The organism is Microbacterium sp. BLY (genome assembly GCF_017939615.1).
Lineage (GTDB): Bacteria > Actinomycetota > Actinomycetes > Actinomycetales > Microbacteriaceae > Microbacterium.
Genome location: NZ_JAGKSR010000001.1, coordinates 1055338 through 1111271 on the forward strand (window position 1 = coordinate 1055338; position 55934 = coordinate 1111271).

55 protein-coding genes (2 of these 55 only partly in view) are annotated in these 55934 nt (G+C 71.7%); 31 read left to right on the forward strand and 24 right to left on the reverse strand.

Annotated elements, in window-relative coordinates:
• The 3 genes from KAF39_RS05355 to KAF39_RS05365 all read left to right on the forward strand — a co-directional run.
• Positions 1-463, forward strand: partial view of a hydroxyacid dehydrogenase gene (locus KAF39_RS05355; protein ID WP_210676294.1) — the 3' portion only. The gene continues 551 nt to the left of window position 1, outside the view; the window shows 463 of its 1014 coding nt (coding positions 552-1014); the start codon falls outside the window, past its left edge; its stop codon occupies positions 461-463.
• Positions 460-1386 carry a GNAT family N-acetyltransferase gene (locus KAF39_RS05360; protein ID WP_210676295.1) on the forward strand — a complete coding sequence of 309 codons (927 nt, stop codon included), beginning with the start codon at positions 460-462 and terminating at the stop codon, positions 1384-1386. Before KAF39_RS05355 ends, KAF39_RS05360 begins: the two co-directional genes overlap by 4 nt.
• Before the next feature lie 104 nt (positions 1387-1490).
• Entirely contained in the window at positions 1491-3644 is a 2154-nt protein-coding gene (locus KAF39_RS05365) for a peptidase C14 (protein WP_210676296.1), read from the forward strand.
• 126 nt (positions 3645-3770) lie between these two features.
• Here the strand turns inward: KAF39_RS05365 and KAF39_RS05370 are convergent, their stop codons facing one another.
• Positions 3771-4028, reverse strand: a complete 258-nt coding sequence (locus KAF39_RS05370; RefSeq protein ID WP_210676297.1) for a hypothetical protein — start codon at positions 4026-4028, stop codon at positions 3771-3773.
• Positions 4029-4054: 26 nt separating this feature from the next.
• Positions 4055-4966, reverse strand: coding sequence for an NAD(P)/FAD-dependent oxidoreductase (locus tag KAF39_RS05375; RefSeq protein WP_210676298.1), 912 nt, complete (start codon positions 4964-4966; stop codon positions 4055-4057).
• Positions 4967-5043: 77 nt separating this feature from the next.
• On the opposite strand from KAF39_RS05375, the gene KAF39_RS05380 reads away from it, so the two are divergent.
• Positions 5044-5628, forward strand: coding sequence for an XRE family transcriptional regulator (locus KAF39_RS05380; RefSeq protein ID WP_307805089.1), 585 nt, complete (start codon positions 5044-5046; stop codon positions 5626-5628).
• 24 nt (positions 5629-5652) lie between these two features.
• Here KAF39_RS05380 and KAF39_RS05385 read toward each other — a convergent pair whose 3' ends face one another.
• The 3 genes from KAF39_RS05385 to KAF39_RS05395 are packed head-to-tail and all read right to left on the reverse strand — an operon-like array spanning position 5653 to position 8090.
• Positions 5653-6564: a phosphotransferase gene (locus KAF39_RS05385; protein WP_210676299.1), complete on the reverse strand. Its 912-nt coding sequence runs from the start codon at positions 6562-6564 to the stop codon at positions 5653-5655.
• 24 nt (positions 6565-6588) lie between these two features.
• Positions 6589-7443: an SDR family NAD(P)-dependent oxidoreductase gene (locus tag KAF39_RS05390; RefSeq protein ID WP_307805090.1), complete on the reverse strand. Its 855-nt coding sequence runs from the start codon at positions 7441-7443 to the stop codon at positions 6589-6591.
• Positions 7440-8090, reverse strand: a complete 651-nt coding sequence (locus KAF39_RS05395; protein ID WP_210676300.1) for a GntR family transcriptional regulator — start codon at positions 8088-8090, stop codon at positions 7440-7442. The genes KAF39_RS05390 and KAF39_RS05395 overlap by 4 nt, the downstream gene beginning before the upstream one ends.
• A gap of 150 nt (positions 8091-8240) precedes the next feature.
• On the opposite strand from KAF39_RS05395, the gene KAF39_RS05400 reads away from it, so the two are divergent.
• The 11 genes from KAF39_RS05400 (at position 8241) to dinB (ending at position 22465) form a co-directional block, all read left to right on the forward strand.
• Positions 8241-9602, forward strand: coding sequence for an MFS transporter (locus KAF39_RS05400; protein WP_210676301.1), 1362 nt, complete (start codon positions 8241-8243; stop codon positions 9600-9602).
• A 132-nt stretch (positions 9603-9734) separates the two neighbouring features.
• Positions 9735-11270, forward strand: a complete 1536-nt coding sequence (locus KAF39_RS05405; protein WP_210676302.1) for an ABC transporter substrate-binding protein — start codon at positions 9735-9737, stop codon at positions 11268-11270.
• A gap of 1 nt (position 11271) precedes the next feature.
• Positions 11272-12234 carry an ABC transporter permease gene (locus KAF39_RS05410; RefSeq protein WP_210676303.1) on the forward strand — a complete coding sequence of 321 codons (963 nt, stop codon included), beginning with the start codon at positions 11272-11274 and terminating at the stop codon, positions 12232-12234.
• The gene (locus tag KAF39_RS15925) at positions 12227-13075 is read left to right on the forward strand and encodes an ABC transporter permease (protein ID WP_210676304.1); all 849 of its coding nucleotides are present in this window, start codon (positions 12227-12229) and stop codon (positions 13073-13075) included. Before KAF39_RS05410 ends, KAF39_RS15925 begins: the two co-directional genes overlap by 8 nt.
• A complete protein-coding gene (locus tag KAF39_RS05420; protein ID WP_210676305.1) occupies positions 13072-14832 on the forward strand; it encodes an ABC transporter ATP-binding protein in 1761 nt (586 codons plus the stop codon). Before KAF39_RS15925 ends, KAF39_RS05420 begins: the two co-directional genes overlap by 4 nt.
• Positions 14832-17048, forward strand: coding sequence for a peptidase C14 (locus tag KAF39_RS05425; RefSeq protein WP_246878239.1), 2217 nt, complete (start codon positions 14832-14834; stop codon positions 17046-17048). The genes KAF39_RS05420 and KAF39_RS05425 overlap by 1 nt, the downstream gene beginning before the upstream one ends.
• A 34-nt stretch (positions 17049-17082) precedes the next feature.
• Complete coding sequence (locus KAF39_RS05430) at positions 17083-18471, forward strand: hypothetical protein (RefSeq protein WP_210676306.1); 1389 nt, start codon at positions 17083-17085, stop codon at positions 18469-18471.
• 99 nt (positions 18472-18570) lie between these two features.
• The gene (locus tag KAF39_RS05435) at positions 18571-19329 is read left to right on the forward strand and encodes an SDR family NAD(P)-dependent oxidoreductase (protein WP_210676307.1); all 759 of its coding nucleotides are present in this window, start codon (positions 18571-18573) and stop codon (positions 19327-19329) included.
• Positions 19326-20402 carry an enolase C-terminal domain-like protein gene (locus tag KAF39_RS05440; RefSeq protein WP_210676308.1) on the forward strand — a complete coding sequence of 359 codons (1077 nt, stop codon included), beginning with the start codon at positions 19326-19328 and terminating at the stop codon, positions 20400-20402. The genes KAF39_RS05435 and KAF39_RS05440 overlap by 4 nt, the downstream gene beginning before the upstream one ends.
• Position 20403: 1 nt before the next feature.
• Positions 20404-21207, forward strand: coding sequence for an SDR family NAD(P)-dependent oxidoreductase (locus KAF39_RS05445; protein WP_210676309.1), 804 nt, complete (start codon positions 20404-20406; stop codon positions 21205-21207).
• A 61-nt stretch (positions 21208-21268) separates the two neighbouring features.
• Positions 21269-22465, forward strand: coding sequence for a DNA polymerase IV (gene dinB / locus KAF39_RS05450; protein WP_210676310.1), 1197 nt, complete (start codon positions 21269-21271; stop codon positions 22463-22465).
• A 68-nt stretch (positions 22466-22533) separates the two neighbouring features.
• Here dinB and KAF39_RS05455 read toward each other — a convergent pair whose 3' ends face one another.
• Together KAF39_RS05455 and KAF39_RS05460 are read right to left on the reverse strand one after the other, a co-directional pair.
• Entirely contained in the window at positions 22534-22884 is a 351-nt protein-coding gene (locus KAF39_RS05455) for a nuclear transport factor 2 family protein (protein WP_210676311.1), read from the reverse strand.
• Positions 22877-23626, reverse strand: a complete 750-nt coding sequence (locus KAF39_RS05460) for an SDR family NAD(P)-dependent oxidoreductase (protein ID WP_210676312.1) — start codon at positions 23624-23626, stop codon at positions 22877-22879. Before KAF39_RS05460 ends, KAF39_RS05455 begins: the two co-directional genes overlap by 8 nt.
• A 77-nt stretch (positions 23627-23703) precedes the next feature.
• Here KAF39_RS05460 and KAF39_RS05465 point away from each other — a divergent pair, with 77 nt between their 5' ends.
• Entirely contained in the window at positions 23704-24678 is a 975-nt protein-coding gene (locus tag KAF39_RS05465; protein WP_210676313.1) for a C-terminal binding protein, read from the forward strand.
• A 12-nt stretch (positions 24679-24690) separates the two neighbouring features.
• On the forward strand, positions 24691-25548 hold the full coding sequence (locus KAF39_RS05470; protein WP_210676314.1) for a fumarylacetoacetate hydrolase family protein: 858 nt from the start codon (positions 24691-24693) through the stop codon (positions 25546-25548).
• A gap of 388 nt (positions 25549-25936) precedes the next feature.
• Here the strand turns inward: KAF39_RS05470 and KAF39_RS05475 are convergent, their stop codons facing one another.
• From KAF39_RS05475 to KAF39_RS05500, 6 genes are read right to left on the reverse strand one after another with little or no spacing between them, the layout of a single operon-like run.
• Positions 25937-26785 (reverse strand): SMP-30/gluconolactonase/LRE family protein, encoded by an 849-nt coding sequence (locus KAF39_RS05475; protein WP_210676315.1) that lies wholly within the window; start codon positions 26783-26785, stop codon positions 25937-25939.
• Positions 26782-27603, reverse strand: a complete 822-nt coding sequence (locus tag KAF39_RS05480; protein WP_210676316.1) for a hypothetical protein — start codon at positions 27601-27603, stop codon at positions 26782-26784. Before KAF39_RS05480 ends, KAF39_RS05475 begins: the two co-directional genes overlap by 4 nt.
• 49 nt (positions 27604-27652) lie before the next feature.
• Positions 27653-28144, reverse strand: coding sequence for a gluconokinase (locus KAF39_RS05485; RefSeq protein WP_307805091.1), 492 nt, complete (start codon positions 28142-28144; stop codon positions 27653-27655).
• Positions 28141-29379, reverse strand: coding sequence for a D-mannonate dehydratase ManD (gene manD / locus KAF39_RS05490; RefSeq protein ID WP_210676317.1), 1239 nt, complete (start codon positions 29377-29379; stop codon positions 28141-28143). The genes KAF39_RS05485 and manD overlap by 4 nt, the downstream gene beginning before the upstream one ends.
• Complete coding sequence (locus KAF39_RS05495; protein WP_210676318.1) at positions 29376-30557, reverse strand: N-acetylglucosamine-6-phosphate deacetylase; 1182 nt, start codon at positions 30555-30557, stop codon at positions 29376-29378. The genes manD and KAF39_RS05495 overlap by 4 nt, the downstream gene beginning before the upstream one ends.
• Positions 30554-31336 carry a 6-phosphogluconolactonase gene (locus KAF39_RS05500; RefSeq protein WP_210676319.1) on the reverse strand — a complete coding sequence of 261 codons (783 nt, stop codon included), beginning with the start codon at positions 31334-31336 and terminating at the stop codon, positions 30554-30556. The genes KAF39_RS05495 and KAF39_RS05500 overlap by 4 nt, the downstream gene beginning before the upstream one ends.
• 139 nt (positions 31337-31475) lie before the next feature.
• On the opposite strand from KAF39_RS05500, the gene KAF39_RS05505 reads away from it, so the two are divergent.
• From KAF39_RS05505 to KAF39_RS05535, 7 genes are all read left to right on the forward strand, one after another.
• Positions 31476-32492 carry a LacI family DNA-binding transcriptional regulator gene (locus KAF39_RS05505; RefSeq protein WP_307805092.1) on the forward strand — a complete coding sequence of 339 codons (1017 nt, stop codon included), beginning with the start codon at positions 31476-31478 and terminating at the stop codon, positions 32490-32492.
• A gap of 44 nt (positions 32493-32536) precedes the next feature.
• Positions 32537-33577, forward strand: coding sequence for a Gfo/Idh/MocA family protein (locus KAF39_RS05510; protein ID WP_210676321.1), 1041 nt, complete (start codon positions 32537-32539; stop codon positions 33575-33577).
• Positions 33574-34605, forward strand: a complete 1032-nt coding sequence (locus KAF39_RS05515; RefSeq protein ID WP_210676322.1) for a Gfo/Idh/MocA family protein — start codon at positions 33574-33576, stop codon at positions 34603-34605. The genes KAF39_RS05510 and KAF39_RS05515 overlap by 4 nt, the downstream gene beginning before the upstream one ends.
• Before the next feature lie 15 nt (positions 34606-34620).
• Positions 34621-35484, forward strand: coding sequence for a Gfo/Idh/MocA family oxidoreductase (locus tag KAF39_RS05520; protein WP_210676323.1), 864 nt, complete (start codon positions 34621-34623; stop codon positions 35482-35484).
• A 232-nt stretch (positions 35485-35716) separates the two neighbouring features.
• Positions 35717-36997 carry an extracellular solute-binding protein gene (locus KAF39_RS05525; RefSeq protein ID WP_210676324.1) on the forward strand — a complete coding sequence of 427 codons (1281 nt, stop codon included), beginning with the start codon at positions 35717-35719 and terminating at the stop codon, positions 36995-36997.
• On the forward strand, positions 36997-37977 hold the full coding sequence (locus KAF39_RS05530) for a carbohydrate ABC transporter permease (protein ID WP_246878240.1): 981 nt from the start codon (positions 36997-36999) through the stop codon (positions 37975-37977). The genes KAF39_RS05525 and KAF39_RS05530 overlap by 1 nt, the downstream gene beginning before the upstream one ends.
• Positions 37974-38879, forward strand: coding sequence for a carbohydrate ABC transporter permease (locus tag KAF39_RS05535; protein ID WP_246878241.1), 906 nt, complete (start codon positions 37974-37976; stop codon positions 38877-38879). Before KAF39_RS05530 ends, KAF39_RS05535 begins: the two co-directional genes overlap by 4 nt.
• A gap of 58 nt (positions 38880-38937) precedes the next feature.
• Here KAF39_RS05535 and KAF39_RS16230 read toward each other — a convergent pair whose 3' ends face one another.
• Entirely contained in the window at positions 38938-40305 is a 1368-nt protein-coding gene (locus tag KAF39_RS16230; RefSeq protein WP_210676325.1) for a mannitol dehydrogenase family protein, read from the reverse strand.
• A 42-nt stretch (positions 40306-40347) separates the two neighbouring features.
• Complete coding sequence (locus KAF39_RS05545) at positions 40348-41469, reverse strand: substrate-binding domain-containing protein (protein ID WP_210676326.1); 1122 nt, start codon at positions 41467-41469, stop codon at positions 40348-40350.
• Positions 41470-41692: 223 nt separating this feature from the next.
• Between KAF39_RS05545 and KAF39_RS05550 the strand changes: the two genes are divergently transcribed.
• Positions 41693-43351 (forward strand): Ig-like domain-containing protein, encoded by a 1659-nt coding sequence (locus tag KAF39_RS05550; RefSeq protein WP_210676327.1) that lies wholly within the window; start codon positions 41693-41695, stop codon positions 43349-43351.
• A 96-nt stretch (positions 43352-43447) separates the two neighbouring features.
• Here the strand turns inward: KAF39_RS05550 and KAF39_RS05555 are convergent, their stop codons facing one another.
• Together KAF39_RS05555 and KAF39_RS05560 are read right to left on the reverse strand one after the other, a co-directional pair.
• On the reverse strand, positions 43448-43792 hold the full coding sequence (locus KAF39_RS05555; protein ID WP_210676328.1) for a TraR/DksA C4-type zinc finger protein: 345 nt from the start codon (positions 43790-43792) through the stop codon (positions 43448-43450).
• 318 nt (positions 43793-44110) lie between these two features.
• Complete coding sequence (locus KAF39_RS05560) at positions 44111-46648, reverse strand: MMPL family transporter (protein ID WP_210676329.1); 2538 nt, start codon at positions 46646-46648, stop codon at positions 44111-44113.
• Between the two features lie 68 nt (positions 46649-46716).
• On the opposite strand from KAF39_RS05560, the gene KAF39_RS05565 reads away from it, so the two are divergent.
• Positions 46717-47310, forward strand: a complete 594-nt coding sequence (locus KAF39_RS05565; RefSeq protein WP_210676330.1) for a TetR/AcrR family transcriptional regulator — start codon at positions 46717-46719, stop codon at positions 47308-47310.
• Here KAF39_RS05565 and KAF39_RS05570 read toward each other — a convergent pair.
• The 5 genes from KAF39_RS05570 to KAF39_RS05590 all read right to left on the reverse strand — a co-directional run bounded on the left by KAF39_RS05570 (position 47291) and on the right by KAF39_RS05590 (position 51600).
• Complete coding sequence (locus KAF39_RS05570) at positions 47291-47434, reverse strand: hypothetical protein (protein ID WP_210676331.1); 144 nt, start codon at positions 47432-47434, stop codon at positions 47291-47293. The two genes, KAF39_RS05565 and KAF39_RS05570, sit on opposite strands and share 20 nt — an antisense overlap.
• Positions 47434-49761, reverse strand: coding sequence for a phosphoribosylformylglycinamidine synthase subunit PurL (gene purL / locus KAF39_RS05575; protein WP_210676332.1), 2328 nt, complete (start codon positions 49759-49761; stop codon positions 47434-47436). Before purL ends, KAF39_RS05570 begins: the two co-directional genes overlap by 1 nt.
• A gap of 109 nt (positions 49762-49870) precedes the next feature.
• Positions 49871-50251: a PIN domain-containing protein gene (locus KAF39_RS05580; protein ID WP_210676333.1), complete on the reverse strand. Its 381-nt coding sequence runs from the start codon at positions 50249-50251 to the stop codon at positions 49871-49873.
• The gene (locus KAF39_RS16235; RefSeq protein WP_210676334.1) at positions 50248-50502 is read right to left on the reverse strand and encodes a type II toxin-antitoxin system Phd/YefM family antitoxin; all 255 of its coding nucleotides are present in this window, start codon (positions 50500-50502) and stop codon (positions 50248-50250) included. Before KAF39_RS16235 ends, KAF39_RS05580 begins: the two co-directional genes overlap by 4 nt.
• A gap of 147 nt (positions 50503-50649) precedes the next feature.
• Positions 50650-51600 carry a YafY family protein gene (locus KAF39_RS05590; protein WP_210676335.1) on the reverse strand — a complete coding sequence of 317 codons (951 nt, stop codon included), beginning with the start codon at positions 51598-51600 and terminating at the stop codon, positions 50650-50652.
• A 99-nt stretch (positions 51601-51699) separates the two neighbouring features.
• Between KAF39_RS05590 and KAF39_RS05595 the strand changes: the two genes are divergently transcribed.
• The 3 genes from KAF39_RS05595 (at position 51700) to KAF39_RS05605 (ending at position 53387) form a co-directional block, all read left to right on the forward strand.
• A complete protein-coding gene (locus tag KAF39_RS05595; protein WP_210676336.1) occupies positions 51700-52140 on the forward strand; it encodes a VOC family protein in 441 nt (146 codons plus the stop codon).
• Positions 52141-52429: 289 nt separating this feature from the next.
• Entirely contained in the window at positions 52430-52657 is a 228-nt protein-coding gene (locus KAF39_RS05600) for a hypothetical protein (RefSeq protein ID WP_210676337.1), read from the forward strand.
• 7 nt (positions 52658-52664) lie between these two features.
• Positions 52665-53387, forward strand: coding sequence for a 3-keto-5-aminohexanoate cleavage protein (locus KAF39_RS05605; RefSeq protein WP_210676338.1), 723 nt, complete (start codon positions 52665-52667; stop codon positions 53385-53387).
• 317 nt (positions 53388-53704) lie between these two features.
• Here KAF39_RS05605 and KAF39_RS05610 read toward each other — a convergent pair whose 3' ends face one another.
• Positions 53705-54082, reverse strand: coding sequence for a VOC family protein (locus KAF39_RS05610; protein WP_210676339.1), 378 nt, complete (start codon positions 54080-54082; stop codon positions 53705-53707).
• A gap of 108 nt (positions 54083-54190) precedes the next feature.
• Between KAF39_RS05610 and KAF39_RS05615 the strand changes: the two genes are divergently transcribed.
• Positions 54191-54523, forward strand: coding sequence for a hypothetical protein (locus KAF39_RS05615; RefSeq protein ID WP_210676340.1), 333 nt, complete (start codon positions 54191-54193; stop codon positions 54521-54523).
• A 62-nt stretch (positions 54524-54585) separates the two neighbouring features.
• Here the strand turns inward: KAF39_RS05615 and KAF39_RS05620 are convergent, their stop codons facing one another.
• Complete coding sequence (locus KAF39_RS05620) at positions 54586-55587, reverse strand: SDR family NAD(P)-dependent oxidoreductase (RefSeq protein ID WP_210676341.1); 1002 nt, start codon at positions 55585-55587, stop codon at positions 54586-54588.
• A 75-nt stretch (positions 55588-55662) separates the two neighbouring features.
• Between KAF39_RS05620 and KAF39_RS05625 the strand changes: the two genes are divergently transcribed.
• Positions 55663-55934, forward strand: partial view of a TetR/AcrR family transcriptional regulator gene (locus KAF39_RS05625; RefSeq protein WP_307805093.1) — the start only. It continues 301 nt past the right edge of the window; 272 of the gene's 573 nt are visible here — the first part of the coding sequence; it begins with the start codon at positions 55663-55665; the stop codon falls past the right edge of the window.

Consider the following 55934-nt stretch of genomic DNA (forward strand, 5'->3'; position numbering starts at 1 on the left):
GCTCGTCGATCCGACCCTGGAGGCGGCGGAGGCGGCGTCCCTCGGCGCGGAGCTCGTCCCGCTCGACGAGGCGCTCCGTCGCGCGCGGATCGTCGCGGTGCACGCCCCGACGCTGCCGGAGACGCATCACCTGATCGGCGCGCGCGAACTCGCCCTGATGCCGGACGGCGCGGGCCTGGTGAACACGGCGCGCTCATGGCTCGTCGACGAGGCCGCCCTACTCGCCGAGCTCCAGCGCGGCCGGTTGAGCGCCGCGATCGACGTGTTCGACGAGGAGCCCCTGCCCGCGGACAGCCCCTTCCGCTCGGCACCGCGCGTGCTGCTCACCCCGCACCGGGCAGCCGGCACCCGGGAGGGGCGGCTGCGCCAGGGGCGGATCGTCGCCGACGAGCTCGACGCCTTCGCCGCGGGGCAGCCCCTCGGGCACGCCGTCGACCGCGCCCAGCTCTCCTCGATGGCATGAGCACCGTGGACGTCCGACCGGCACGCGCGGAGGACCAATCCGCCCTCGCGACGCTGTGGGCGGCCGCGTTCACGCCGCCCCTCGCGCCCGACCAGTGGCTGGTGGACGACGAGCGGCTGGATCACACGATCGTCGCCGCCGACGACGAGGGCGTGTGCGGGTCGATCTACGGGCTGCCGAAGCGCCTGCGGGAAGCGGACGGCGGCGTGGCGCAGGTGCACGCGATCGGCAGCGTCGCGGTCGCCGAGCGGGCCCGCGGTCGCGGTCTCGCTCGCCGGCTCGTGGCCGCCACCCTCGACGCCGCCGGCGACGCCGACTGGGCGCTGCTGTTCACCGGCACACCGGACGTGTACCGCTCCAGCGGGTTCGAGACCTTCCCGATGCCCCGCACTCTCGCCGGACCGTGGACAGCGCCGGGTGCTGACGCGGAGTCCGCGGCGATCGGACGCGAGACCGTCGGCCTGGGCACCCTGGGTCCGCTGCGCGACGCCTACGAACGCTCGCGTGCTGGCGAGGTCGTGCTCGCGCCCGTGCGCAGCGACCGCGACTGGACGATGGCGGAGATCCGTCTGCGCGGCGCGACGCTCTACCGGCGGGAGGAGGCCGGGGCCACGGTCGGCTACGCGATCGCCGAGGTGCGCGGCGGGCTCGGCCTGCTGCACGAGAGCGCCGCCGACCCCACCGCGCCCGACCCGGATGCCGTGCGCCGCACCCTGCTCGAAGCCGTGGCCGCCGACTGGGCCGCAGCGGGCGTCCGCACCTGTGACCTGGCGGTGCCCGCGCTCGCCGCGGAGGAGGCCGCCATCCGGGCTTTCGCTCCCGCGGCCGTGCGCCAGGACGACCGCACCGGGATGATCCGTCCGCTGCGACGCGAGGCCCGGGTGGACGGCATCCGCCACTTCACGGCGGGCGACTACTTCTGAGCATCCGCTCGGAGAGCGCTGGGGATCGGGGACTGATCGGTGACCGCGATCCGGCCGAGGGCCGGACGCCTGACCGCGGCGAGGACGCCGCAAGGAGGATGAGCATGACCCAGCTGGACACCACCACCGAGACTGCGGCGATGCGCAGTCGACGGATGCTGCTCGCCGGATTCGGCGCCGCCGCCCTGGGCGGGGTCGCGGCGATCGGCGCCCCCGCCGCCGCCCAGGCCGCAGGACCCGCCGTGCCGCAGGATGCGTCGGGCTCGAAGAACGTCGCGCACGGCGGCGTCGCCACCGCCCTCGCGACGCGCAAGGGAAAGGACGGCGACCTCGTGCGCACGAGCGGCTACGCCGCCCCCGGCGACGGCGGCGACGGGCTCTACCGGTTCGTGAAGAAGGACGCCCCCGCGGCCAACGGCGGCACGGTGCTCGCCGGGCCCAAGGGCGGCGCCTGGGTGCTCGTGCACGACGGCACCGTCGACTTCCGGAAGTTCGGCATCATGGACGCCTCCGTCCCCGCTGACGACGCGCTCGACGCGATGGTGGGCGACGCTCGGGTGCGGCGCGTGGAGGCGCACACCGACCTCAACTTCGTCCGCCGGCACAAGTTCTCCCGGTCGAACATCGCCTTCGACTTCGGGCACCACCTCATGACGACCGAGGGCATCGAGAACGCCGGGAAGGACGACCCCTTCGCGGCCGTCATGTTCTTCCGCGGCGAGGTGACCGACGCGGTGCAGGAGGCGAAACTCGGCGAGGACGTGCCCGACCTCGCCGACATCTTCCCCGTCGCCGACTCGTCGTTCTTCGCGGTCGGGGAGTGGTACGCCGCCGAGGTCAACGCGCTGTCGGGCCGCTGGGAGCGCGAGCTGCAGCGGCTGGTGCAGGTGACCCAGATCGTCGACGGCCGGCACATCCGCGTGAACTACAAGAACGGCTGGCCGCTCGGCAAGGACCGCACGATGACGTGGCGGCACGTGAAGCCGGTGCAGGACGTGACGGTGTCCAACCTCAAGTTCCTCGGCAAGGGGACGGACGAGTACACCGGGTCGCACCCGCTGGCGTTCGAGTACGCGGTGCGCTGCGACGTCGACCACATCGACGGGACGGCGACGTTCTGGCCGCTGATCCAGCGTCGGTGGAACACGTACTTCACCACGGAGAGCTGCACCCTGAAGAACCCGACCTCCGTCACGTGGGGCGGCGCGGGGTACCTGACGCAGCAGATCTACTGCCTGTACGGGTACGTCGCCAACTGCCACACGGCCAACGCCCGCCACCTCAACGACTTCACCGCGAGCGCCTACTGCCTCGTGGAGAACTGCCACGGCGACGGCGATGACCAGGGTCCCTTCGTCACGCACGGCCAGTACGAGCACGACCTCACCTACACGGGCAACTCCGGACTCATGACGTTCGCGAACTCCGGCGCCGCGTGGGGGTCGGCCGCGAAGCGCATCACCGTCCGCAAGCACGTGTGCTCGTGGTTCGTCGCGCGCGTGCGCATCACCGACCTGACACTGGAGGACGTGCAGGTGATCGGCAAGCCCTCGCTGTCCGGCTCGGGGATGCTGTGGATCAACGCGGACGGTGCGCAGCTGCGCGGCTGCACCGCCTCGGACACGCTCATCATCACCCAGGCCTCCGACAACTCCGCCCGGCCGACGGTGATCGCCGACTCCCACTTCACGTTCGTCGCCCCCGGTGAGCTCACGAACGCGACGGTGAAGACCCCGGTGACGTTCGTCGACACCGTGCTCGACCGGGTCGGCGGCATGAAGATCAACGGCCCCGCGGCCGTGGCCTTCCGCGGCTCGACGCTCACCGCGGCCGACGACGCGGCGCCCATCGCGTCCGCGACGGGAAAGCTGCGCATCGAAGGGTCCACGCTCCGCAACGCGCGTATCGCGGCCGCATCGAAGGACCGTCAGGTGATCGAGATCGCCGGATCCGAGGTGTCCGCGAAGGGTGGGACGACGGTGTCGCGGTCGGGCGCCGGCGAACTTCATCTGACACTCTCCGACAGCACGTTCCGGGCGGAGGGGTCGACCACGCATGTCGCGGTCACGAGCGGGGCCACGCACTATCGCGCGGTCGGCAACCGGTTCGAGGGCGGCGCGCTGGACCTCCGCGACGACGCGTTCGGTGCGGGGTCGTCGCTGCTGCACACCGGCAACGTCGAGGCCGGTGTCACCCGCTCGGCGTTCCCCGCTGAGGGCGACCGGGTCGTCGACACCGCCAACCTCGTCGTCGGCTGATCCCGCCGGGCACAACTCCGGAGATTCGGCGCTCCGCGCCGCCACCTCGGCCCCGCCTCGGGCGTGTCGCCGAGGATCTCCTGAGTTGTGCCCGGCGAGTGCCGGTGCCGTCGCCGCGGCATCCCCCTACTGGGTCCGGCGAGACGTCAGACGACGGAGGATCCGGCGGCGCAGCCGGTGTAGCAGCGGCATCTCGAGATAGATCACGAGCGGGACGGCGATGGTGACGAGCACCAGGGTGCGCACCACGACCGGGAGTGCCGACAACACGTCACCGAGGAGCAGGTTCAGGACGGTGAGGGTCGGGAAGACGGCGATCCAGATCATCAGGGCGAGCTGGTGCTGCGTGGGCGGTGCGGGGGTGGGGTGCGGTGCGGCGGACATGATGGTGTTCCTTCTCTCTCGGGGGTTCAGGCGCCGCGGTGGATCGCGAGCTGGGCGGCGAGGTCGTCGTCGGTGAGGTCGGCGTTGAGGGCGATCGCAGCGGCCGAGCCCTGTCCAGCGGCGGTAATGAGCTGTGCGCGCGGGTCGGCGACGTTCCCGGCGACAAAGACCCCTGGCACGCTCGTGCGTCCGCCGGAATCGTGGCGGACCCACCCGTTCTCGTCGGTCTCGCAGCCGAGGGCGCGGAGGAGGGCGTCGTGGCCGCGCATCTCGGGGCGGACGAACACCGCGGTACGCTCGACGCGGGTGCCGTCGCTCAGCTCGACGCCCTGGAGGCGGTCCGCGCTGACGACGGCCCGGGCGACCTCCCCCGAATGCACGCGGACGCCGCGCGCGTCGAGACGCTCCTGCTCGTCCGCCGTGAGCGAGCGGGTGTGGGGGAAGTAGACGACGTCGTCGGACCACTGGGCGATGAGGAGGGCGTGCGCGACCGATGCGGCCGTGCCGCCGATCACCCCGAGGGCGCGATCACGCACCTCGTAGCCGTGGCAGTACGGGCAGTGCAGCACGTCGCGCCCCCAGCGTTCGCGCAGATGCGGGATGTCGGGGATCTCGTCGCGAAGGCCCGTGCTGATCAGCACCCTCCGGGCCTCCAGCCGGCGCCCGTCGAGGGTGGCCAGGAAGCCCGGCGAGAGCTCCGCGACGCGTCCTTCGATGATCGTGCCTCCGTATCCTGCGACCTCTTCGCGGCCGCTTGCGAGCAGCGCGGCGGGCGCGGCGCCGTCGCGGGAGAGGAAGCCGTGCAGGTGCGCCGCGGGGGCGTTGCGGGGTTCCCCGGCGTCGACGATCGCGACCGTCCGTCGGGCGCGGAGCAGGACCAGGGCGGCGCTGAGGCCGGCGGCACCGCCGCCGACGATGAGCACATCGATTCTCTTCATGCGACGAGGCTCGCGCCGGAGGTGCCGGAGCGGCAAACTTCTTTGCCGTTTCCGGGAAGTCCCACCAGACTGTCGACGTGCACGATGACGAGATCGACGCGACGCTCGATGGCGTGGGCCCGCGGTTGCGGTGGCTGCGGAAGCAGCGCGGGATGACACTGACCGAGGTCGCCGCCGCGACGGGGATCTCCACGAGCACGCTCTCGCGGTTGGAGACGGGGCAACGCCGACCGAGCCTCGAACTCCTCCTCCCGCTCGCCCGCGCCCACCGGGTGCCGTTGGACGACCTCGTCGGGGCGCCCGACGTCGGCGATCCGCGCGTGCGGTTGAAGCCACGCCGCCGCCACGGCCGGATCGTCGTGCCGCTGACCCCGCACGCCGGGCCGGTCCAGGCCTGGAAGATCCTCATCCCGGGGAGCCAGGTGACTCCGCGACCTCGGGCGCACGAGGGCCGCGAATGGCTCTACGTGCTCAGCGGCACCATGCGGTTGATCCTCGGCACGCGCGACCTTCGCATGGCGGCCGGGGAGGTCGCCGAGTTCGACACGCACGTGCCGCACTGGTTCGGGAGCGCGGACGGGAAGCCCGCCGAAGTGCTCAGCCTGTTCGGCCGGCAGGGGGAACGCGTGCACGCGGGGGAGCCGGGCGACCAGGAGGAGTAGTCGTGCCCGGCGAGGCTCCGCGGGTCAGCGGACGAGCTCGGCGATCCAGTCGGTGGCGGCGATGGCCTCGCGGCGCTGGAAGTCGCGGAGCGTCGTCATCCCGGCCGGCGCAGGGAGACGGCACTTCTCGAACCAAGCGCCTCCCGCGGCGGACAGGAGCGCGATGTGGTCCGCCGTGTCGGACCCGGCGAAGACGGGATGGTCGAGCAGCGGGCGGACGTCGGCCGCGGCGTCCTCGACCCGGAGGTCGAGCAGGTAAAGGAGGGCGTCCTCCCACCCCGCACCGCGGGCCGCCCACGGCCAGTCGAGCAGTCGTGCGCGGCCGGAGGCCTCGATGAGGATGTTGTCGGCTCTGAGGTCGGCGTGCAGGAGCCGATCGCCCGCGACGGCGGTGCCCACCCGTTCCGCCGCCGTGCGGAGGAGGTCGACGTTCTGCGCGCACCACGGCGTGGTCGTCTGCAGCAACCCGGCCTCCTCCAGTCGTCGCCAGGAGCCGGAGTCGTCCTGCAACTCATCCGAGAGACGGGGAACGGTGTCCGGGGTCGAGGCACGGGACAGGGCGGCGATCGCGTCCAGGACGTGCGCGGTGTCAGGGGAGGCGGCCGAGCGCTCGGGATGACGACCCTCCACGTCTTCGATCAGGAGCACCGCCCACCCGTCCGCGGTGAAGGCGTCGACGAGGTGCGCGGCGGGCAGGGAGCGGGGGATCGCGCCGAGCACCTCGGCCTCCCGGACGTAGAGCGCGTACGTGCCGTCCGCGGACTCCTGCACCGCCTTGACGAACAGCCGCCGTCCGTCGGCGAAGGTGAGCCGTGAGGCCAGTCCCGCGGAGAATCCGCCGTCCTGCGACTGGGCCCGTGCCACCGGGGACCCGGCGAACTCCTCGACCCGGGCTCGGAGAGCAGGAGGGAGCTGAGTCCAGTCGAGGCGCGCCATCGCCCCAGCGTAGACGGCGTCTGCTCAGGCCCCGGTGAGGCCGACGAGTTCGGCGCTGCGCTGCCAGAGGGCCTCGGCGAGAGCGGGGTCGTTCACCTGCGGGTTCACGCGGGTGGTGAGGGCGCGCTCGTCGTAGTAGCTGCCAGAGATCCAGGTCTCGCCGGGGGTGCCTTCCAGGAACCAGCGCAGGGTCTCCCCGCCGCGGTCGCTGCCGATGAGCACGAGACGACGCAACGGCGTGCGGTAGACGAGGCGCATGATGCTGGACGATTCCGCGGCGAAGTTCGTCGCCACGGTGCCGGGGTGGAAGGCCACGGCGCTGAGGCCCTGTGCATGGAACTTCTCATGCAGGCTCTTCGCCATCAGGACGTTCGCGAGCTTGGCATCGCCGTAGGCCTTATTCGGGGAGAACCGGCGGGTGTTGTCGAGGTCGTCGACGTCGAGGTGGCCGAACAGGCGATGGGCGACGCTGGACGTCTGGACGACGGCGCCGCGGGCGGCGAGCAACTGCGGCAGCAGGCGGTTGGTCAGCAGGAACGGCGCGAGGTGGTTGACCTGCATGGTCTTCTCGTGGCCGTCGACCGTAGGGGTGCGGTCGCCGAAGATGCCGCCGGCGTTGTTGGCCAGCACGTCGATGCCCGTGTCGCCCACGGCGTCAGCGAGCTGCCCGGCGAGCGCGCGCACGTCGTCGAGGCGCGCGAAGTCGGCCGTGAACCACTCGGCGCCGGTTTCGTCCGCCACGGCGCGCATCTTCTCGGGTGAGCGTCCGACGAGGAGCAGGCGGTGCGGGGAGGAGGCGAGTTGGCGGGCGGCGGCGGCGCCGATGCCGTCCGAGGCGCCGGTGAGGACGATCGTGCGCGTCGCCACGTCGTCGCTCACTCCGCCGAGGGGGTGATGCGGCGGACGGCGCGGGTGACGTGCTCGGCGATCACGGCGCGCGCCTGCTCGGGGTCACCCGTGGCGATGGCGTCGACGATCTGCTGGTGGCTGCGCACGTGCTCCTCCTGCTCGGCAGGGTCGAGGGCCGAGTTGGCGGCGTGGATGAACCCGGCGATGCGACCGCGGAGCTGTGCGCTGAGCTCGTCGAGGAACCGGTGCTCGGCGAGGGCGGCGAGCGTCTCGTGGAAGAGGCGGTCCTGCCGCAGCACCTCGTCCACGTCTCCGGGGGCCGCGTCGGCCATCGCCTGGATGATCGCTCCGAGCCGCGCCGCCGACTCGTCGTTCCACCGCTCCTGCACCCGGATGGCCATGAACTGCTCGAGCACGATCCGCAGGCTGGAGATCTCCTCCAGGTCCTGCGCGCTGAGCTGGGCGACACGGGCTCCGCGGCGGGGCTCCCGGGTGATGAGGCGCTCCTCGGCCAGGCGCGTGAGGGCCTCGCGCACGGGGATGTGGCTGACGCCGAGACGGTCGGCGAGTTTGCGCTCCACGAGGCGTTCGCCGGGCGCGAGCTCGCCCGAGTGGATCGCCGCCCGCAGCTCGTCGGTGACCTGTTCGGCGATGTTCTGATCCGACACGCTGCGCATCCGGGGCCCTTCTCGATCTCGCGTGGCCCGGCACTCGTCGAGCGGGCTCCTTCGCTCGGTCGATGCTATGGCATCAGCAGGGGACTGGACAGGAGCCGCGCGGTGCTAGATGCTATAGCAAAACTCGCAATCGATGACGAAGGAGTTGTCATGTCCGGCAGAGAGACGCTCGCGCAGGCGCGCGCCGCGGAGGACGCGGTGGGAGCCGCCGCCATGAAGAAGGCGATCTGGAGGCTGGGGCCGTTCCTCGGACTGCTCTACCTCGTCGCCTACATCGACCGGAACAACGCGGGCTTCGCGAAGCTGGAGATGACCGCGGCCCTGCAGATCACCGAGGCGGCGTTCGGCTTCGCGGCCGGCATCTTCTTCATTGGCTACTTGCTGTTCGAGGTGCCGAGCAACCTGCTCCTCGAGAAGTTCGGCGCCCGCAAGTGGATCGCCCGCATCATGATCTCGTGGGGCATCGTCGCCGCCCTCACCGCCTTCGTGCAGGACGCGACGCAGTTCGCGATCGCCCGCTTCATCCTCGGCATCGCCGAGGCCGGGTTCTTCCCCGGCGTGCTGCTCTACCTCACCCTCTGGTTCCCGCGGCAGTACCGCACGCAGGTGCTCGCCGTGTTCGTGCTGTCGAACCCGATCGCCAACGCGGTCGCCGCACCGCTGTCCGGCTGGATGCTGGAGCTGCACGGACTGTGGGGGCTGGACGGCTGGCAGCTCGTCTTCCTGCTGCAGGGGATCCCTGCGGTGCTCCTCGCCTTCGTCGTGTTCTTCTGGCTGCCCGACCGTCCGCAGGACGCACGGTGGCTGAACCCCGCCGAGCAGCGCTGGATCACCGACACGCTCGCCGCGGAGACGCAGGCGACCGAGCAGCGGCACGGGCGCCTCCGCCTGGGCGAGGTCTTCCGCAACGGCCGCCTCTGGACTCTCATCGTGCTCTTCTTCGGCGTCGTATTCGGTGCCTACGGCCTGGGGATGTGGCTGCCGACGATCGTGAAGAGCATGGGCGACTTCTCGAACGCGACCACGGGGTGGCTCGTGGCGCTGCCGAACCTGTGCGCGGCCCTCGTGATGCTGCCGTGGGAGCGTGCCGCCCGGAAGCAGGGCAACATCCCGCTGCAGATCGGTATCACGCTCACCATCACCGCGCTCTCGCTCATCGCGGCGGTGGCGGCGCAGGGCACGCCGGTGCTCGCCCTCGTGGCGCTGTGCGTGGGGATGTCGGCCCTGTTCTCCACGACCCCGCTGTTCTGGAGTCTGCCGCCGATGGTGCTCACCGGGACGGCGGCCGCGGCGGGTCTCGCCTTCATCAACTCGGTGGGCAACCTCGCCGGGTTCGCGGGGCCCTACGCCATCGGCTGGATCAGCGAGACGACGGGATCGGCCATCTGGGGCCTGCTCCTGATCTCCGGGCTCACCCTGCTCGGAGCCACGATCGCCTTCGTGCTCAGCCGGCGCAGCGACTTCACCACGGCGCCCGCGCTCGCCCCGGAGTCGACCTCGCGAACCCGATGAGAGGACCGGACCGGCGGCCGTGACGAGAACGTGACCCCGCCGGTCCGATTCGCTCTAGACGGCCACCCGCTTTTGCTACATGCTATAGCGCAACACCCTTACCCGAAGCACCACCCGACCTTGGAGGCACCCATGTCGCGTCGTCGTGTTCGGCTCGGCGGAGCAGCAGTGCTGCTGACCGCCGCGCTCATCACCGCAGGCTGCAGCACCTCATCCACCCCCGACGGCCAGGCGCAGGACGGCGGCACCCTCACCGTCGCCGCCGCGCAGGGCATCCCGCAGCTCAACCCCGCCATCCGCACCTTCGCGTGGGAGGAGGTGCTGTTCCCGCTGCTGTGGAACGGCCTCACCAAGACCGACGAATCCGGCGAGGTCGTCGGCGATCTCGCCGAGAGCTGGGAGGCCTCGGACGACCAGAAGACCTGGACGTTCACCCTCCGCGACGGCGTCACCTTCTCGAACGGCGAGGACTTCACCGCGGAGGACGCGGTGGCCGCGTTTGACTACTACCTCGACCCGGAGACGGCGACGCAGGAGAAGAACAAGATCTCCATGGTCACCGACGTCACCGCGCCGGACGAGAAGACCGTCGTGCTGACGCTGTCCGAGCCCATCGCGACCTTCCCCGCGGGCATCGTCTGGGTGAAGATGATCGACGTCGACGCGCTCGACACGATCGACAAGGAGCCCATCGGCACGGGTCCCTACGTGGTGGATGCCTTCACCCCCGACGACAGCCTCACGCTCGTCCCCAACCCGGAGTACTTCGGCGAGGCACCGGCGCTCGACGAGATCACGATCGTGAAGGCCGCCGAGTCCACGGCCGCCGTCACCGGCCTCCGCTCGGGCGACATCGACGTGCTGTGGTCGGTGCCCCAGGGCGACGTGGCGGGGCTGGAGGGCGGCGACATCGCCCTGGTGAAGCCCGAGAACCCCAGCCAGTGGCCGTCGTGGGAGATCGACACGACCTCGCCGCCCTTCGACGACGTGCGTGCCCGGCAGGCCCTCGCGTACGCGATCGACCGCGAGGCGATCCTCGACGCGGCGTACTACGGCCAGGGCACGGTCTCGCCGACGAACAACGCGCTCGGCGAGGTCAACCCCTGGTTCGGCGGCGAGCTGACCGACTACTCCTACGACCTCGACAAGGCGAAGGAGCTGTTCGCCGAGGCCGGGGTGACCGAGGGCAGCACGCTCACCTGGTGGGGTGTGGCCGGGCAGTACCCCGAGTGGAACACGAGCGGCGAGATCCTGCAGGCGAGCCTGAAGGAGATCGGCATCACGCTGAAGATCGACAACAACGACATCGGCACCTGGGTCGACGCGTTCTACCCCGCGGGCAAGAGCTACCCCGGGTACATCGTGCCGAACTTCCAGTCCACGCCGCCCGAGCCGGCCTACTCGCTGAACTTCTATCTCGAGGGCCGCTGCGAGTGCAACTGGGTGGACCCCGACTTCCAGACGGCGTTCGCCGATGCGGTGGCCGAGCCGGACGAGACCGCGCGGGCCGAGAAGTGGGGCACCGTGCAGACCATCATCAACGAGCAGGTGCCGCTCATCGTGCCCCTGCAGTCGACGGTCGTTACCGCCACCAGCACGGCGGTCGACGGCGTGTGGGTCGAGGGCGGCGGACAGCTGCACCTCGAGGGCGCGCAGCTGAAGGGCTGACGTGGTCCTCTCCGTCCTCCGGCGGGTGGCGATCAGCATCGCGATGCTGATCGCCACCTCGCTCCTCGTCTTCGTCGTGCTCCGGCTGCTGCCGGGCGACCCCGTCATCACCCGCCTCGGCTCGACGCCGGGCGTGGATGCCGAGACCATCGCCCGGCTCCGGGAGGAGGCCGGCCTCGACGCCCCGATCATCGAGCAGTACCTGCGCTGGATCGGCGGCGTCTTCACGGGCGACTTCGGTCAGTCGTACTTCAACCAGTACTCGGTGACGGAACTCATCGCCCAGCGCCTGCCCGCGACGCTGGAGCTCACGCTCATCGGCGTGCTCCTGGCCGTGCTCATCGCCACCCCGGCCGCCGTGTTCGCCTCGCTGCGCCCGCTCGGCGTGGTCGACCGGGTGCTCACCGCGATCTCGACCGCGGGCATGGCCCTTCCCCAGTTCCTCATCGGCATCGTGCTCATCGTCGTGTTCGCCGTGCAGCTCAAGGTGCTGCCGGCCCGCGGCTACACGCCGTTCGCGGAGGACCCCGCCGAGAACCTCGTGCGCATGATCCTGCCGGGTCTCACCCTCGCCTTCGCGGCGGCGCCGCTGCTCATGCGGTTCCTCCGCGCGTCGATGGTCGAGGTGCTGGACGCCCCCTACATCCGCACCGCGAAGGGCAAGGGGCAGTCGGCGAGCGGCGTCGTGCTCGGCCACGCACTCCGCAACGCCCTGATCCCCGGGCTCACGATGCTCGGCCTGATCGTCGGCTACACCCTCGGCGGAGTGGTGATCGTGGAGTACGTGTTCGGCGTCCCCGGCCTCGGGTCGCTCGCGATCGACGCCGTCTTCAAGCGGGACTACGCGGTGCTGCAGTCGGTCGTGCTGCTGATCTCCGCGATGTTCATCCTCACCACGCTCATCGTCGACCTCCTCTACGGGGTGCTCGACCCGCGTCTTCGTGCAAGGAGCAGCCGTGGCTGACACCCTCACCCTCGCGCTGCGCTCGGCGCGTCCGCGGCGACGGGTCGCCGTCGCCTCCTGGATCCCGCTGGGGCTGCTGGCGATCATCGTCCTGGCCTGCGTGCTCGCCCCGCTCCTGGCCCCGTACGACCCCGCGGCGCAGTCGCCCGACCGGTTCGCCGGTCCCTCGGCGGCGCACCTCTTCGGGACCGACGAGCTGGGTCGCGACCTCTTCAGCCGCGTCCTCTTCGGCGGCCAGCTCACCGTGTTCATCGCCGGGGGCGCGACCCTCGTGGCCATGGTCCTCGGCATCGCGTGGGGCATGGCGGCGGCGTTCGGCCGCGGCTGGATCGACGAGATCCTCATGCGCCTCGCCGACACGGTCATGGCGATCCCGCAGATCCTCTTCGCGCTCGTCTTCATCTCCGCGTTCGGTGCCGACCCCGTCAAGCTCGCCGTGATCATCGGGGTGCTCCTCACGCCGACCACCGCGCGGCTCGTCCGGTCGTCAGTGCTCAGCGAACTGCAGGAGGACTACTTCACCGCCGCGGTGGCATTCGGATCCACCCGTCGCCGACTGCTCTTCGCCGAGGTGCTGCCGAACGCCAAGGGACCGATCGTCGTGCAGGCGGCCATCAACGCCGCCAACGCGATCCTCCTGGAGGCGTCGATGAGCTTCGTCGGACTCGGCATCGCGCCGCCCGAGGCCACCTGGGGCACGCTCGTGCAGCAGGGCTACCAGAAGATGTACCAGTCGATCGGGTACGTGCTGTTCCCCGCCCTGTTCATCTTCGTCACCATCTGGCTGCTCAACGTGCTCGCCGACCAGTTCGGCGGCGATCGGAAGGGGAAGGGCCGATGACCGACGTCACGCCCGTCCTGCAGGTGCAGGACCTCACCGTCTCCTACGGCGACGTCATGCCCGTCCAGGGCATCACGTTCGCGGTGCGCCCCGGGGAGCGCATCGGCCTCGTCGGCGAATCCGGCTCCGGCAAGTCGCTCACGGCGCTGTCGATCATGCGGCTGAACGACGGGGCTGCCCTCGGCGGCAGCGTCCGGCTACGCGATCGCGAACTACTCACGCTGCGCCCACGCGAGATGACGCGCGTGCGCGGCGGCGAGATCGCGATGGTCTATCAGGACCCGATGTCGTCGCTGAACCCGGTCCGCACGATCGGGCACCAGCTCGTCGAGGCGATCCGGCTGCACGACCGGGTCTCGGCGGCGGCCGCCCGCGCCCGGGCCGTCGAACTGCTGACCGAGGTCGGGGTGCCGCTGCCCGAAGAGCGTCTCAGCCAGTACCCGCACGAGTTCTCCGGCGGGATGCGGCAGCGCGTCATGATCGCGATGGCCATGTCGTCCCGGCCCGCCGTGCTCATCGCGGACGAGCCGACCACGGCCCTCGACGTGACGACGCAGTCCCGGATCATTGACCTGCTCGACCGCCTCGCGGAGGACCACGGCACCGCGGTGGTGCTGATCACGCACGACCTCGGCGTCGCCGCCGGGTTCTGCGAGCGCATCCACGTGATGCGGCACGGGCGCGTGGTCGAGGAGGGCCCCGTCGACCGCATCTACGCGGCCCCCGAGCACCCGTACACGAAAGCGCTGCTCGGCGCGGTCGTCGACCTCACGGTCGACGTGCAGCAGCCCATCCGCACCGCCGCCGAGGTGCTCGAACGCGGGACGGAACCGCTCGCCGAGGCGGGATCGATCAGCGCGATCGACCGGGCGCGCGAGTCCGGCGACGTGCTGGTCGACGTGCAGGGCGTGTCCAAGGTGTTCACCCTCGGCTCCGGACGCCGGGTGACCGCGGTCGACGACGTGTCGTTCCAGATCCGCCGCGGCGAGACCGTGGGGCTCGTGGGCGAGTCCGGCTCCGGCAAGTCGACCGTGTCGAAGGCCGTGCTCGCGCTCGGCGGCATCGACGGCGGGACGGTCGTCTTCGACGGTCAGCGGCCGCACGACCTCCACGGCGAGGAGCTGCGGCGGCTGCGCAAGCGCATGCAGATGGTGTTCCAGGATCCGTTCTCGGCCCTGAACCGGCGCCAGACCGTCGCGGAGATCATCGAGGCGCCGCTGCGCGCCCACGGCATCGGCACCCGCGCCTCCCGCGCCGAGAAGGTGCGCGAGGCCATGCACCGGGTGCGCCTGGACGAGGAGTTCGCGCACCGGCTGCCGCGCTCGATGTCGGGCGGCCAGTGCCAGCGCGTCTCCATCGCACGGTCGCTCGTGCTGGAGCCGGAGTTCCTCGTGCTCGACGAATCGGTGTCGGCGCTCGACGTGTCGATCCAGGCGCAGGTGCTCAACCTGCTCCGCGAGTTGCAGACCGAGCTCGGCCTCACCTATCTCTTCATCAGCCACGATCTCGCGGTCATCCGGTACATGTCCTCGACGGTCGCCGTGATGCAGCAGGGCCGCATCGTGGAGATCGGGGCGCGCGACGCGCTCTTCGCGAACCCGCAGCACGAGTACACGCGCGGGCTCATGGCGGCCATCCCCATCGCGGACCCGGTCCTCGAGCGCCGACGGCGCGCGCAGGCCGCGGCGCTCTGGCAGGCGCAGGGCGGGCAGACGGGCGCGGTCCCCGCGACGACCGCCGGACGAGGAGGACGATGATGACCATCGCGGATCAGGAGACGGGTTCGTCCGCGGATGCCGCGGGAACCGGTGAGGCGGTGCGGTCCACCGGCCGCCGGGCGCTTATGGCCGGGCTCGGCGCCATCGCGCTCGGCACCGCCGGAGCGCTCGCCAGCGCGGCACCCGCGCAGGCCGCGCCCGTCGCCGCCGGCGCGAAGGACGTCACACGAGCGGAGACCGTCGCCGACCTCGGACGCCTCCGCGCCCGCGACGGCGAGATGGCGATCGTCGCCGGATACCGGAAGCCCGGCGACGCCGGGCTGCTCGTGTACGTCGGCAGCGAGAACGCGAAGACCACGCCCAACGGTGGCACGGTGATCGCCGGGAAACGCGACACGCGCTGGCTCCTGCAGCACGACGGGACGGTCGACTTCCGGGTCTTCGGCATCACGGGACCGGAGAAGCCGGCCGACGACGCGCTCGCGGCGATGGTGAACGATCCCCGTATCCGCCGGATCGAGGCGAGCACCGACCTGCTGTTCCGACGACGACACCGCTTCACCCGGTCGTACGTCGAGATCGACTTCGGCGGACACCTCATCACGACCGACGGCATCGAGAAGAACACCCACGACAATCCGTTCGGCGCGGTGATGTTCTTCACCGGGACGTCGAAGGACGTCACGGTCGAGCACGCGCTGGCCGAGCCCTGGCCGGAGCTGACCGACGCGGTGGCGGTGCCGGATGCGTCCCGGTTCCCCGTCGGCTCCTGGTGGGCGGTGCAGTGCGACCCGGTCGCCGGAGGAGGGGCGGATGAACGCGAGCTGCAGCGCTTCGTGCAGGTGACGCAGCAGATCGACGGCACCCACATCCGCATCGACTACCTCAACGGCTGGCCGCTGGACAAGGGACGGAAGCTCATCTGGCGGCAGATGGAACCGGTCGCGGGCGTCCGCATCACGAACATGCGGTTCCTCGGCGCCGGACCGTTCGACGGTCCCACCGACGGCTCCTTCCCCGACTCGCGGGAGCTCACCGGCTCGCACCCGATCGCCTTCGAGTACGCGATCCACTGCGACGTCGCCGACGTGCATGCGAGCCGCACCTGGTGGCCCGTCATCATGCGGCGCTGGAACACGCACTTCACGACGGAACGCTGCTCGGTCGAGAACCCGCCGACCGTGTTCTACGGCGGTGCCGGCTACCTCACGCAGCAGATCTACAGCCTCTACGGGCGCGTGAGCGACTGCACCTCGTCGAACGCCCGGCACCTGAACGACCTCACCGCCAGCGCGTACTGCCTCGTCGAGAACTGCCACGGCGACGGGGACGACCAGGGCGGAAACCCCTTCACCACGCACGGGCAGTACGAGCACGACCTCACCTTCATCGGCAACTCCGGGCTCATGGACATCGCCAACTCCGGTGCGCAGTGGGGCACCGCCGCCAAGCGCATCACGGTGCGGGACCACGTCTGCTCCTGGTTCGTCGCCGGCACCAAGATCAGCGATCTGACGCTGGAGAACGTGCGGGTGATCACGCGCTCGACCTTCGATCCGCAGGCGACCATGACCATCAACGCCGACGGTGCCCAGGTGCGCGGGTGCACCGCGGGGCTGCTGGCGATCGGCCAGCGGTCGCAGCGCTCGTCGCGGCCGACCGTGATCTCGGACTCGACCTTCGCGCTGCCGAAGGACCAGGTGCTCGTGCAGACCCCGGTCACGGCTCCCGTGCGCTTCGTGGACTGCACGATCACCGGAATGGACGGGGTGAAGGCCCGCGGGTCGGGTCCGGTCGAGTTCGTGGACTGCCGCCTCAGCGGCCCGGCGGCGGGTGCACCCGTCGAGCTCGGCGCCTCCAAGGTCACCATCCGCGGCGGCTCGGTGCGCGACGTGCGCCTGAGCGCGACCGCCGTGCGCGATCAGCTCGTCGCTCTGGACGGCGTCGAGATCTCCACGGAACGCACGGACGGGGCTCTGCTGGGCAGGGCCGCCGGTGCCGGCGTCGTCACCTGGCGGGTGAGCGGGGTCACCTCGACGGTGCCCCAGGGCGCGGCGCACCTCGACATCGGCACCGGCGTCAACCACGCCCGCGTCACCGGCAGCCAATTCGTCGGCGGACGACTGCGCCTGGCGGACGGATTCGCCGAGCCCTCGACGCTGCTGTACAGCGACACGGTCGAGCGCGGCGTCGAGACCGCGCTGCCCGAGGCCGGACCGCGCGTCGTCATCGCGGACGTGCTGACGAGCGCGTGACCGACGGCATCATGGACATCAGGGAGGACCACCCGTGAACGACACCGCAGCGGCGACGCACCTCGGAGACCGCATCCGCATCCCCCGCACGCGGGCGCGCATCGGGGTCGCCCGGCGCGACATCACGCCGCCCGTCGGCATCCGCGCCAAGAACTGGGGGCCCGCCGACTGGGAGCGCTCCGAGGGGGCGCACCGGCCGTTCGCGCTGACCGCGCTCGCCGTGGTCGCCGCGGACGAGCGCCCGCGGGTGCTGCTCGCCGTCGACGGCACGTGGTGGCGCCGGGTCGCCGATGAGCAGGGCGTGCGTGGCGCGATCCTCGACGGTCTGGGCCTCGAGCCCGACCAGCTCATGCTCTCCCTCTCGCACACCCACGCGGGGGCCGTGCTCTGCGCCGCGGACGCGCACCTGCCGGGCGGGGAGCTCATCCCGGGGTATCTGGAGTCGCTGTCGGCGGCGGGCATCGCGGCCGGGCGCGAGGCGCTGGAGACCGCCCGACCGGGGCTCATCGAGTGGACGACGGGCACCTGCACCCTCGCGGCGGAGCGCGAACTCGACCTCGACGGCCGCGCGCTCGTCGGGTACAACCCCCAGGGCACCGCCGACGACACGGTGACCATCGGCCGGATCAGCATCGACGGGGAGGTGCGGGCGACGCTGGTGAACTACGCCTGCCATCCGACGACGCTGGCCTGGCAGAACCGCGAGGTGTCGCCGGACTACGTCGGCGCGATGCGCGAGATCGTGGAGGCGGCCACCGGTGCACCGTGCCTGTTCGTGCAGGGGGCCTCGGGCGAGCTGGCCCCGCGGGAGCAGTACACGGGCGATGTCACGGTGGCCGACCGGCACGGACGCGCGCTCGGGCACGCGGTGCTCGCGGCGCTGGACGGCTTGCCGGTGCCCGGCGAGGAGCTGACGCTGGACGGCGTCGTGGAGTCGGGGGCTCCGCTCGCGATCTGGACCGGGACACCCGCGGACGGCGGCGACGGGGCAGCGGGAATCGTCTGGGCGGTCGAGCTGCCGCTGCGCGACCTGCCCACCCTGGACGAGCTCGCCGAGGAGTGGAAGGACATCGATCCCCGCTCGCGGGAGGAGCGCCTCGGACGGGCCAGGAACCTCCGTGACGGCTACATCAACGGGCCGACCGTGTCGCATCCGGTGTGGGCGTGGCGGCTCGGAGACGCCGTGATCGTGGCGCATCCGGGCGAGGCCTACTCGCGGCTGCAGACGACCCTGCGGACGCGGTTCCCGGAGACGCCGATCGTGGTGATGAACCTCACCAACGGTCCGGGGTTCGTCTACCTCCCGACCCGCGAGGCCTACGAGCGCGGCGCCTATCAGTCCTGGCAGACGCCGCTGGCCCCCGGCGCCCTGGAGCTCCTGGAGTCCCACGCCGTGTCGGTCGTGGCCGGGCTGCTGGGGTAGTCCCGCTTTCGAATCGTAATTTCCGGCCGAATCACCGCCACCCGCGCGATCCGGACGGGATAGAGTTGCTATAGCAAATCCCCGAGGTAGAGGAGAGACATGACCGTGCGCCCCGTCGCCATCGTCACCGGAGGCTCGGCCGGCATCGGCTGGGAGATCGGACAGCGGCTCTCCGCGGACGGCTACCTCGTCGTCGCGACCGACCGCGTGCCCGGCCTCACCGCGGGCGAGAACCCCGCCGGGATCCTGTGGCGGGAGCTCGACGTGACCGACCACGCCGCCGTCGACCGGGTCTTCGGCGAGATCGAGGCGGAGCTCGGGCCCATCGAGGTGCTCGTGAACAACGCCGGCATCCAGCGTCATCGCGGGATCGAAGACCTCACGTGGGACGAGTGGTCCGCGGTCGTCGACGTGAACCTGCACGGGGTGTTCTCGGCGCTCCAGGCCGCCGGGAAGCGCATGCTCGACCGGGGCGAGGGCCGCATCGTCAACATCTCCTCCATCTCCTCCCGCGGCTCCGCGGGGCGGGCGCCGTATGCCACGACCAAGGCCGCCGTCATCGGACTCACCTCCACGGCCGGAGCGGAGTGGGCGGCGCGCGGTGTCCGAGTCAACGCCGTCGCCCCGGGCTATGTCGACACCGGCGTCTTCCGTCAGGGCGTGGAGCAGGGGACGCTGAGCCTCGACACGATCCTGTCCCGCATCCCCGCGAAGCGCCTCGCCGACGCGAGTGAGATCGCCGCGGCCGTGAGCTTCCTCGTGTCGGATCAGTCGCGCTACATGAACGGGCAGACCCTGTACGTCGACGGCGGGTTCATGGTGGACTACGGCGTGCCCCTCGCGAAGAAGCCCGAATGACTGCCGTCGCCCGGATCGACACGGCCACGGCGGTCCTCCCCCTTCCGGCACCGCTGCAGCTCGGCGCGATGACGGTCACGCGACGGGAGTACTCCGCCGTGCAGGTGACGGCGGACGACGGCACCACCGGCGTCGCCTACTGCCTGTCGCGCGAAGCGCCGATGGCGGAGATCGTCGAGCGCCTCGTGGCCCCGCACGCGGAGGGGCTCGACGCCGACGACCCGGGGGCCGCATGGGACCGCATGCTCCGCGGCAGTGCGATCGTCGGACGGGTGGGGCTCGTGCGGCGGGCCATCGGCCTGGTCGACATCGCCCTGTGGGACATCGCGGCCCGTCGCGCCGGCGTGCCGCTGTGGACCCTGCTCGGCACCGGTGACGCCCCGCGGGAGGGGATGCTCGTCGCCGCGTATCCCTCCCCGCAGCGCACGCCGCGGGAGGTCGCGGACGAGGTGCTCGCGCAGGCGGACGGGTGGGCGCAGGTGAAGATCTCGCGCATTCCCGATCCGGCATACATGCGCGAGCTGCTGGCGATCCTCGGCGCGGAGCTGCCGTCGTCGACCGGACTGGTGGTGGACGTGGGCTTCGGCTGGCCCGACGCGGAGGCCGCGGTGGCGGAGGTCGCGCAGTGGGGCGAGCCGCGCCTGGCCTGGTTGGAAGACCCCTTGCTCCCCGAGGACGCGGCCGGTGTCGCCCGCATCCGGCGCGAGACCGGGCTGCCCGTGGCGGTGGGCGACGAGGTGACCGACCCCGCCGTGCTCCGTGCCCTGGTGGAGGTGGGAGAGGTCGACGCGCTGCGCGTCGACGTCGTCGCGATCGGCGGCATCACTCCCGCGCGCGAGCTCATCGCGTGGGCGACGGAGCGCGGTGTCACCGTGTCCGGACACGTCTATCCCGAGGTCACGGCGCACCTCGGCATCCAGGTCGAGACCTTCGCCCGCGGCGTGAACCCCTACGATCCCGCGCCGTCGTTCATCACCGGCGGACCGCGGTTCGCGGGCACCGTGACGCCTCCCGCGGCACCCGGGCTCGGCTTCGGTCTGGATCCCGCCGTCTTCCGATTCGAGAGGGACTAACATGACACCTTCCCCGCGCAGCGTCGTGGTGACCGGCAGCGGCAAGGGCATCGGCCGCGCGGTGGCCGAGCGGCTCACCGCCGACGGCTGGATCGTGGTCGGGCTCGAACGCTCGCCCGGCTCCGGGACCGTGGAGGAGGGCATCGTCGCCGAGGTCGTGCTCGGCGACGCCGCTGATCGGAGCGCCCATGAGCGTGCCGCCGCCGCCGCGCGTGCCCGGGCTCCGCTGGCGGGCTGGGTCAACAACGCGGGCATCACGAAGCGCACGCCGCTGCACGAGCTCGACGAGACGGTCGTGCGGGAGATCGTCGACATCAACGGCTTCGGCTACCTCTGGGGGTGCTCGGCGGCGGTCACGGCGTTCCTCGATCAGGGCGTGGCCGGGGCGATCGTGAACATCGGCTCGATCCACGGGCGGTCGAGCTTCGTCGATCACGCCGCCTACGAGTTCACGAAGGGCGGCATCGACGCCCTGAGCCGCAGTGTCGCCGTGACATATGGCGGACTGGGCATACGAGCGAACACCGTCGCGCCGGGCGGCGTGCGCACTCCGCACCTGGAGGCGCAGATCGCGCGGGCGGCCGACCCTGCGGCGGAGGAGCGCCTGCTCGCGGAGGGTCCGCCGATGGGACGCATCGCCCGTGCGGAGGAGGTCGCCGCGGTCACCGCGTTCCTGCTCTCCGATGAGGCGCCCTACCTCTCCGGCCAGTCCATCGCGGTCGACGGCGCCTGGACGGCATCGTTCGGGGACATCACCCTCGACCCCGCGCTGCGGGAGCGCTTCGACGCGCCGCCCGCTCCCTGAGCCCCACCACGCCGGTGTCCCTGGTCCGTGCGACGATCCGCTTCGTCGACGGGAGAACGGGATGCGCGGGGAAGCGACGGTGCTGCACGCCGATCTCGATGCGTTCTACGCCTCGGTCGAGCAGCGTGATGCGCCCGAGCTCCGCGGGCGTCCGGTGATCGTCGGCGGCGGGGTCGTGCTGGCCGCGAGCTACGAGGCGAAGGCACGGGGCGTCCGCACGGCGATGGGCGGCCGGCAGGCGCGGGAGCTGTGCCCCGACGCGGTGGTCGTCCCGCCGCGGATGGAGGCCTACTCCGCGGCCAGCAAGGAGGTGTTCCGCATCTTCCGCGACACCACTCCGCTCGTGGAGGGGCTCTCCATCGATGAGGCGTTCCTCGAGGTCGGCGGGATGCGGCGGATCGCCGGTACTCCCGAGGCCATCGCCGTCCGGTTGCGGGAGCGCGTGCGCGCCGAGGCGGGCCTGGCGATCTCGGTCGGCGTCGCCCGCACGAAGTTCCTCGCCAAGGTCGCGAGCGCCGTGAGCAAGCCCGACGGCCTCCTCGTCGTCGAACCCGACCGGGAGGAGGAGTTCCTCCTGCCGCTCCCCGTCGAGCGGCTGTGGGGCGTCGGAGCGGTGACGGCGGAGAAGCTGCACCGTTACGGCATCCGCACGGTCGGCCAGCTCGCGGAGCTCGAGGCGGCGACGGCGGAGCGGATGCTCGGCAAGGCCACCGGAGCGCACGTCCATGCGCTCGCCCGTCTGCGGGACCCCCGCCCCGTGGACACGACCAGGCGCCGGGGATCGATCGGGTCGCAGCGGGCGCTCGGCGTCCGTCCGCGGTCGCCGGAGGAGCTCGACGTCATCCTCACCCAGATCGTCGACCGGCTCGGTCGGCGCCTCCGCGACGGCGACCGCGTGTGCCGCACGGTGGTGCTGCGGCTGCGCTTCGGCGACTTCGCGAAGGCCACCCGTTCCCGGTCGCTCCGTGCCCCGACCGACCGCACGGCCCAGCTGCTGGCGGTCGCCCGTGCGCTCCTCGCCGCGGCGCAGCCGGAGATCAGCGGTCGCGGCATCACCCTGCTCGGCCTCTCGCTGTCGCAGCTCGACGCCGCGGACCGCGTGCCGCCCGAGCTGCCGATCGACTGGGGAGACGAGTCCCGCCTCGACAGCGTGCTCGATACGCTGCGCGACCGCTACGGCGCGGACTCGGTCTCCCGCGCCGCTCAGCTCGGGCGCGACCCCGGCTGGTCCTCCCCGGTGCTCCCCGAGCACCACTGACTTCTTTCGGATCGCCCGAACGGTCCCATCTCGGCCGCAGATACAGCCATCGGGCGATCCGAGGCGGGTCAGGCCTTGAGCATCGACGCCCGGGAGATCACGCCGTCGACCACGTCGAAGGTGGCGATGGTTTCCGTCGCGACGCCGGCGTTGATGACGCGCTCCTGCGCGACGACCCAGCGGGAGCCGAAGAGCACGCTCGTGTCGATGACGCAGGAGAGTTCCGGGTTCTGCAGCCGCGGCTCGTAGAAGGCGCGGATCGCGGCCGACCCGACGAGCGGCTCCGGCGCGACCCCGGTGACCACGGCGTCGTCGGCATAGGTCGCGACGAAGGCGTCGAGGTCGTGGGCGTTGAAGGCGTCGAGCTGCGCCTGCACGGTGTCGAGGGCGGAACGGTCCTGGGTGGTGCGGTCAGTCAATGCGTACTCCTCCGTTGACGTCGTAGGTGGCTCCGGTGATGAAGCGGGCCCGCTCCGAGGCGAGCGATGCGATGATCCAGGCGACGTCCTCCGGCTGGCCGAAGGCGCCGAGTGGGATCCCCGCCTCGAGCTTCGCGCGGCCTTCGCCCTGGAGCTGGTCGGTGATCGCGCTGGCGACCGGGCCGGGCGTGACGGCGTTGACGCGGATGCCCTCGGTGGCGAGGTGCCGGGCGAAGCTGCGCGTGATCGCGAGGATCGCCCCCTTGCTCGCCGCGTAGTGGATGCCCGTCTGCAGCGCGCCCACCTGGCCGGCGATCGAGGCGATGTTGATGACGGAGCGGTCGCCGCCCGCGGCGCGGAGCAGGGGGAGCGCCGCGCGGGTGAGGAGGAAGGTGCCGCGGGCGTTGGTCTCCAGGACGAAGTCCCACTCCTCGATGTCGATCTCGGGGTAGGGGGTGTAGGGGCAGACGCCACCGTTGTTGACCAGCACGTGGAGGTCGCCCCACGCGGCGGTGATCTCGGCGATGAGCGCGGCGATCGAGTCGGGGTCGCGCAGGTCGAGCCGGGACACCCGGACGTCGGGGGAGCCCGCGGCGCGGCACTCCTCCGCGGCGCGTGTGGCTTCGGCCTCACGACCGGCGTACGTGATCCAGAGGGCGACGCCCTCGCGGGCGAGTTCGAGGGCGGCGGCGGTTCCGATGCCGGAACTGGCGCCCGTGACGAGTGCGCGGCGAACAGTCATGACTAAACGCTATAGCAACAACCGGCTCTCCGGACAGCGCTGTACGAGAAGTTGCTAGATGCTATAGCATCGCATCCATGACCGCGCCGCTCATCCTCGTCACCGACTGCGACCTCCCGGGAACCGTCATCGAAGACACCCTCCGCGCCGCCGGCCTCCGTGCGGAACGGGCGGCCTCCGGGAGCCCGGACGACATCGCCGCCGCCGGGGCCGACGCCGAAGCGCTGGTCGTGCAGTGGGCGCGCATCGACGGCGACCTCATGGACCGCCTGCCGAACCTCCGCTTCATCAGCCGGGTGGGCATCGGCTACGACATGATCGACGTCGAAGCCGCGACCGCCCGCGGCATCGCCGTCGCGAACACGCCGAGCTACTGCATCGAAGAGGTCGCCGCGCACACCGTCGCGATGATCATGACGCAGGCGCGGGGGCTCTCCGCCTACGACCGTGCCGTACGCGACGGGGTCTGGAAGGCCGTCGACGCCCGCCCGCTCGCGGTCCGCCCGTCCACGACGACCGTCTCCGTCCTGGGCTTCGGACGCATCGGGTCGATCGTCGCCCGCGGCTGCCGGGCCCTCGGCTTCCGCGTGCTCGTCGCCGACCCGTACGCCTCCGACGAGGCCGTGCGCGACGCAGGCTGCGAACCCGTCGACATCCCGACGGCGATCGCGCGCGCCGACATCCTCACGCTGCACGTACCGCTCACCGACGAGACTCGGCACCTCATCGACGCGGATGCCCTCGCGACGATGAAGCCGGGCGCCGTGGTCGTGAACACCTGCCGCGGCCCCCTCATCGACGAGGACGCTCTGGCCGCGTCCCTCCGTGACGGCCACCTCGCCGGAGCCGCGCTCGACGTCTTCGCCGAGGAGCCCCTCCCGGCGGATTCTCCCCTGCGCGCGCTCGACCGGGTGCTGCTCACCCCCCACGCCGCCTGGTACTCGCCGGAGGCCCTCGCCGACCTGCCTGTGCACGCCGCCGAGAACGTGATCCGCTCCCTGGCGGGCGAGGCCGTGCCCATCGTCAACCCGACCTTCGCCGCCGCGCGCTGACCGGAGGATCCCATGGAACTGCTGCGACTGGGCCCGATCGGTCACGAACACCCGTACGTCCGCGACGACGAGGGCGTGGTGCGCGATCTCGTCGCGCTCACCGCCGATATCGACGGGGCCTTCCTCGCCGCGGACGGCATCGCCCGGGTGCGCGCGGCGCTCGCCGACGGCTCGCTTCCGGAGGCGGAGACCGCGGGACTGCGCGTCGGTGCCCCTGTGGCCCGGCCGACCGCGGTGATCTGCATCGGCCAGAACTACGCGGCGCACGCGGCGGAGTCGGGCTCCGAGCCGCCCGCACACCCGGTGGTGTTCTTCAAGCACCCGAACACGGTCGTGGGGCCGGACGACGTCGTGCTCCTGCCGCCGGGTGCCGAGAAGGTGGACTGGGAGGTCGAGCTCGCGGTCGTCATCGGTCGCACGGCGCGGTACCTGCCCTCCGCGGATGCCGCGCGCGACGTGATCGCCGGCTACACCATCTCGAACGACGTGTCCGAGCGGGCGTACCAGCTGGAGGTCTCCGGCGGGCAGTGGTCGAAGGGGAAGTGCTCCGAGACCTTCAACCCTCTCGGCCCCGCACTGGTCCCCGCCGACGAGATCGATCCCCAGGCGTTGCGCCTTCGGTCGTTCGTCAACGGGGAGCCGCGGCAGGACTCCTCCACCGCCGACATGATCTTCCCGGTGCTGCAGCTGGTGCACGAGCTCAGCCACTACCTCGTGCTCGAGCCCGGCGACGTCATCAACACCGGCACCCCGCAGGGGGTCGCGCTGTCGGGCCGATTCCCGTACCTGCAGGACGGCGACGAGATGATCATCGAGATCGAGCGGCTCGGCCGCCAGCATCAGCGCACGGAGCGGGTCCGTCTCGGGTGAGGCCTGTGCCCGGGGCACGGTTCCTTCCGCTGAGTGCAACCGTGTCCCGGGTAGAGGCCTCACCCGGACGCCCGCGCGCAGGCAGAGACGCCAGTTCAGGCGGGTGTGGGGAGTGGTGCCTGTTGCCGCGCGAGCGCCTGAGTCCGGGGGTAGCCCGCCGGCTCAGGCGTCCGCGCGGGTTCAGGCAGAGACGCCAGTTCAGGCGGGTGTGGGGAGTGGTGCCTGTTGCCGCGCGAGCGCCTGTCGCGTGAGCGCCCCGTGGGTTCAGGCGTTCGCGTGGGACCAGGCAGGGACGCCGGTTCAGGCAGGGACGCCGGTTCAGGCAAGGACGCCAGTTCAGGCAGGTGTGGGGAGTGGTGCCTGTGGGGGTGCGAGTGCCGGAGCCGGGTCAGCCGGCGAAGGGGAGGACCGGGAGGCCGGAGACCCCCGGTCGCACCGCGAAGACGGATCCTGCGGCGGTGCCGTGATCGGACGGCAGGCCCTGCGCGGAGGTCGTGATGAAAAGCGTGCCGAGGTCGTCGCCGCCGAACGTGCAGGCGCTGACCTGCGGCACCGGCAGCACGATGTCCTCGCGCACGGCCCCGCTCGGCTCGAAGCCGCGGACGCGACTCCCGCCCCACAGCGCGACCCAGACGCTGCCGTCAGCGGCGACCGTGAGGCCGTCGGGCACCCCGTCGTCGTCGGGGATGTGCGCGAACACCCGGCGTCCGCGGAGGTCGCCCTCGTTCACGTCGAACACGTCGACCCGGCCGGTGTCGGTGTCCACGTAGTACACGCGGCGGCCGTCCGGGGAGTAGCTGACACCGTTGGACGAGGTCACACGGGGGAGCACCGTGGTCACGTCGAGGGCGGCGTCGATGCGCAGCACGGTCCCGGCGCCTTCGGTGGAGTCGGTCGACATGGAGCCGGCCAGGAGTCGTCCTCGGGGGTCGCAGCAGCCGTCGTTCATGCGGACCGCGTCGTCGTCGAGCAGGGTCGCGACGGGACGGGCCTCCGCGTCGGGACCGTCGGCGAGGTACAGGGTGCGCGCGCCGACGGCGACGAAGCCCCCGGACGTCCGCGGACGGAAGAAGGCGAGGTACTCGTCGTCGACGTGCTGGCGGACGATCCCGTCGTCGCGGAGGGTGAGCAGGTCGCCCGCGTCGCCGTCGACCCAGCGCAGGCCGCCCCACCCGGGCCACCAGACCGGGGCCTCGGCGTGGACGGCGACGGGGCCAGTGATGTTCTCGGGAGTCATGCGCCCTCCGCCGTCCGCCGCGGGTCGGTCACGGGCAGCGGCTGCGGGATGGGGCCGGCCTGATCCGCCGATGCGCCGGGGGCCGACGGGAGCTCTTTCGCGACCTGCTTCTCGAGCACGGTCACGGCCTCGTCCGAGAGCAGGATCAGTCCGTCCAGCTCCTCACGCACCCGCTTGTAGGCGATGTTCCGCTCGGACTGCGTCGCCGACTCGTCCACGGCGACCTTGAGGAGCTGCTGCGCGCGGTCGAGCCGCTTGCGCTCGGCCTCGGTGAACGTGGAGTCGCGCAGGCGGCGGGCGTCCTTCTCCGCGATCTCGAAGGCGACCGCGTAGTCGCCGACGGCCTGCAGGTACTCGGCGATCTGCTGCTCGGTCAGCGGGGCGTCGGCCGAGGCCGGGCGCAGCGCGTCCGCGGTCTTCTTCGCGCGCAGGAAGGCGGCGGTGAGCGGCTGGCGGCCGTCGCTCATGGCGGGGAACGCGATGAGCTTGGCGACGTCGAGCTCGTAGTCGAGCCAGCGCGCGGTGATCTCGTCGTGCTCGGCGAAGAGCCGGGCCATGAGGTCGTCGGGCGCCACCGGCGCCGTCGTGTCGACGACGGTCGGGCCTCCCCGCCGGGCCTGTCGTCGGGCGGCGCGCGCCTCGATCTCGGCCGTCTTCAGCTGGGCCTTCATCCGCAGGGTCTCGAGGCGGCGTTCGTGGCGGCGCTTGGAACTGCGCTCCCAGGCCTTGGCGGCCCCGCCGGCCATGCCCATGATGGGGAAGACGAGCCACCAGTAGTCCCCCGCGAAGTTCCAGAAGCCCCGGATGAACTCGTCCATGATGGCTTCAGCCTACTGCGCGGAGGCCTCTCCCCGGGGGCGTGAGCGGTCACGGGAGGGCGCGCACGATCCGGTCGCACAGGACGGCGGGTGCGTCGTCCACGACGATGACGACCCCTGCCTCGTCGGCGCCCAGCGGTTCGAGGGTGTCGAGCTGCGAGCGCAGGAGATCAGGCGGCATGTAGTGCCCGGTCCGGCCGTCGATCTGCGCGGCGATGCGCGCGGGGCTCCCGACGAGGCTGACGAACCACGTCCCCGGTGCGCGGGCGCGGAGGCGGTCGCGGTAGGCCCGCCGCAGGGCGGAGCACGCGATGACCACGTCGCCCGCGGCCGCGAGGTGGTCGCCCACCCGGTCGAGCCACGGCCAGCGGTCGGCGTCGTCCAGCGGGGTGCCCGAGCGCATCTTGGCGACGTTGGCCGGCCCGTGCAGGTCGTCGGCGTCGATGAACGCGACGGCACGCCGCCGGGCGAGCTCGCGCCCGACCGTGGTCTTGCCCACGCCGGACACCCCCATCACGACGATCGGCCGCGGAGTCGTCACCAGTCGTGGACCGTCCCGTCGAGCAGACGGTTGTACGGCAGGTAGGCCTGGGCGTACGGGTACTTCCCCGCTTCGTCGACGTCGAGCGCGACGCCGAGACCGGGGGCGTCACCGGGGTGCAGGTAGCCGTCCGTCCAGGTGAACGACTGCTGGAAGACCTGGTCGGTGCGCGTCCCGTGCCGCATGTACTCCTGGATGCCGAAGTTGTGGATGGCGAGTCCGAGGTGCATGGCGGCCGCCATGCCGACCGGTGAGATGTCGGTCGGCCCGTGCATGCCGGACTTGATCTGGTACATCGCGGCGTAGTCGAGGGTCTTCTTCAGGGCGGTGATGCCGCCCATGTGGGTGACCGCCCCGCGCACGTAGTCGATGAGCTGGTCGCGGATGATGTCCTTGAAATCCCAGACGGTGTTGAAGATCTCGCCGATCGCGAGGGGCGTGGTGGTGTGCTGGCGGACGAGCCGCAGGGCCTCCTGGTTCTCCGCCGGGGTGCAGTCCTCCAGCCAGAAGAGGTCGTACGGCTCGAGGTCCTTCCCGAGGCGGGCGGCCTGGATGGGGGTCATCCGGTGGTGGCCGTCGTGCAGGAGCGGCAGGTCCGGTCCGAACTCGTGGCGCACCGCGTCGAACACTCCGGGGAGGTGCCGCAGGTAGGCACCCGTGTCCCAGTCCTCCTCCACCGGGCGCGCGCCGCGCCGGGCCGGCTCGTGGTCGTACCGCACGGTCGCGTCGCCGACGTCGGCCCCCTGGGCGGCGATCCCGTAGATGGCGCGGAGCGTCGGCACGCCGGTCTGCACGCGGATGGCGCGGTACCCCTGTTCCTGATGCGCCCTGATCGAGTCGAACAGCTCGGGGAGCTCCTTGCCGGAGGCGTGTCCGTAGGCGAGGAGGCCGCCCCGGGAGGCGCCTCCGAGCAGCTGGTACACGGGGAGCCCGGCGACCTTGCCCTTGATGTCCCACAGGGCCATGTCGACGGCGGCGATGGCGGCCATGGTCACCGGGCCGCGGCGCCAGTACGCGCCGCGGTAGAGGAACTGCCAGGTGTCCTCGATGCGGGATTCGTCGGCGCCGAGCAGCAGGGGGACGACGTGCTCGCGGAGGTAGGCGACGACGGCGAGCTCCCGGCCGTTCAGGGTCGCGTCGCCGAGTCCGGTGACGCCGTCCGCGGTCGTGATCTTCAGCGTGACGAAGTTGCGGTCCGGGCTGGTGACGATCACCTCGGCCTTGTCGATGGTCATGCGATGCCTCCCGTGGCCGGTGCGCCGGTCGTGGTCTGGACGAGCTCGCCGGCGACGTGCACCTCGAGCGGGGTGATGCGGGTGTCGCCGGGCCGCCAGTCGAAGAGCAGCACGTCGGCCCGGGCGCCGGGTCGCCAGTGCGGCCCGTCGTCGAGCACGGCGGCGGGCATCGCGGTGGCGAGGCGCATCGCGGTGGCGAGCGAGCCGGTGAGCCGGGCGACGGTGGCCACGCCGACGTCGAGCGTCTGCACGGAGCCGGCGAGGAATCCGGTGGAGAGGTGGCGCAGGGCGCCGTCGTCGGCGAGGTGCACGCCGCCGCCGACCGTGGAGACGCCGCCGTCGCGGAGGGCCGCCGGGGTGGCGACGGCGTCGCTGACGAGGAAGAGGCCGTGGTCGCGCTTGGCGGCGATCATGGTCGCGAGGGTCGCGTCCGGCAGGTGATGGCCGTCGGCGATCACCCCGGCGGCGAGGCGGGGTTCGGCGAGCTGGGTCCACAGGTAGTTCGGATGACGGGGGAGCACGGCGTGCGCGCCGTTGCCGAGGTGCGTGGAGAGGGTGGCGCCCGCGTCGACGACCGCGGCGATCTCGGCGTCGGAGGCGTGCGTGTGTCCGACGGCCACCCGCACCCCGTGGGCGACGAGGAAGCGGGTGGCCTCGACGGAGCCGGGGTGGTGCGGGGAGAGCGTCACGATGCGCAGGAGCCCGGGGGCCGCGTCGAGCCAGGACTGCAGCTCGGCGAGGGACGGAGGGCGGATGTGCGCGAGCGGGTGCACGCCGCGGGGTCCGTCCTGGTCCGAGAGGCTGGGGCCCTCGACGTGGATGCCCGCGACCGCGCGGGAGGTGGCGGCGGAGGTGCGCACGGCCGCGGCGACGGCGCGGATGCGGGCGACCATGTCGTCGGCGGAGGCCGTGATGACGGTGGGGAGGAAGCGGGTCACCCCGTGCTCCGCGAGCGACGCGGCCATCGCGACGATGTGCGCCGGGTCCGGGTCGATCGCGTTCGCGTCGCCGTCGCGGTGCCCGTTGACCTGCAGGTCGATGAGCCCGGGGCCGATCCACGGGGCCCCGTCACCCGGGTCGGCGACGGGGGTGAGAGCGCGGATGCGGCCGTGCTCCACGACGACGTCGAGTCCGCCGGTCCCGAGGGCGTTGCGTCCGCGGAGGGTGAGCGCGGTCATCGCGCCGCCTGCGCGGTCTCGACCAGGGCGGGGTGCAGCAGGGAGGCGGCGTCGCGGTCGACGTGCACCTCGCAGCGGGAGTGGCGGCGCAGCACGGTGCACGGCCAGCGGGCGCTGATCGGCTCCTCAACGAGGGCACGCACGGCTTCGGCCTTGCGCGCGTCGGGGACGGCGCACACGAGGTGGGCGCCGGCGAGCAGGGCGGGGATGGTGAGGGTGAGCGCGTGGGTGGGCACGGCGTCGAGGGTGTCGAAGCACTCGTCGTCGACCTGCTGCACGCGGCTGGCGAGGTCGAGCTGCACCGTGCGCACGGGGCAGGGGTCGCCGAGGTCGGCGTCGGGCGGGTCGTTGAAGGCGATGTGGCCGTTCACGCCGATGCCCAGGCAGACGAGGTCGATCGGTGCTTCCGCGAGCAGCTCGGCGTACTCGGCCGCGGCCGCCTCGGCGCCGCGTTCGGTGTGCATCGGGTGGAACGCGGCGGGGTGCACGACGTCGACGAGGTGGGTGCGCAGCCAGGTGCCGAATCGCTGCGGCGCGGCGGCGTCGAGTCCCAGGTACTCGTCCATGTGCAGGATCGTGATGCGGTCCCACGGCACCTCGGGTTCGGCGGCGAGCGCGCGGTACACGTCGAGCTGGCTGGGGGCCGCGGCGGCGATCATCCGTGCCGAGCCGCGGGCGGCGACGGCCTCGCGCAGGGTCTGCGCCGCGGATCGGGCGGCGGCAGCGCCCATCGCGATGCGGTCGGGATGGGCGTGCAGGGCGAACGTCGTCGTGCTCATGATCCGTCAGCGTAATGCAACCGCTTGCAAAGTCAAGCCCTCGACGCGGACCGGCGCGAGGACACCCACCCCCGGGCGGCGGGCGGACGCGGACGCCGACACGCGCGCCGCAGCCGCAGGCGGGCTTAGTGTGTGTGACGTGACAGCCAACAGGAAGACGCCGTCGGGTTCCGTGACGATCGGCGACATCGCGCGGGTCGCCGGGGTCTCCCGGTCGACGGTGTCGCGTGCGTTCAGTCGCCCCGAACTGCTGAACCCCGAGACGGTCCACCGGGTCAAGGCCGCGGCGGACGAGCTGGGCTACGTCGTCAACCATGCGGCGCGCGCGCTGTCGACCGGTCGCTTCGGCAACGTGGCCGTCGTCGTCCCCGACATCGCCAACCCGTTCTTTCCTCCGCTCGTGCGCCGCGTGCAGACGCTCGCCGACGCCGAGGGGTACGCGGTCTTCCTCGGCGACTCCGACGAGATCGCCGACCGCGAGGCGAACCTGACCTCCCGCCTCAGCGCGCAGGTGGAGGGCTTCGTGCTCGCCGCGCCGCGCCTGGACGAGGAGCGCATCCGGGAGCTCGACGCCGCGCGCCCCGTCGTGCTGGTCAACCGCGACATCGAGGGCCTGGCCCGGGTGCTCATCGACCCGAGCGGCGGGCTCGACGAGGCGGTGGCGCACCTGCACCGGCTGGGTCATGCGCGCGTGGTGTACCTGTCGGGGCCGCGGGAGTCGTGGTCGGATCAGCAGCGTCGCGCGGCCCTCGATCGCGCGGCCGCGCGGGTCGGGCTCGAGGTGATCGTGCAGGAGCTGGGTCGCCCCAGCTCGGCCGGCGGGCGCGATGCGGTCGGCGGCATCCTCGCCTCCGGTGCCACGGCCGTGATCGCCTTCGACGACGTGGTCGCGCAGGGGGTCATGGCGGGGCTGGCCCTGCGGGGAGTCGACGTGCCGCGGGACATCAGCGTGATCGGCTGCGACGACACGCTGGCCTCGGGGACGCATCCGGCCCTCACCACCATCTCCGCCGCCTCCGCCGCGGCCGGGGAGGCGGCGGCGGAGCTGCTGCTCGGGGTGCTCGCGAGCGGCCAGCGATCCGATGCGCGCGTGACCATCGCCACCCACCTCGTGGTGCGCGCGACGACGGAGGCCGCGCACCCGCCGCAGGGCTGAGCGGCGGTTGACAGTGCAACCGGTCGCATGATTCACTGTCGCCCATGCCTCGGATCGCGATCATCGGTGCCGCCCATCCGCACGTCGACTACGTGCTCGACGAGCTGGCCCGCACCGACCGCACCGGATTCGAGCTCGTCGGCGTGCAGGATGCGGACCGGGAGGTCGCCGAGCGGCACGCCGCCCGGTTCGGCGTCCCCGCCGTCGACCACGCGGACGACCTCCTCGCCCGTGGCGTCGACGTCGCGGTGATCGCCGGTATCTACGGCGGCCGCGGCGCGGAGGTCGTCGCCGCGCTCCGCGCGGGCGCTCACGTGCTGGCCGACAAGCCGCTGTGCACGTCCGTCGCCGAACTCGACGCGATCGCGGCGGCGGCCGCCGAGACCGGCCGCACGGTGAACCTCATGCTGGAGAAGCGCGGGTACCCCGAGACGCGGGCCGCGCTCGCGGTCGTCCGCTCCGGCGAGCTCGGCGACATCGTGGGCATCACCTCCTCCGGTCCGCACAAGCTCAACCGCGACCAGCGCCCGGCCTGGTTCTTCGATCCCGCGGCGTACGGCGGCATCCTCGGCGATCTGTCCGTCCACGACCTCGACGCGGCCCTGCTTTTCGCGCCCGCCGACGAGGGCGTCGTCCGCGGGGCCGTGTCCGCTCCGCTCGACGGAGGTCTCTTCCCCCGGTACGGCGCGGCGACCCTCACGACCTCGGCGACGGTGGTCACGGCCGAGGTGAGCTGGCTGACGCCGCGGGCCTCCGATGTGCACGGCGACTACCGTCTGCGGCTGGTCGGCACCCGCGGCACGGCCGAGATCTTCTGGGCCCGCGGCCGTGTGGAGGTCACGACCGACGAGCGCCCGACGCGCGAGCTGGAGCTGCCGGCAGGTCTCCGCCCCGCCGAGGAGGCGCTGGACGCGTTCGCCGCCGGCCGCACCCCCGAGGTGGGCACGCGCGACTCGCTCGCCGCCACCCGCCTCGCTCTCCTCGCCCAGCAGTCCGCCGACCAGGGCGGCGTCGCGCTCCCCTGGTCGCGCACCGCCGACGACGTCGTTCCCGACGCCACGCCCCGACGACAGGAGTCCTCATGACCGAACCGCTGCGCATCGCCATCGTCGGCGCGGGGGTGATCGGCGCGGTCCATGCCCGCCTCGTCGCCGCGCTCGACGGCGCCGGAGTGCTCGCCGCCGTCGTCGACGTGGACGAGAGCAGAGGGCGTGCGCTCGCCGCGGAGTACGGGGTGCCCTTCCACGCCTCCGCTGTCGAGGCGTACGCGACCGAGCGGATCGACGTGGCGGCCGTCTGCCTGCCCAGTGCGTTCCACGCGGACGCGGTCGTCGAGGCCCTCGACGCGGGCGTCGACGTGATCGTCGAGAAGCCGATCGACGTCACCCTCGCGGCCGCCGATCGGGTGCAGGCGGCCGAGCGCGCCTCGGGCCGCACGGTCTCGGTCATCAGCCAGCGCCGCTTCCAGCCCGTCGCCTCGTTCCTGCGTCGATCGATCGACGAGGGCGCGCTGGGTCGCGTGACCTCCGGCGTCGTGGAGTCGGCGTTCTTCCGCCCCCAGGAGTACTACGAGTCGGGCGACTGGCGCGGGACGGCGGCCGTCGACGGCGGCGGGGCGCTGATGAACCAGGGCATCCACGCGCTCGATCTGCTGCTGTGGATGCTCGGCAGGCCCGTCTCGGTGAGCGCCAGGACGGGACGGCTCGCGCACGACGGCATCGAGGTGGAGGACGTCGCCGGCGCGGTGATCACGTTCGAGAGCGGCGCGATCGGACTGCTGCTCGCGAGCACCGCCGCGTTCCCCGGACTCCCGGTCCGCCTCGCGGTGCACGGATCAGCCGGCACCGCCGTGATGGAGAACGACGGGCTGTCGTTCTTCGCCTCCGCCACCGCGCCAGCGCCCGCCGCGGACACGCTCGTCGAGCACGACGTCCCCGAGGGGTGGAGCGACGTCGACATGGCCCACCGCCGGCAGTACCTCGACGTGATCGATGCGATCAGGACCGGGAGACGACCGGCCATCACGACCGACGACGGCCGCCGTGCGCTGCAGGTCGTGCTCGCGGTCTACGAGTCCGCCCGCACCGGTCGTCCCGTCGACCTCACCGAGTGAAAGAGGATGAGACACATGAGAACGAGAGACGTCGCCATCGTCGGCATCGAGAACAGCCACGCCGAGGAGATCATCCGCTACCTCAACGTCGAGCAGCCGGCCGCCGTGCCGGTGCGGGTGGTCGCGCTCGTCGCCGGTGAGGAGGAGCGCACCAGGGAGCTCGCGGCGCTCGGCGGGATCACCCGCATCGTCGCGGACCCGGCAGAACTGCACGGCGCGATCGACGCCCTCATCGTCACCTCCCGCGACGGCGCGCAGCATCGTGCGCTCGCCGTGCCGTTCCTGGAGGCGGGCACCCCGGTGTGGGTCGACAAGCCGCTCGCGGCGAGCGTCGCGGACGCGGAGGAGATCATCGCCGCGGCCGCCCGCGGGCGCACGCAGCTCACGTCGTCCTCGGCGCTGCGCTGGGTGGCGGACACGGACGCGCTCGCCGGCGGCCTCGACGGGATTGGCGAGCTCCAGACGCTCACCGTGACGGGGCCGGCGGATGCCGCGAGCCCGTACAGCGGCATCTTCTTCTACGGCATCCACATCGCCGACGTCGCACAGCGACTGGTGCCCGGTGAGCCGGAGGACGTGGACGTCCGGCTGCTCCCCGGGGGAGTGGTCGCCCGGTACCGCGTGGACGGGGTGCTGGTGACGCTGGAGTTCATCCGGCCCGACGGGGACGGTCAGGTGCCGTTCCGGGCGACCGCGGTCGGGGGACACGGGGTCCTCAGCCGCGACATCGTGCTGGGCGCGGACTACGTGCAGCCGGGGGTCGATGCGTTCGCCCGGATGCTCGAGACCGGGGAGCGGCCGATCCCGGATGCGCAGCTGCTGGCACCCATCCGAGTGCTCGCGCAGGTCGCGACGGCGGCGACGGCCCCGGTCGCCTGACCCTGCAACGCGGTGCAGTGCACCGCGCTGTCGGGCGCTGTTCGGCGGGCGGGATGCGCGTCATCCGCCCGCCGAACGCCCGGAAACACAAGAGAAACACAACCGTTACACCCTCTTCCCCGAAGAAGCCCTTGTAATGCAACCGATTGCACGTTAGCGTGAGATCCGGTTGATCCACCCGTTCATCGGACACCTGTCGGTGACCGTCGAAGAAGACCATGGAGGAACGAGAATGGCACGACGCACCCTGATCGCGGCAACCGCTTCACTGGCCGCGGTGCTGGCCGTCACCGGCTGCAGCTCCGGCAGCGGCACCGCCGGAGACGGTGACGCCGAGAGCGGAGACCTCCGCGTCTGGCTCATGCAGGACTCGGTGTCCGACGACGCCGTCGCGTGGCTCGAAGAGGAGTTCGCGGCGCAGAACCCCGGGTCCACGCTCACCGTCGAGATGCAGCCCTGGGACGACATCGTCTCGCGGCTGCAGACCTCGCTGGCCAGCGCCTCCGAGACCCCGGACATCGTCGAGATCGGCAACACCAAGACCGCGACGTTCGCCAATGTGGGCGCGCTCGCCGACATCTCCGACCTGTACGACGAGGTCGGCGGCGACGACCTCATCCCGAGCTTCGTCGACCAGGCGACCCTCGACGGCAAGACCTACGCCTACCCCCTCTACGCCGGAACGAGCGTGGTGTTCTACCGCACGGACCTGCTGGAGAAGGCGGGTGTCGAGGCGCCGGAGACGCTCGACGACCTCGTGGCGGCCGCCGCGGCCGTGCAGAAGGCCAACCCCGACGGCGTCGACGACTTCAAGGGCATGTACTTCCCCGTCGTCGACGTGCACGGCCTCGAAGGCTGGCTGTTCTCGCACGACGCGAACTACGCCGAGGAGAAGGACGGCGCGTGGGTGAGCGGACTCGACACCCCGGAGGCCAAGGCCGCGCTCACGCAGATGCAGGCCCTCTGGCAGGACTCGTCCCTCGGCGCGCTCGACGCCAAGGAGACCGCCGGCAACCCCTGGGTGCCGTACAACAACGGCGAGGTCGCCATGTTCTCCTACCGGGTCTTCGCGCAGGACAGCATCGCTCCCGAGCTCGCCGACGTCACGGGCGTCATGGCCCTGCCGCCGGCGGAGGCCGGAGGGGAGAGCCACCAGTTCCTCGGCGGCTCGAACGTCGGCATCGCCGCGAAGTCGTCGCAGCAGGAGCTCGCGAAGAAGGCCATGAAGCTCATCCTCAGCGAGGACTTCATGACCCAGCTCGCCGAGGACTCCGGCTGGGTGCCGGGGAACACGACGTTCGCGTCGGCCATCCCCGACGGGATCGTTCCCGCTGAGCTGCAGCAGCAGATCGCCGACACCAGCCGCCTCACCCCCGCCGCGCCGAACTGGGCGATCGTCGAGGGCAACAACATCCCGGTCGACCTCTACTCCGCGATCGCCAAGGGCGAGGACATCGACGAGGTGGTCGCGCGCATCGGCGCGAAGATCGAAGACACCCTCAACGCCGACTGATGATGGCCACTCCCGTGATCGACGTCGAGGCCGCCCCCGCGGCGCCTCCGTCGGCGGCCGCTCCCCGCACGCGCTCGCGTCGCGGGCGGGGAGCGCTGCTGCCGTACCTCCTGATCGCTCCGCTGCTGACCGCGGTGGTGATCGCCCTCGGCTGGCCGCTGCTGCAGCAGTTCCTCATGTCGCTGCAGAAGTTCGGTCTCGCCCAGCAGTTCGGCGCGGAGCCGGAGTGGGTCGGGCTGGCCAACTACGGCAGGATCCTCACCGATCCCGCCATGTGGGTCGTGTTCTTCCGCTCGGTGCTGTTCTGCGCGGTGTGCGCGTCCCTGTCGATGGTCGTCGGCATGCTGCTCGCGCTGCTGCTGACGAAGGTGAGCAGCTGGGCCCGCATCGCACTCCAGGTCACCCTGCTGCTCGTGTGGGCCACCCCGGCGCTCGTGACGATGGTGATCTGGCAGTGGCTGTTCGACGCCCGCTACGGTCTCGTGAACTGGATCCTCGCCCGCATCGGCTTCCCCGACATGGCCGGCTTCCCGTGGACGTCCACGCCGATGGGCGTGTTCACGATCGCCGCGATCACCGTCATCTGGGGCAGCCTGCCGCTGATCGTGTTCATGATCCACTCGGCGCTCACGCAGGTGCCGAACGAGGTGCTCGAGGCGGCTCAGCTCGACGGTGCCGGTCCGTGGACGCGGTTCCGTCATGTGACCCTGCCGCTCATCACCCCCGCGGTCATGATCGTCGGCCTCCTCCAGATCGTGTGGGACCTGCGCGTGTTCACGCAGATCTACGTGCTGCAGCAGGCCGGCGTCTCGATCGAGGAGACCAACCTCCTCGGCACCTACATCTACCGGATCGGCATCGGGCAGGGCGAGTACGGCGACGCGTCCGCGCTCGCCACCATCGTGCTGATCCTCACCCTGCTGCTCACCTGGAAGTACATCGCCAAGATGTTCGCCCAGCAGAAGGAGGCCGCGGAATGAGCGCCGACACCATGCCCCGCACGACCGACCTCCCGGCCGTCGTGCCCCCGCGCTCCCGGCGCAGCCTCGGCACCCGCAACGACGCCCGGCGTCGCGGCTGGAACGGGGTGGCCGTCGCGGCCGCGTTCCTCCTCGTGTTCCCGATCTACTGGATGGTGAACACGGCGCTCTCCGACAACGACGATCTCTTCTCGCGCACGCCGCGGTTCTTCCCGTTCCCGCTCACCTTCGACAGCTTCGCCGGCATCCTCGCCGACAGCGGCTTCTGGTCGGCGCTCGGCATGAGCGCGGGCGTGACCGTGGTCGTCGTGGTCGTCGCGGTGCTCTTCGGGTTCTTCGCGGCCGTCGCCGTCAGCCGGTTCCGCTTCAAGGGCGGCGGCCTCATCATCCTCCTGGTCCTCATCGTGCAGATGATCCCGACCGAGGCCCTGTTCATCTCCCAGTTCCGCATGCTGGACGGCTGGAACCTGCTGAACACCGTCGGCGGACTCTCGCTGCTCTACATCGGCACGGTCGTGCCGTTCACGGTGTGGCTGCTGCGCGGCTTCATCCACGGCATCCCCGCGGAGCTCGAGGAGGCCGCGATGGTCGACGGCTGCAGTCGGTTCGGGGCATTCGTGCGCGTCACGCTTCCTCTGCTCGGCCCGGGCATCGTGACGGCCTCGGTGTTCTCGTTCCTGCAGGCGTGGAACGAGTACACGCTCGCCCTCGTGGTCATGACCAAGCCCGGCAACGCCACGCTGCCCCTCTGGCTGCAGACGTTCAGCAGCGAATTGTCGGCCACCGACTGGGCGGGGATCATGGCGGGCGCCACGCTCATCTCGATCCCCGTCGTGATCCTGTTCCTCTTCGTCCAGGGCCGGCTCGGCGCCGGCATGATGGCGGGAGCGGTGAAGGGCTGATCGGCGGGAGAGCCGCCGGCCCCGCGGGGTCGGCGGCTCCGGCGTGTCCGGGCGGGCGCTACGGGCGGACGGGCGGGAGCCGGACGCCCGCGTCGGCGAGGTCCGGCGCGAGCAGCTCGAGGAGGGCGTGCGCCGGGTCGGCGGCCGCGGCCCGGCGGGCCAGCTCGTCCGCGGCGACGTCGTCGAGCGGACGGCCCGCGCGCACCTCCGCGACGACGAAGCGGATCCATGCATCGATGAGCCGGATGGCGGCTGCGCCGGAGACACCCCGCGCCCGGGCCAGCCGGAGGGGGTCCACCGCGCGGGCGCGCAGCTTGACGCTGCCGTCGGCGGCGATCTGGCGGAGCCGGTGCACGATGGCCGGGTTGGTGAAGCGGGCGGTCAGCGCGGCACGGTAGCCGGGAAGGTCGAGATCGGCGTCGGGGAGCAGGGTCTCGGCGAGGTCCCACAGCGCCTGCACCCCGGCCGCGCCGGAGGGATCGGCGATCGCCTCCGCCACCGTCTCCCGGCCGCGGAGCAGCCCGTCGTACGCGAGCAGGGAGTGGGCGCCGTTCAGCATCCACAGCTTGCGTCTCTCGAATGGCGCGATGTCCGCCACGAACAGGGCTCCCGCGTCCTCCCAGCGCGGACGCGGGCCGCGGAAGGTGTCGGTGAGGATCCAGCTGTGGAACGGCTCGGTGATCACCAGGGCCTCGTCGTCGACCCCGGTCCGCGCCTGGAACGCTGCGACGTCGTCGGGGGTCACGCGGGGGGTGATGCGGTCCACCGCGGTGCTCACGATGTCGATCCGCTGCCGGATCCACGCGGCGAGCTCCGGGGAGACGGCGGTCGCGGCGTCGATGAGCGCCCGCTCCAGCGCCGCGCCGTTCGCGTCGAGGTTGTCGCAGGGGATGAGGGCGAGCGGCGCGTCGGGCGCCGCGCGGCGGCGGGCGTCCAGTCCCCAGAGCAGCCGTCCGGGCATCGTCCTCAGCGCACCGGGGGTCACGGGGGCGGCGTCCGGTCCGAGCGCCGCCGTCAGCAAGGCGAGGTCGGCCCGGACATCGGGGTCGTCGCGGTCGAGGCGGCCGTCCGCGGCGAGCCGATAGCCCTTCTCCGTCACCGTGAGCGTGACGACCGATACGTCGGGGCGACGCAGGAGGTCGCGCAGCGCGTCGGTGTCGGCGCCGTCGTACGCCGCGACGATGCTCTCGACGGTCTCGATCCCGTCGCCGTCGGCCCCGCGGGTGAGGAGCGTGTAGACGTCGTCCTGCCGGTCGAGCACGGCCGCCTGGTCGGGGGAGCGGCCGGTGAAGGCGGCGATGCCCCACCCCCTCCCGGGGTCGGCGTGCGCGGTGAACCAGGCCTGGTGCGCCCGATGGAAGGCCCCGAGGCCGAGGTGGACGATGCGGACGGGGGCGCGGGGCGCACGACGGGTCGGGCGGGGCACGGCTCACCTCTTCTCGAGGGGGCGGCCCTCGTCGACTCCACCCTAAGATGGGGTCGGCAGATGTGCAAGCGGTTGCACGGAAGGGGTGCCGAGGGCGGATCGGGCTCGGCTCGACGAACGCCGGCGCACCTCCGGTTGCAGCAGCATCCGCACCGGTGCCGGGCGCCCGGCGCCGTCCAGCCGCGCCAGCAGGGTCGAGGCGGCGAGGCGACCGATCTCGCGCTTCGGCGGGGAGACGGCGGTCAGGGGCACCGGGGCGTGCGCGGCCTCTTCGTCGTCGTGGGAGACGAGCGCGACGTCCTCGGGCACCGACAGCCCGACGCCGTGGAGATGCGGGAGCAGCGCGATCGCCTCCCGGTCGCCCAGGCACACCACCGCGTCCAGGGCGAGCTCGCGAACGCGCCGCGCGTAGGCCGCCAGGGCCGGGGCGTCCCACGACGAGCGCCGCTCCGTCCCGTCGGCGACGTCGGTGAGGCCGAGGTCGTCGATCCCGCGTTGGAAGCCGCGCCAGGCGGCCGCCGACGTGGCGGTGTCGCGTCGCCCGAGGAACCCGATCCGCCGCCGTCCCGCGGCCGCGAGATGCCGGACCGCCGCATAGCCGCCGGCCACGACGTCGGTGCAGACGGCCGAGAGGGTGTCGTCCGGCGGAGCGCCGGTCGGCAGCCGCTCCATCAGTACGACGGGCACGGGGAGCGCGCGCAGCAGGTCGAGGCGGGCGGACGGGTCGGCGCGATGCAGGGTGGGGGTGAGGAGGAGGCCGTCGCAGCCGTCGGCGATGGCCTCCCGGATGCGGCGGATCTCGATCGCGTCGTCGTACGCGCTGGAGGTGACGCGCAGGGTGGCTCCGGCGGCCGCGGCCACCTCGGCGACGCCCGCCACCACGGCGGGGAAGTAGTAATCGAGCGACGGCACGATCACCCCGATCCGCCGCCGCGCCCGCGCGGCCACGTAGGTGCCCGCGCCCTGGCGTCGCACGACCAGTCCCTCGGCGGCGAGCAGGGCCAGCGCGCGGCGCACGGTGTTGACGCCGACCGCGTGCGCGCCGGCCAGCGCGGTCTCCGGGGGCAGGCGGTCGCCGGGTGTCCACTCGCCCGCCGCGATGCGCCCGCGAAGCTGTGCGGCGAGGCTCCGGAACAGCGGCTGGGTGTTCGGAAAAGCGCTCACACGACCCTCCCGTCCGTGGGTGTCCGCTCTGTGCAACCGTATTCATTCCGGGGGTGCGGGACAAGGGTCCCCCGGCGGCGGCGGATCTCCGGTGGGCCGGCAGAGGAGCGCAGTCCTTCCCCGATTCCTTCCCTCCCGCGTCTCCCGCGTTGACCCGTCTCCCGCGCCGCGTCACGGTGGCAGTCACGACGACTCCGCGCCGCGCGGAGCGGAAGGAGACACGATGAGACGCACACGCTGGCTGTCGGCGCTGGTCGCCGCCACCCTTCTCGCCGGCGGGGCGGTCGCCTCGAGCGGCGCCGCCTCCGCCCAGACGGTCACGACCGCCCTCGCCATCACCTCGCCGACCGACGGTGCTGTCGTCAGCGGCTCGACCCTCACCGTCGAGGGCAGCTTCGCCAACGCCGCCGAGCTCGTGCTCGTCGTCGGGGCGCAGGAACTGGTGCCCATCCCGACCACCGGCACCTCCGGCACCTGGAGCGTCGACCTCGACATCGCGGACGTCGACGGACGGCTCGATCTCGCCGTCCGCGGCCGCGACCTCACGACGCTGTACACGACCTGGTCGGACTTCCTCGCCGTGGAGGTCGACAACCCCGCCGCCTCGCGTCCTGTCGTCAGCATCGCGTCGCCCGCCGAAGGGGCGTATGCGGGCGCGAGCCTGGACGTCGAGGTCGCGGTGCAGTCGGATCGTGCGCTGACGGCGGTCGAGGTGCGGGTCGACGGCGGTGCCTGGCAGGCCGCCACCGCGCAGTCCGGTGGGCTGTACGCGACGTCGTTCCCCGTTGGGTCCGCGCGGTTCGCGAGCATCGAGGCGCGGGCCGTCGATGCGTCCGGGCACACGGGTGAGTCAACGACCACCTACGTGGCCCTCGGCGGGGCGACCCCGGAGGCCCCCGTCGTCTACGACCAGGACCGCGCGATGTGGATCTGGGAGCGCGCCTCGTACGAGGCCGTCTTCGACACCGACGCCCGTGACCGTCTCGGCGCCGTCATGGACGACACGACGACCTTCGGCTCCGACCCCATCCGCACGATCTACCTCGGCGTCGACAAGTACGGCAGCACCGACATGCTGCGGGACTCGCGGTCCGAGGTGGCGGCGTTCGTCCAGTGGGCGCGCGGCCGCGGCTACCACGTGCAGGCCACCGTCGCCGGTGGCACGCGTCCGCCCTATCTCGGGGCGCTGGAGCAGTTCGAGCACTTCGCCGTCGACGAGTTCGAGAAGGTCCTCGACTACAACCTCGCCGTGCCGGAGTCGGCCCGCTTCGACGGCATCAACGTCGACATCGAGCCGTACATCCTGTCCGCGTGGAAGGAGCCGGGCAACGGCGGCCTGCCCGTCCGCTGGCTCGAGGTGCTCGACACGCTCATCGAACGTCGGGATGCCTCGGGGCTCCCGGTGCTCGTGGGTCCGGCCATTCCGCGCTGGCTCGACTCGTCGGCCTGCTGCACGTCCATCACCTGGAACGGGCAGACGAAGGCCCTCAGCGATCACATCCAGGACATGACCGACTACATCGCGATCATGGACTATCGGGACACCGCGGACGGCAGCGCCGGGATCATCGCGCAGGCGCAACACGAGATCGACTACGCGAACCAGATCGGCAAGCCGAACTCGGTCGTCGTCGGCATCGAGACGAAGGACCTCTCGGGCACCGGTGATCCGGAGACGGTGACGTTCTGGGAGGAGGGGCGCACCTACCTCGAGGGCGAGCTCGACAAGACCTACGCCGCGTTCCAGGACGACGCCTCGTTCGGAGGCATCGCCATGCACCACTACGACGATCTGCTGATGCTGCCGTCCGCCTGGGACGACACCCCGCCGGTCTACTACCCGGTGCCCGGCGCCGGCCCGGGAGGCCCCGCCCTCCCCTGACCCGTGGTCACATCTTCGGAGATCCCGGCCGGCACGCCGTCGACAGTCCCTGTCGCCCGGCGTGCCGGCCCACGTCTCCGAAGTCGTGCCCGTGCGTCAGCGGCCGAGCTTCTCGGCGCAGGCCACGCAGTACTCGGCGAACGGCCGCACCTCCAGGCGTTCCGGCGGGATGGGACGCCCGCAGTGCGCGCAGATGCCGTACGTGCCGGCGTCCATCCGCGCGAGAGCATCCTCCACCTGACGCCGCTCCGCTTCCGCCGCCTCCGCGAGGCCCGCGAGCCGCGACCACTCCGACGAGAGCGTGACCCCTTCCGGGTCGTGCTCGTCGTCATCGTTCGACCCTTCGCGGTCGTGCATGAGCTCCGCGAGCGTGGCCGAGGTGGCCCGCACGCGGGCTTCGGCCTCGTCGCGCCGCTCTTCCAGCAGTGCACGGAGGTCCATCCGCCCACTCTAGGCGCCCGACGGCCGGGTGCAGGCGCTTGCGCGGGTTCAGGCGCCGCCAGTGGGAGTTGCCTGTGCTGGTGGGTGTGCCTGCCTCCCCTGGAACGCCTGTCCTGCCGGTCGGTGTCCCGGGTGCAGGCGGTCGCGCGGGTTCAGGCACCACCAGTGGGAGTTGCCTGTGCTGGCGGGTGTGCCTGCCTCCCCTGGAACGCCTGTCCTGCCGGTCGGTGTCTCGGGTTCAGGTGCTCGCGCGGGTTCAGGCACCACCAGTGAGAGTTGCCTGAACTCGCGAGAATGCCTGTCCTGCGGAAACGCGATTCAGCCGCGACGGGTGCGCGGAGGCTCGACGGTGGGGACGGCGTCGGTGTGCACGCTGGGGTGGTCGCGCTCCAGCGCCGCCCCCTCCATGTCGACGTTGGGGAGAAGGCGGTCGAGCCACCGTGGCAGCCACCAGGCCGAGCGTCCGAGCAGATGCATGAGCGCGGGCATCAGCAGCATCCGCACCACGAACGCGTCGAGCAGCACGCCGAACGCGAGACCGAACCCGATGGACCGGATGATGGTCGACTCCGAGAACACGAACCCGCCGAACACCGACACCATGATGAGCGCGGCGGCGATCACGACCGACCGCCCCGCCCGGAATCCCTGGGCCACGGCGTCGCGCGCGGAGGCGCCGTGCACGTATGCCTCCCGCATGCCTGAGGCGAGGAAGAGCTGGTAGTCCATCGCGAGTCCGAACAGGATCCCGACGAGGATCACCGGCAGGAAGCTCAGGATCGGACCCGTGCTGTGCAGCCCGATGAGGTCGGCACCCCAGCCCCACTGGAACACCGCGACGATGAGCCCGTACGTGGCGAACAGCGACAGCACGAAACCGCCGGTGGCGATGAGCGGAACGAGCAGCGAGCGGAACACGACGATCATGATGAGCAGCGACAGCCCGACGACGACCACGAGGTAGAGCGGCAGCACACCGGCGAGGGCTTCGGAGATGTCGATGTTGGTGGCGGCCTGTCCGGCCACGCCGAGGGTGATGCCGCCGTCGATCTCGGGGAGGGCCCGGAGATCCTGCACGAGCTTCTCGGTGGAGGCGCTGTTCGGTCCTTCGGCGGGCAGCACCTGGAAGGCGAGGAGCGTGTTGTCGTCAGAGGTCGCGATGGGCGCGACGGCGACCACGTCGTCCTGCGCGGCGATCTTCTCGGCCACGGTCACCTGGGTGGCCAGGAGGTCGTCGTCGCTGACGGCGTCGTCGAGGGTCGCGGTGACCAGGAGCGGTCCGTTCGCGCCGGCGCCGAACTGCTCGTCGACGGCCTGGAACGCCCGGTAGCTGGTGGAGTCGGCGGGCTCGCTCGACCCGTCCGGCAGGCCGAGGCGCATCGACATCGACGGGATCGCGATGAGGAGCAGGGCGACGACGCTGACGACGGCGGTGACGATCGCGCGCAGCGTGGACATGCGGCGCACGGGCTTCCCGGCCGCATGCTCCTGGCCGATCGTCGCGCGCGCCTTGCGGCCGAGGAGGCGGGTGCCGACGAGGCCGAGGATCGCGGGAGCGAGGGTCACGGCGACGAGCACGGCGACCGCGACGCACACGGCACCCACGGTGCCCATGAGGCCGAGGAACGGCACGCCCGTCACGTTGAGGGCGAGGAGGGCGACGATCACCGTGGTCCCGGCGAACACGACCGCGGTCCCGGAGGTGCCGGTGGCCAGGCCGATGGACTCGCGCACGGGCGACCCGGCCAGCAGCTGCTTGCGGTGCCGGTTCACGATGAAGAGGGAGTAGTCGATGCCGACCGCGAGCCCCAGCATCACGCCGAGGACAGGGGTGACCGAGGCCATGTCGACGACGCCGGAGAACGCCAGCGAGGAGGTGACGCCGACGCCGACGCCGACGACGGCGGTGATGATGGGGAGGGCCGCACCGATCAGCGAGCCCAGCATGACGATGAGTACGACGGCGGCGAAAGCGAGGCCGATGGCCTCGCCGACGCCGAAGATCTCGGGCACGCCCTGAGCGATGTCGGTGCCGAAGTCGACCGTGACGCCGTCGATGTCCTCGTCCTGGAAGTGGGCGATGGTGCTCTGCTTGGTCTCTTCGGCGAGCTCCAGGCGGGGGTCGACGAAGGAGACGTTGACGATCGCGGTGGAGCCGTCCTCCGACACGACGCCGATGCCGTCGGCGAGGTCCAGCAGGGTCGTGCCGAGTTCGAGCTGCTCTGCGTTGGCGTCGAGCTCGTCGCGGTTCGCATCGATGGTGGCCTGCTGGGCATCGAGCTGCGCGAGCTGGGCGTTGAGGTCGGCGAGTTGCGCGTCGATCGCGGCGGTCTGCGCGGCCGGGGCGCCGGCGGCATCGGCCTGCGCGCGGGCACCCTCGAGCTGGGCGATGCCGGCCTCGAGCTGCGTCCGGCCCTCGTCGAGCTGGGCCTGCCCGGCGTCGAGCTGAGCGCGGCCGTTCTCGAGCTGCGTGCGCCCGTCGGTCAGCTCCGCGGCCTGATCCGTCTGCTGCTGCTGGGCGGCGAACGGGTCGACGACGGAGGCGACGCCGTCGAGGTCTTCCGCGCTGGCGGCGAGATCGGAGATCGCCTTCTTCTGCTCGTCGGTGAAGGGTTCCCCGTCGTCGGTGCGGTAGACGACGGTGCCGGTGCCGCCGGCGGTGTCGGGGAGCTTGTCGGCGAGCTGATCGGTCACCTCGCCGGATGCGGTGCCGGGGATGTCGAAGCTGTTGCTCAGCGTGCCGCCGAATGTCAGGAAGGCGCCCACGCCGAGACCGAGGATGACGATCCAGGAGGCGATCACCGTCCAGGCCCGGCGCGCGGCGAAAGAACCCAGACGGAACAGCAGTGAAGCCACGTGATCTCCTTCAGACCAGATGAGCATACGGCACGTCTCGTCTAGGGATCTGTGGCTATCCTGAACGCATGGTGAACGAGCATCGCAGTGGCCCCGTGCGCAGCACCGTGGCCCGCGAGGCGATCCTCGATGCGACGGCCCGGCTCTTCCACAATCGCGGGTACGACCGGCTCACGATCGAGGGCATCGCGCGGGAGGCCAAGGTCGGCAAGCAGACCATCTACCGGTGGTGGCCGTCGCGGGGTGCCCTCATCGGGGAGTGTCTCGCGGAGGGGCGCCTCGTCCCGGTGGATTTCGTCGTGCCGGACACCGGCGACCTGTCCGTCGACGTCGAGACCTGGCTGCGCAGCGTGCTGTCGATTCTGGAGAAGCCGCAGGGTGGCGTGCTGCTGCGCTCGCTCGTGGCCGCGGCGACGGAGGATGCCTCGGTCGGCGCGCATCTCGGGGAGAGCCTCGGCGTGGAGAGGTCGCTCACGGAACGTCTCCGCGGCGGAATCCGCGACGGTCAGCTCCCCGCGGACGCGCCGGTCGAGCAGCTCGGTCGTGCGATCCTCGGGGCCATCATCGTGGAGTCCCTTGGCCGCGAGGTCCACGACCCCGCCTCCGTGGTCGCGCTGACCCGGTACCTGTTCTCGCGCGGTGTCAGCCGAGCAGAAGCGTGAGCACCGTCGCGCCACCGCCACCGAGGATCAGCGCCACGATGACGGTCCACGCGATGATCCGGATGCGCCGGTTGCGCTTCTCGCCGAGGTCGCCGTAGTCCTCGCTGAGGTCGTCGCCGCTCATCAGGCCACCGGCTCGGTGACGGTCGGACCGAAGTACGACGGCAGCGTGGCCTGCGAGCGTTCGCGGAGCTCGGCGGCCGAGACCGTGAAGACGTCCTGCACCTCGAGCTGCGGCTCGCTGTCCGTGACGCCGATCCGGGCGACGGGGTAGCCGCGGCCCTCGCAGAGGCCCCGGAACTTGACGTCGTCCTCGCGCGGCACGGTCACGATCACGCGGCCGGTCGACTCGGAGAACAGGGCGGTCGCGGCGTCCACGCCGTCCCGCTCGATGATCTCGTTGAGCCACACGCGGGCGCCGACGCCGAAGCGCATGACGCCCTCGGCGAGGGCCTGGGCGAGCCCACCCTCGGAGAGATCGTGCGCGGAGGAGATCAGCCATTCGTCGCGGGCTGCGGCGAGCAGGCCGGCGAGGCGCTTCTCGCCCGCGAGGTCGACCTTCGGCGGGCGCCCGCCGAGGTGCTGGTGCACGACCTCGGCCCACGCGGAGCCCGAGAGCTCGGTGGCGGTGGTGCCGAGCAGGTAGATGTTCTGGCCCTCGTCCTGCCATCCGGAGGGGATGCGGCGGGAGACGTCGTCGATGATGCCGAGGACGCCGACCAGCGGGGTCGGGTGGATGGGCACGTCACCGGTCTGGTTGTAGAACGAGACGTTGCCGCCGGTGACCGGGGTGCCCAGCTCGTAGCAGCCGTCCGCGAGGCCGTCGACGGTCTGTCCGAACTGCCACATGACCTCGGGGTTCTCGGGCGAGCCGAAGTTGAGGCAGTCGGTGATCGCGGTCGGTACGGCACCGGTGACGGCGACGTTCCGGTACGCCTCGGCGAGGGCGAGCTGCGCGCCGGCGTACGGGTCGAGCTGGCAGTAGCGGCCGTTGGCGTCCGTCGCGATGGAGAACCCGAGGCCGGACTCCTCGTCGACGCGGATCATGCCGGCGTCGTCGGGGAAGCTCAGCGCCGTGTTGCCGAGCACGTAGTAGTCGTACTGGTTGGTGATCCAGCTCGTGTCGGCGAGGTTCGGGGAGGCGACGAGGGCGAGGAACTGCTCGCGCAGCGTCTCCGGGTCGTTCGCGCGCGGCAGGTTCTCTGCGGCGTCGGCCTGCAGGGCGTCGATCCAGGTCGGGTAGGCGACCGGACGGTCGTAGACGGGGCCGTCGACCGCGACCGTCGACGGGTCGACGTCGACGATGCGCTCGCCCTGCCAGTCGATGATGAGGCGTCCGTCTCCGGTGACCTCGCCGAGCACGGAGGTCTCGACCTCCCACTTGTTCACGACGGCCAGGAAGGCGTCGAGCTTCTCGGGGGCCACGATCGCCATCATGCGCTCCTGCGACTCCGACATGAGGATCTCCTCGGCCGTGAGCGTGGGGTCGCGCAGCAGGACGTTGTCGAGCGAGACGTGCATGCCGCTGTTGCCGTTGGCCGCGAGCTCGCTTGTCGCGCACGAGATGCCGGCGGCGCCGAGGTCCTGGATCGCTTCGACGAGCTCGCCGCGGTACAGCTCGAGGCAGCACTCGATGAGCACCTTCTCGGCGAACGGGTCGCCCACCTGCACCGCGGGGCGCTTGGTCGGGCCGGTCGAGTCGAACGAGTCGGACGCGAGGATGCTCGCGCCGCCGATGCCGTCGCCGCCCGTGCGAGCACCGAACAGGACGACCTTGTTGCCGACGCCGGTCGCGTTCGCGAGCTTGAGGTCTTCGTGGCGGAGCACGCCCACCGCGAGTGCGTTCACGAGCGGGTTGGCCTGGTAGACGCTGTCGAAGACGGTCTCGCCGCCGATGTTCGGAAGGCCCAGGCAGTTGCCGTAGAAGCTGATGCCGCTCGTCACGCCGTGCACGACGCGGGCGGTGTCCGGGTGGTCGATCGCCCCGAAGCGCAGCGCGTCCATGACCGCGACGGGGCGGGCGCCCATCGAGATGATGTCGCGGACGATGCCGCCGACGCCGGTCGCCGCGCCCTGGAACGGCTCGATGAACGACGGGTGGTTGTGCGACTCGGCCTTGAAGGTGACGGCCCAGCCCTCGCCGACGTCGACGACGCCCGCGTTCTGGCCCATGCCCACCATGAGGCGTTCCTTCATCTCGTCGGAGACCTTCTGGCCGAAGCGGCGCAGGTAGTTCTTGCTCGACTTGTAGGAGCAGTGCTCCGACCACATCACCGAGTACATCGCCAGCTCGCCCGAGGTGGGGCGGCGGCCGAGGATCTCCTTGATGCGCGCGTACTCGTCGTCCTTGAGCCCGAGGGCGCCGTATGGCTGCTCCTTCTCGGGGGTCGCGATGGCGTTCTCGACGGAGTCGGGGACGTGCTGGTGGGACGGTGCAGGGGCGGTGGTCACGCGCACTCCAAGGGAAGGGGCCGGCGGGGCGTGTTCAGTCTACCGGCGCGGTCGGGGCGGCTCTCCCGTGCGCGCTGTCGGGCGGCGTCGGGGCGGAGGCGTGGCGGCATCATGGCAGCACGGCGAGGCTGAGGCCCTGCGCGCGCGCTGCGGCCGCCAGCTCGTTGTCGAAGGTGAGGAACGACGTGATCACATCACCGAGCTCGAGGGCGGCGGCAAGGTGGAGGGCGTCCAGCGTGCGGAGTCCGGAATGTGCTCGCACGGCCGCGGTCAGCGTTTCGTTGTCGAGGGAGACGAGCGCGACGCGGTCGAGGAGGTCGACGACGGCCTCGCGGTCGAGGGAACGGCGGTCGGCGATCGCGTGCAGCTCGACGGCGAGGAGGCGTGAGGAGACGAACTCGCTGCCGTTCGCGAAGGCGCGGACGACCGCTGCCGACCCCTCTTCCTCGATGAGTGCCTTCGCGGCTGCCGAGGTGTCGAGGTAGATCACGACCGGTCGGCCCGAAGCTCGCCGAGGATCTCCGTCACGGACAGCGAGTCCGGCACGGGGGCGTGGCGGAGCGGGCCGCTCGTGCGGGGCAGCGTCACCCGCCCGTTGGCGATCATGCGCGTCCAGGCCGTCTCTGCGGGGGGCGAAAGCTCGGCGATCGGGCGCCCGCGGTCTGTCACCGTCAGGTGCTCGCCCGCGGTGACGCGCGCCAGCACCCGCGCGGTCTGCTGATTCAGTTCTGTCTTCGACACGGTGCCCATCTCCTCAGGGTAGATCGAAAGTAGTAGAACTACTACTTTTCTGATTCGTGGGTCCAGTGAACCACCGCTCGGCGACATCGCGAGACCGCTCGGACGGCATCTCCCGAAGCTTCTGGAAAACTCCCCCGCAGGGCTGTATCAGGAGGAGGAGTGCGCTGCCGCGAATCGCCCCGCCAGCGTCTCCGCCGCGTCGCGCAGCGCCTCGGGCCCGACCACCGTGAAGGGTGCGTCGAACCGGGCCACCGCGGCGAGCACGCCCGTCCACGACCAGGAGCCGACCGTGATCCGGCACGAGCCGTCCGACATCGGCACCGCAGTGCCGTCTCCGACCCACGGTGCTACGTCTCGCAGGGGCAGGGCGATGTCCACCACGCCCGTGCACGGCCAGCGGTCCTCGGTCGCTGAGCCCTTGGCGCGGGCGGCGAGGAAGGTCTGCGCGTCCGCGGCAGGGAGAGGTCGCGGTGTGAAGGAAGGCCCGGTCGGCGTCCGCGGCCGCAGTCGATCGAGGCGATACGTGCGCCAGTCGTCCGCGTCCAGGTCCCAGGCCAGCAGGTACCAGCGGCCCTCGCGCGCCACGACGGCATGAGGCTCGGTGCGCCGCGGCGGGCGATCCCCCGCGGAGCCGTAATCGAAGCGGAGCACGGTCCGGTCACGCACGGCCGCGCTCGCCGCCTCCAGCACGGCCGGGTCCACGCGGATCGCGGCGGGCGCTCCGGTGAAGTGGATCCCGTCGATGCGCTGCCGCAGGCGTGAGGGCATGACCTGTCGGACGGTTGCGAGCGCGCGCTGTGCCGCCTCGGCGACCTCGACGCCGGTGGCGCCCGCACTCTGCAGGGCCACGGCGATCGCCACCGCCTGATCGTCGTCGAACAGCAGGGGCGGCATGTCCGATCCCGCTTCGAGGCGATAGCCGCCGTACGGGCCCTTGCTCGAGCTGATGCGGTAGCCGAGCGCGCGCAGTCGATCGACGTCGCGGCGCACCGTGCGGGCCGTGACGCCGAGACGGTCGGCGAGTTCCCCGCCCGGCCAGTCCCGCGTCGCCTGCAGCAGCGACAGCAACGCGAGCATGCGCGAGGAGCTTCCGGTCATGCCTCCATTCTGCGGCGGAAAGAGGACAGAAACCGACCTCTACCTCTGTGACGGTGGAATCCCACGGCCCGATCGTTGGGCCGGGAGACGGAGGACACCATGACTCTCACGACCACCACCCACCTCAACTTCCGCGGAACGGCTCGACAGGCGCTCGACTTCTACCGGTCGGTCTTCGGCGGCGAGGTGACCGCGGCGACCTACGGTCAGTTCGGGATGCCGGAGGGCGTTCCTGGGTTCGACAGGATCGTCTTCGGGCAGCTCGACGGACCCGTGCGGCTGATGGCGTACGACATCCCGGGGGCGGACGATACCGCCGCGACCGCGGGAGCCACCCGTCGCGAGGACGGGATGACGATCACGGACCGCTCCTTCTTCCAGTCGCTGCGGGCGGGCTCCCTGGAAGAACTCCAGCCCGTGTGGGACGCGCTCGTCGAGGGCGCGACGGTGATCGAGCCGCTCGCCGCCTCCGCGTGGTCCGCCGGCTTCGGCATGCTCACCGACCGCTTCGGTGTGACCTGGGTGCTCGACGTCGCCTGACCTCGTCGGATGCTCGACCCGGCCCCTTGCGGTCGACCCGGCCCCTTGCGCCCGTCCGCAACGGGCCGGGACGCACGGAACGGGGTGGCTCGGCGCGCGTGGGGGGACGCGGCCTCTTCCAGCTGACCCACCCCCTTGCGGTCGACCCGGCCCCGTGCGTTCGTCCGCAACGGGCCGGGACGCACGGAAGGGGGTGGTTCGAACACGCCGCGTGGCGGGACACGGCATGTCAAGGGGCTCTTCCGCGTCGGTGGGCTCCCGTAGAAAGGAGGCGGACGAAAGGCAGGGCATGGCCGCAGGAGACATCGAGACGTTCTCGCGCAACGGCATCTGGTTCAACCGCATCCAGGGCGAGTCGCACACGCTCGGCAGCAGCTTCGAGTCGATGGAGGAGGCGGTGAAGGTCGGCCGCGGGGCGGCGACCGCGCGGCAGGTGCGCCACTTCGTTCGCACGGAGGAGGGGCCGTCGGACGACGTCGCCCCGAACGAGGCGCATCCGCGCGACCTCATGTGGTGAGCCGCGGATGATCCTGCAGGCGTGCGTGAACGGTGCCAGGGACGTCGCGGCGCACCCGTGGCTGAGCGCTGATGAGACGGTGGTCGCGCAGGATGCCGCGGCGGCCGTCGATGCCGGCGCGACCGAGATCCATGTGCACCCGAAGAACGCCGCCGGACGCGATTCCCTCGCCCCCGAAGACGTGCAGCGCTGGCTGGGTGCCGTCCGGGCCGCGGTCCCGGGCGTGCCCGTGGGTGTGACGACGGGAGAGTGGGCCGAACCGGACCTCGCCCGTCGCCTCGTGGCGATCGAGGGGTGGACGGAGCTCCCCGACTACGCCTCCGTGAACTGGCACGAGACGGGTGCCGACGAGGTCGCGGCGCTGCTGCGACGGCGAGGGGTCGGCATTGAAGCGGGCATCTGGGACGCGGCGGGGCTCGAGGCGTGGCGGGTGTCACCGGTCCGCGGTGACTGCCTGCGCGTGCTCGTGGAGCTTCCGGCGGAGGCCGCCGACATCGTTCGTCCGCACGCCGAGGGGCTGATCGCCCACGTGGCGCGCGAAGAGCCCGACCTGCCGATCCTCCTGCACGGGGAGGACCTGTCGGCCTGGCCCGCCCTCGATCTCGCCGCAGAGCGCGGACTCGACACGCGCATCGGCCTGGAGGACTCGCTCCTCCTGGCGGACGGCGCTGCCGCTCCGAGCAACGCCGCCCTCGTCCGCGCCGCCCGCGCCCGCCTCCCCCACTCCTGACCCCGCGTCCGCGCCCGGCCTCGGTGTCGGCGCAAAACCGCGCCTCCCATCCCAGCCCCGGGCCCGTTTTCGATCCCGCCAACGTCACCCCCCGCTCGTCCTCGCCCGTGCGAGTGTAGAAACGTCCCTCCCTCACCTACCCCGGGCCCGTTTTCGACCCCGCCAACGTCGCCCCCGCTCGTCCTCGCCCGTGCGAGTGCAAAAACGCTCCTCACGCCCCCGCCCCGGGCGCGTTTTCGACCCCCCCCCAGTGTCGGTCGAAGGCGATCCGCGCGGCACGAAGCGCGCGCCTCGCGTCCTCCCGATCCCTTGCGTGCTCAGGTCTCGTTCCACCCGCGCCAGTCGGGTCGGTCCACGATGCAGAAGCGGTTGCCCTCGGGGTCTTCCATGATGATGTAGTCCGCGTCGTCGGGGCGGCCGTCCCAGTGCACTTCGCGCGCACCGAGCTCGGCGAGGCGTTCCACCTCGGCGGACTGGTCGTCGGCGTAGATGTCGAGGTGGATGCGCGGCGGCAGGACCCGCTCCGAGTGGTGGGCGTCGAGCGCGATGCACGGTGCGTCGGCGTCGCGGGGTGTGAGGACGACCCAGTCGTCCTCGGCGGGGTCTCGCTCGACGTAGTCGAGGGCGGCCTTCCAGAACGCGGTCTGGGCGGCGAGGTCGTTCACGCGGATCACGATCGACACGATCTTCAACATGCGGCGAGCGTACGCGGGGCGTCGACGCCGCAGGAGGGGCTTGCGCAGCCCGGCGCGATCGGTTGGTGTGGACCGGGTCGACGACGCTCGTCCGCTACAGTGCGGATCATGGAGACCGCATCCGGACCAGCGCAGCAGGCAGACATCGACCCGCGGGCGGAGGCGACCCCCGAAGCGGAGGAGGCTGACCTGGCGGAACGTCGGCGTGTGGCCACGAACCGCTTCGGATGGATCGTCGCGTGGGGCGTGTCGGTCGTGGCGCTGATCGTCGGCATCAGCCTGACGAGCGCCGGGACCGTCGAGCAGGCCACCGGCTACGGGGACATCTACGACATCGTCCTGCGAGAGGTCTGGCCCGCGGGTCTCGTTCTCCTCGGGGTGGGCGCGCTCGGCATCATCGCGACCGCACTCGCCACCGCGGTCGTCACGCAGAGGCGCTGACCCCAGACGGAGAACGCCCCCGCCGTTCGGGTCGGCGGGGGCGTCGGTTCCCTGCAGTCGCGTTACTGCACGGACCAGCCGCCGTCGGAGGCGAGGATGGCGCCGTTGATGTTCACGGCGTCGTCCGAGAGCAGGAAGGTGATCGATGCGGCCAGGTGCTCGGCGGTCGCGACCGTCGGGATGGCCTGCTGGAACGGGGCGAGGCGGCCGGAGCCGTACTCCGACATGTGCGGGGGCATCGGGATGCCGGTGGCGACCCCGCCCGGGGCGACGGAGTTCACGCGGATGCCTTTCGGCCCGTACATGAAGGCGGCCGACTTGGTGACTCCGATGATGCCGTGCTTGCTGGCCGTGTAGGCGTTGCCTGAGGCGTTGCCGCGGAGGCCGGCCTCGCTCGACACGTTGAGGATCGCACCGCGACCGGCCTTCTCCATGACGGGGATGACCGCGCGCATGAGCTTGAACGGCGCGGTGAGGTTGATCGCGATGACGCGGTCCCACACGGCATCCGGGGTCTCGCCGGCGGGGGAGAAGTCGTCGTTGATGCCGGCGACGTTCGCGAGCCCGTCGATGCGGTCGCCCGCGGCGGCGACGACGGCGTCGATCGCCTCCTGCGTGGTGAGATCGCCCGCGACCGTGACGATGTCGGCGTCCGGCAGGTCAGCCTTGAGGGCGTCGAGCTTCTCGGCCGCGATGTCGCTGGCGATCACGCGTCCACCTTCGCGGACGATGCGCGAGGCGGTGGCCTTGCCGATGCCGGAGGCCGCGCCGGTGACGATGACAGTCTTGCCGGCGAAGCGACCCGCGGTGATTTTCTCGGTCCAGCCTTCGGAGGCGTCATCCTCGGGGATCTCGCCGTTGTTCGCGGCGCGCACGAGGTCGTCGACGACCGACTGCGGGAGCTGGCCCTGGCTCATGGCGACGAGCTGCTGCAGCGGGAGTCCGAGCACGGGGGTGAGGAGCTCGGGGTCGGCGCCCGTCTGCTCGAAGAGGACCCGGATGAGCGGGCCGCCGGTGGGGTCGTTCATCCAGTCGCCGATGGTGGAGTGTGCGGTGAGGGCCATGCTCTTTCTCCTTGCTCGGGTTTCGCAACGGTGCGTCTACTTATGTTCCAGTGTACGCCTCTGTACGCTCGAAAGGTGCCCCGTCCTCGCAGTGAAAAGGCCCGCCAGTCCGTGCTGGAGGCGATGCGTCGCGCGCTCGCCGCAGACGGATACGAGGCCGTGACGATCGAGGGTCTCGCGGCTGAGGCGGAGGTGTCGAAGCAGACGATCTACCGGTGGTGGCCGTCGAAGGCCGCGATCCTCGGGGAAGCGCTGCTCGAGGGGGCGATCCCTGGTTCAGATGTCGTCGTGCCGATGACGGACGACCTCGGCGCGGACCTGCGCGCATGGTTCACAGCGGTGTCCGC

What these genes read in the sequence shown, in the direction of transcription:
- KAF39_RS05360 (WP_210676295.1), top strand. Translation starts at nt 460, where the DNA reads ATGAGCACCGTGGACGTCCGACCGGCACGCGCGGAGGACCAATCCGCC.
- KAF39_RS05365 (WP_210676296.1), top strand. Translation starts at nt 1,491, where the DNA reads ATGACCCAGCTGGACACCACCACCGAGACTGCGGCGATGCGCAGTCGA.
- KAF39_RS05370 (WP_210676297.1), bottom strand. Translation starts at nt 4,028, where the DNA reads ATGTCCGCCGCACCGCACCCCACCCCCGCACCGCCCACGCAGCACCAG.
- KAF39_RS05375 (WP_210676298.1), bottom strand. Translation starts at nt 4,966, where the DNA reads ATGAAGAGAATCGATGTGCTCATCGTCGGCGGCGGTGCCGCCGGCCTC.
- KAF39_RS05385 (WP_210676299.1), bottom strand. Translation starts at nt 6,564, where the DNA reads ATGGCGCGCCTCGACTGGACTCAGCTCCCTCCTGCTCTCCGAGCCCGG.
- KAF39_RS05395 (WP_210676300.1), bottom strand. Translation starts at nt 8,090, where the DNA reads ATGCGCAGCGTGTCGGATCAGAACATCGCCGAACAGGTCACCGACGAG.
- KAF39_RS05400 (WP_210676301.1), top strand. Translation starts at nt 8,241, where the DNA reads ATGTCCGGCAGAGAGACGCTCGCGCAGGCGCGCGCCGCGGAGGACGCG.
- KAF39_RS05405 (WP_210676302.1), top strand. Translation starts at nt 9,735, where the DNA reads ATGTCGCGTCGTCGTGTTCGGCTCGGCGGAGCAGCAGTGCTGCTGACC.
- KAF39_RS05420 (WP_210676305.1), top strand. Translation starts at nt 13,072, where the DNA reads ATGACCGACGTCACGCCCGTCCTGCAGGTGCAGGACCTCACCGTCTCC.
- KAF39_RS05425 (WP_246878239.1), top strand. Translation starts at nt 14,832, where the DNA reads ATGACCATCGCGGATCAGGAGACGGGTTCGTCCGCGGATGCCGCGGGA.
- KAF39_RS05435 (WP_210676307.1), top strand. Translation starts at nt 18,571, where the DNA reads ATGACCGTGCGCCCCGTCGCCATCGTCACCGGAGGCTCGGCCGGCATC.
- KAF39_RS05440 (WP_210676308.1), top strand. Translation starts at nt 19,326, where the DNA reads ATGACTGCCGTCGCCCGGATCGACACGGCCACGGCGGTCCTCCCCCTT.
- KAF39_RS05445 (WP_210676309.1), top strand. Translation starts at nt 20,404, where the DNA reads ATGACACCTTCCCCGCGCAGCGTCGTGGTGACCGGCAGCGGCAAGGGC.
- dinB (WP_210676310.1), top strand. Translation starts at nt 21,269, where the DNA reads ATGCGCGGGGAAGCGACGGTGCTGCACGCCGATCTCGATGCGTTCTAC.
- KAF39_RS05460 (WP_210676312.1), bottom strand. Translation starts at nt 23,626, where the DNA reads ATGACTGTTCGCCGCGCACTCGTCACGGGCGCCAGTTCCGGCATCGGA.
- KAF39_RS05465 (WP_210676313.1), top strand. Translation starts at nt 23,704, where the DNA reads ATGACCGCGCCGCTCATCCTCGTCACCGACTGCGACCTCCCGGGAACC.
- KAF39_RS05470 (WP_210676314.1), top strand. Translation starts at nt 24,691, where the DNA reads ATGGAACTGCTGCGACTGGGCCCGATCGGTCACGAACACCCGTACGTC.
- KAF39_RS05475 (WP_210676315.1), bottom strand. Translation starts at nt 26,785, where the DNA reads ATGACTCCCGAGAACATCACTGGCCCCGTCGCCGTCCACGCCGAGGCC.
- KAF39_RS05480 (WP_210676316.1), bottom strand. Translation starts at nt 27,603, where the DNA reads ATGGACGAGTTCATCCGGGGCTTCTGGAACTTCGCGGGGGACTACTGG.
- manD (WP_210676317.1), bottom strand. Translation starts at nt 29,379, where the DNA reads ATGACCATCGACAAGGCCGAGGTGATCGTCACCAGCCCGGACCGCAAC.
- KAF39_RS05495 (WP_210676318.1), bottom strand. Translation starts at nt 30,557, where the DNA reads ATGACCGCGCTCACCCTCCGCGGACGCAACGCCCTCGGGACCGGCGGA.
- KAF39_RS05500 (WP_210676319.1), bottom strand. Translation starts at nt 31,336, where the DNA reads ATGAGCACGACGACGTTCGCCCTGCACGCCCATCCCGACCGCATCGCG.
- KAF39_RS05510 (WP_210676321.1), top strand. Translation starts at nt 32,537, where the DNA reads ATGCCTCGGATCGCGATCATCGGTGCCGCCCATCCGCACGTCGACTAC.
- KAF39_RS05515 (WP_210676322.1), top strand. Translation starts at nt 33,574, where the DNA reads ATGACCGAACCGCTGCGCATCGCCATCGTCGGCGCGGGGGTGATCGGC.
- KAF39_RS05520 (WP_210676323.1), top strand. Translation starts at nt 34,621, where the DNA reads ATGAGAACGAGAGACGTCGCCATCGTCGGCATCGAGAACAGCCACGCC.
- KAF39_RS05525 (WP_210676324.1), top strand. Translation starts at nt 35,717, where the DNA reads ATGGCACGACGCACCCTGATCGCGGCAACCGCTTCACTGGCCGCGGTG.
- KAF39_RS05530 (WP_246878240.1), top strand. Translation starts at nt 36,997, where the DNA reads ATGATGGCCACTCCCGTGATCGACGTCGAGGCCGCCCCCGCGGCGCCT.
- KAF39_RS05535 (WP_246878241.1), top strand. Translation starts at nt 37,974, where the DNA reads ATGAGCGCCGACACCATGCCCCGCACGACCGACCTCCCGGCCGTCGTG.
- KAF39_RS05550 (WP_210676327.1), top strand. Translation starts at nt 41,693, where the DNA reads ATGAGACGCACACGCTGGCTGTCGGCGCTGGTCGCCGCCACCCTTCTC.
- KAF39_RS05555 (WP_210676328.1), bottom strand. Translation starts at nt 43,792, where the DNA reads ATGGACCTCCGTGCACTGCTGGAAGAGCGGCGCGACGAGGCCGAAGCC.
- KAF39_RS05565 (WP_210676330.1), top strand. Translation starts at nt 46,717, where the DNA reads ATGGTGAACGAGCATCGCAGTGGCCCCGTGCGCAGCACCGTGGCCCGC.
- KAF39_RS05570 (WP_210676331.1), bottom strand. Translation starts at nt 47,434, where the DNA reads ATGAGCGGCGACGACCTCAGCGAGGACTACGGCGACCTCGGCGAGAAG.
- KAF39_RS05590 (WP_210676335.1), bottom strand. Translation starts at nt 51,600, where the DNA reads ATGACCGGAAGCTCCTCGCGCATGCTCGCGTTGCTGTCGCTGCTGCAG.
- KAF39_RS05595 (WP_210676336.1), top strand. Translation starts at nt 51,700, where the DNA reads ATGACTCTCACGACCACCACCCACCTCAACTTCCGCGGAACGGCTCGA.
- KAF39_RS05600 (WP_210676337.1), top strand. Translation starts at nt 52,430, where the DNA reads ATGGCCGCAGGAGACATCGAGACGTTCTCGCGCAACGGCATCTGGTTC.
- KAF39_RS05605 (WP_210676338.1), top strand. Translation starts at nt 52,665, where the DNA reads ATGATCCTGCAGGCGTGCGTGAACGGTGCCAGGGACGTCGCGGCGCAC.
- KAF39_RS05610 (WP_210676339.1), bottom strand. Translation starts at nt 54,082, where the DNA reads ATGTTGAAGATCGTGTCGATCGTGATCCGCGTGAACGACCTCGCCGCC.
- KAF39_RS05615 (WP_210676340.1), top strand. Translation starts at nt 54,191, where the DNA reads ATGGAGACCGCATCCGGACCAGCGCAGCAGGCAGACATCGACCCGCGG.
- KAF39_RS05620 (WP_210676341.1), bottom strand. Translation starts at nt 55,587, where the DNA reads ATGGCCCTCACCGCACACTCCACCATCGGCGACTGGATGAACGACCCC.